This window comes from Gottschalkia purinilytica, from assembly GCF_001190785.1.
GTDB classification, from domain to species: Bacteria; Bacillota; Clostridia; order Tissierellales; family Gottschalkiaceae; genus Gottschalkia_A; species Gottschalkia_A purinilytica.
The window spans coordinates 115,343-165,601 of the sequence record NZ_LGSS01000006.1 but is presented as its reverse complement, the minus strand read 5'-3'; the positions used below and the strand labels follow the sequence as shown (position 1 = coordinate 165,601).

The 50,259-nt window shown below is 27.9% G+C and carries 52 protein-coding genes and 1 pseudogene (1 of these 53 running past the window's edge); 8 read left to right on the top strand and 45 right to left on the bottom strand.

The genetic code is table 11. The features are described from left to right. Positions 1-103: 103 nt before the first annotated feature. The 19 genes from CLPU_RS08355 to ytaF form a co-directional block, all read right to left on the bottom strand. Complete coding sequence (locus CLPU_RS08355; protein ID WP_050355206.1) at positions 104-394, bottom strand: hypothetical protein; 291 nt, start codon at positions 392-394, stop codon at positions 104-106. Between the two features lie 272 nt (positions 395-666). Then, a complete protein-coding gene (locus tag CLPU_RS08350; protein ID WP_050355205.1) occupies positions 667-1,713 on the bottom strand; it encodes a serine hydrolase domain-containing protein in 1,047 nt (348 codons plus the stop codon). A gap of 479 nt (positions 1,714-2,192) precedes the next feature. Next, positions 2,193-2,678: a peroxiredoxin gene (locus CLPU_RS08345; RefSeq protein ID WP_050355204.1), complete on the bottom strand. Its 486-nt coding sequence runs from the start codon at positions 2,676-2,678 to the stop codon at positions 2,193-2,195. Positions 2,679-2,791: 113 nt separating this feature from the next. After that, entirely contained in the window at positions 2,792-4,150 is a 1,359-nt protein-coding gene (locus CLPU_RS08340) for an MATE family efflux transporter (RefSeq protein ID WP_050355203.1), read from the bottom strand. Positions 4,151-4,295: 145 nt separating this feature from the next. After that, positions 4,296-5,300, bottom strand: coding sequence for an ATP-binding cassette domain-containing protein (locus tag CLPU_RS08335; RefSeq protein WP_050355202.1), 1,005 nt, complete (start codon positions 5,298-5,300; stop codon positions 4,296-4,298). Between the two features lie 24 nt (positions 5,301-5,324). Continuing rightward, positions 5,325-6,008: a GTP-binding protein gene (locus CLPU_RS08330; RefSeq protein WP_050355201.1), complete on the bottom strand. Its 684-nt coding sequence runs from the start codon at positions 6,006-6,008 to the stop codon at positions 5,325-5,327. Between the two features lie 122 nt (positions 6,009-6,130). Then, complete coding sequence (locus CLPU_RS08325) at positions 6,131-7,258, bottom strand: ABC transporter substrate-binding protein (RefSeq protein WP_050355200.1); 1,128 nt, start codon at positions 7,256-7,258, stop codon at positions 6,131-6,133. 65 nt (positions 7,259-7,323) lie between these two features. After that, positions 7,324-8,169 carry a DUF364 domain-containing protein gene (locus tag CLPU_RS08320; RefSeq protein WP_050355199.1) on the bottom strand — a complete coding sequence of 282 codons (846 nt, stop codon included), beginning with the start codon at positions 8,167-8,169 and terminating at the stop codon, positions 7,324-7,326. Positions 8,170-8,192: 23 nt separating this feature from the next. Continuing rightward, complete coding sequence (locus CLPU_RS08315; RefSeq protein WP_050355198.1) at positions 8,193-9,224, bottom strand: methyltransferase family protein; 1,032 nt, start codon at positions 9,222-9,224, stop codon at positions 8,193-8,195. A gap of 25 nt (positions 9,225-9,249) precedes the next feature. After that, positions 9,250-10,038 carry an ABC transporter ATP-binding protein gene (locus tag CLPU_RS08310; protein ID WP_050355197.1) on the bottom strand — a complete coding sequence of 263 codons (789 nt, stop codon included), beginning with the start codon at positions 10,036-10,038 and terminating at the stop codon, positions 9,250-9,252. Further along, entirely contained in the window at positions 10,035-11,084 is a 1,050-nt protein-coding gene (locus CLPU_RS08305) for a FecCD family ABC transporter permease (RefSeq protein ID WP_050355196.1), read from the bottom strand. The genes CLPU_RS08310 and CLPU_RS08305 overlap by 4 nt, the downstream gene beginning before the upstream one ends. A gap of 201 nt (positions 11,085-11,285) precedes the next feature. Then, positions 11,286-12,383 (bottom strand): ABC transporter substrate-binding protein, encoded by a 1,098-nt coding sequence (locus CLPU_RS08300; protein WP_050355195.1) that lies wholly within the window; start codon positions 12,381-12,383, stop codon positions 11,286-11,288. 54 nt (positions 12,384-12,437) lie between these two features. Further along, on the bottom strand, positions 12,438-13,154 hold the full coding sequence (locus CLPU_RS08295) for a radical SAM family protein (protein WP_050355194.1): 717 nt from the start codon (positions 13,152-13,154) through the stop codon (positions 12,438-12,440). Positions 13,155-13,221: 67 nt separating this feature from the next. Further along, positions 13,222-14,457, bottom strand: a complete 1,236-nt coding sequence (locus CLPU_RS08290; protein ID WP_050355193.1) for an ABC transporter substrate-binding protein — start codon at positions 14,455-14,457, stop codon at positions 13,222-13,224. A gap of 239 nt (positions 14,458-14,696) precedes the next feature. Further along, positions 14,697-15,068 (bottom strand): YxeA family protein, encoded by a 372-nt coding sequence (locus tag CLPU_RS08285; RefSeq protein WP_050355192.1) that lies wholly within the window; start codon positions 15,066-15,068, stop codon positions 14,697-14,699. A gap of 215 nt (positions 15,069-15,283) precedes the next feature. Further along, entirely contained in the window at positions 15,284-15,940 is a 657-nt protein-coding gene (locus CLPU_RS08280) for a Dph6-related ATP pyrophosphatase (protein WP_050355191.1), read from the bottom strand. Positions 15,941-15,963: 23 nt separating this feature from the next. Continuing rightward, positions 15,964-16,887: a manganese-dependent inorganic pyrophosphatase gene (locus CLPU_RS08275; RefSeq protein ID WP_050355190.1), complete on the bottom strand. Its 924-nt coding sequence runs from the start codon at positions 16,885-16,887 to the stop codon at positions 15,964-15,966. A gap of 287 nt (positions 16,888-17,174) precedes the next feature. Next, positions 17,175-18,509 (bottom strand): magnesium transporter, encoded by a 1,335-nt coding sequence (mgtE, locus tag CLPU_RS08270; RefSeq protein WP_050355189.1) that lies wholly within the window; start codon positions 18,507-18,509, stop codon positions 17,175-17,177. Positions 18,510-18,846: 337 nt separating this feature from the next. After that, the gene (gene ytaF / locus CLPU_RS08265) at positions 18,847-19,479 is read right to left on the bottom strand and encodes a sporulation membrane protein YtaF (RefSeq protein ID WP_050355188.1); all 633 of its coding nucleotides are present in this window, start codon (positions 19,477-19,479) and stop codon (positions 18,847-18,849) included. A 61-nt stretch (positions 19,480-19,540) separates the two neighbouring features. On the opposite strand from ytaF, the gene CLPU_RS08260 reads away from it, so the two are divergent. Both CLPU_RS08260 and CLPU_RS08255 read left to right on the top strand, forming a co-directional pair. Then, entirely contained in the window at positions 19,541-19,918 is a 378-nt protein-coding gene (locus CLPU_RS08260; RefSeq protein ID WP_321169972.1) for a multidrug resistance efflux transporter family protein, read from the top strand. 311 nt (positions 19,919-20,229) lie between these two features. After that, positions 20,230-21,486, top strand: coding sequence for a cation:proton antiporter (locus CLPU_RS08255; protein ID WP_050355186.1), 1,257 nt, complete (start codon positions 20,230-20,232; stop codon positions 21,484-21,486). A gap of 186 nt (positions 21,487-21,672) precedes the next feature. On the opposite strand, the gene CLPU_RS08250 is transcribed toward CLPU_RS08255, so the two are convergent. From CLPU_RS08250 to CLPU_RS08240, 3 genes are all read right to left on the bottom strand, one after another. Beyond that, on the bottom strand, positions 21,673-22,644 hold the full coding sequence (locus CLPU_RS08250) for a phage lytic cycle repressor MrpR family protein (protein WP_050355185.1): 972 nt from the start codon (positions 22,642-22,644) through the stop codon (positions 21,673-21,675). A gap of 517 nt (positions 22,645-23,161) precedes the next feature. Further along, positions 23,162-24,010, bottom strand: a complete 849-nt coding sequence (locus tag CLPU_RS08245) for a polysaccharide deacetylase family protein (protein WP_050355184.1) — start codon at positions 24,008-24,010, stop codon at positions 23,162-23,164. A 273-nt stretch (positions 24,011-24,283) separates the two neighbouring features. Beyond that, the gene (locus CLPU_RS08240) at positions 24,284-25,111 is read right to left on the bottom strand and encodes an Mrp/NBP35 family ATP-binding protein (RefSeq protein ID WP_050355183.1); all 828 of its coding nucleotides are present in this window, start codon (positions 25,109-25,111) and stop codon (positions 24,284-24,286) included. 277 nt (positions 25,112-25,388) lie between these two features. Here CLPU_RS08240 and CLPU_RS18245 point away from each other — a divergent pair, with 277 nt between their 5' ends. The 3 genes and pseudogenes from CLPU_RS18245 to CLPU_RS08235 all read left to right on the top strand — a co-directional run bounded on the left by CLPU_RS18245 (position 25,389) and on the right by CLPU_RS08235 (position 25,853). Further along, positions 25,389-25,541, top strand: coding sequence for an S-layer homology domain-containing protein (locus CLPU_RS18245; RefSeq protein ID WP_082154151.1), 153 nt, complete (start codon positions 25,389-25,391; stop codon positions 25,539-25,541). Between the two features lie 12 nt (positions 25,542-25,553). Continuing rightward, positions 25,554-25,631: pseudogene (locus CLPU_RS18240) on the top strand (S-layer homology domain-containing protein); the annotation flags it as partial. A 6-nt stretch (positions 25,632-25,637) separates the two neighbouring features. Beyond that, on the top strand, positions 25,638-25,853 hold the full coding sequence (locus CLPU_RS08235; protein ID WP_050355182.1) for an S-layer homology domain-containing protein: 216 nt from the start codon (positions 25,638-25,640) through the stop codon (positions 25,851-25,853). Positions 25,854-25,972: 119 nt separating this feature from the next. On the opposite strand, the gene CLPU_RS08230 is transcribed toward CLPU_RS08235, so the two are convergent. The 7 genes from CLPU_RS08230 to CLPU_RS08200 form a co-directional block, all read right to left on the bottom strand. Further along, complete coding sequence (locus CLPU_RS08230; protein WP_050355181.1) at positions 25,973-26,359, bottom strand: hypothetical protein; 387 nt, start codon at positions 26,357-26,359, stop codon at positions 25,973-25,975. 127 nt (positions 26,360-26,486) lie between these two features. Continuing rightward, the gene (locus CLPU_RS08225; protein WP_050355180.1) at positions 26,487-27,164 is read right to left on the bottom strand and encodes an ABC-2 transporter permease; all 678 of its coding nucleotides are present in this window, start codon (positions 27,162-27,164) and stop codon (positions 26,487-26,489) included. Then, on the bottom strand, positions 27,157-28,023 hold the full coding sequence (locus CLPU_RS08220) for an ABC transporter ATP-binding protein (RefSeq protein ID WP_050355179.1): 867 nt from the start codon (positions 28,021-28,023) through the stop codon (positions 27,157-27,159). Before CLPU_RS08220 ends, CLPU_RS08225 begins: the two co-directional genes overlap by 8 nt. Positions 28,024-28,025: 2 nt before the next feature. Further along, positions 28,026-28,400: a GntR family transcriptional regulator gene (locus CLPU_RS08215; RefSeq protein ID WP_050355178.1), complete on the bottom strand. Its 375-nt coding sequence runs from the start codon at positions 28,398-28,400 to the stop codon at positions 28,026-28,028. Positions 28,401-28,701: 301 nt separating this feature from the next. After that, positions 28,702-29,166 (bottom strand): aminoacyl-tRNA deacylase, encoded by a 465-nt coding sequence (locus tag CLPU_RS08210; protein WP_097677549.1) that lies wholly within the window; start codon positions 29,164-29,166, stop codon positions 28,702-28,704. A 113-nt stretch (positions 29,167-29,279) separates the two neighbouring features. Further along, complete coding sequence (locus CLPU_RS08205) at positions 29,280-30,047, bottom strand: DUF4184 family protein (RefSeq protein WP_050355177.1); 768 nt, start codon at positions 30,045-30,047, stop codon at positions 29,280-29,282. A 130-nt stretch (positions 30,048-30,177) separates the two neighbouring features. Beyond that, positions 30,178-31,281 (bottom strand): TlpA family protein disulfide reductase, encoded by a 1,104-nt coding sequence (locus CLPU_RS08200; RefSeq protein WP_050355176.1) that lies wholly within the window; start codon positions 31,279-31,281, stop codon positions 30,178-30,180. 487 nt (positions 31,282-31,768) lie between these two features. Between CLPU_RS08200 and CLPU_RS17655 the strand changes: the two genes are divergently transcribed. Then, complete coding sequence (locus CLPU_RS17655; protein WP_200898534.1) at positions 31,769-31,981, top strand: GNAT family protein; 213 nt, start codon at positions 31,769-31,771, stop codon at positions 31,979-31,981. Then, a complete protein-coding gene (locus CLPU_RS17650) occupies positions 31,982-32,320 on the top strand; it encodes a GNAT family N-acetyltransferase (protein WP_200898539.1) in 339 nt (112 codons plus the stop codon). It begins immediately after the preceding gene. Positions 32,321-32,505: 185 nt separating this feature from the next. Here CLPU_RS17650 and CLPU_RS08190 read toward each other — a convergent pair whose 3' ends face one another. The 13 genes from CLPU_RS08190 to CLPU_RS08130 all read right to left on the bottom strand — a co-directional run bounded on the left by CLPU_RS08190 (position 32,506) and on the right by CLPU_RS08130 (position 46,064). Next, positions 32,506-32,772, bottom strand: coding sequence for a TIGR04076 family protein (locus tag CLPU_RS08190; protein ID WP_050355175.1), 267 nt, complete (start codon positions 32,770-32,772; stop codon positions 32,506-32,508). Between the two features lie 290 nt (positions 32,773-33,062). Beyond that, the gene (locus CLPU_RS08185) at positions 33,063-33,848 is read right to left on the bottom strand and encodes a mechanosensitive ion channel family protein (RefSeq protein WP_050355174.1); all 786 of its coding nucleotides are present in this window, start codon (positions 33,846-33,848) and stop codon (positions 33,063-33,065) included. Between the two features lie 161 nt (positions 33,849-34,009). Next, positions 34,010-34,942, bottom strand: coding sequence for a DMT family transporter (locus CLPU_RS08180; protein WP_050355173.1), 933 nt, complete (start codon positions 34,940-34,942; stop codon positions 34,010-34,012). A gap of 322 nt (positions 34,943-35,264) precedes the next feature. Further along, the gene (locus CLPU_RS08175) at positions 35,265-37,301 is read right to left on the bottom strand and encodes a methyl-accepting chemotaxis protein (protein ID WP_050355172.1); all 2,037 of its coding nucleotides are present in this window, start codon (positions 37,299-37,301) and stop codon (positions 35,265-35,267) included. A gap of 415 nt (positions 37,302-37,716) precedes the next feature. Further along, positions 37,717-38,328, bottom strand: coding sequence for a methyltransferase family protein (locus CLPU_RS08170; RefSeq protein WP_050355171.1), 612 nt, complete (start codon positions 38,326-38,328; stop codon positions 37,717-37,719). 254 nt (positions 38,329-38,582) lie between these two features. Continuing rightward, positions 38,583-39,461 carry a nitrogenase iron protein gene (gene nifH, locus CLPU_RS08165; protein WP_050355170.1) on the bottom strand — a complete coding sequence of 293 codons (879 nt, stop codon included), beginning with the start codon at positions 39,459-39,461 and terminating at the stop codon, positions 38,583-38,585. Positions 39,462-39,546: 85 nt separating this feature from the next. After that, the gene (locus CLPU_RS08160; RefSeq protein ID WP_235436142.1) at positions 39,547-40,875 is read right to left on the bottom strand and encodes a nitrogenase component 1; all 1,329 of its coding nucleotides are present in this window, start codon (positions 40,873-40,875) and stop codon (positions 39,547-39,549) included. After that, positions 40,862-42,331, bottom strand: coding sequence for a nitrogenase component 1 (locus CLPU_RS08155; RefSeq protein ID WP_050355168.1), 1,470 nt, complete (start codon positions 42,329-42,331; stop codon positions 40,862-40,864). The genes CLPU_RS08160 and CLPU_RS08155 overlap by 14 nt, the downstream gene beginning before the upstream one ends. Before the next feature lie 73 nt (positions 42,332-42,404). Beyond that, complete coding sequence (locus tag CLPU_RS08150) at positions 42,405-43,235, bottom strand: MetQ/NlpA family ABC transporter substrate-binding protein (protein ID WP_050355167.1); 831 nt, start codon at positions 43,233-43,235, stop codon at positions 42,405-42,407. Between the two features lie 21 nt (positions 43,236-43,256). Continuing rightward, positions 43,257-43,922 carry a methionine ABC transporter permease gene (locus CLPU_RS08145; RefSeq protein WP_050355166.1) on the bottom strand — a complete coding sequence of 222 codons (666 nt, stop codon included), beginning with the start codon at positions 43,920-43,922 and terminating at the stop codon, positions 43,257-43,259. Further along, on the bottom strand, positions 43,919-44,698 hold the full coding sequence (locus tag CLPU_RS08140; protein ID WP_050355165.1) for a methionine ABC transporter ATP-binding protein: 780 nt from the start codon (positions 44,696-44,698) through the stop codon (positions 43,919-43,921). The genes CLPU_RS08145 and CLPU_RS08140 overlap by 4 nt, the downstream gene beginning before the upstream one ends. Positions 44,699-44,815: 117 nt before the next feature. Continuing rightward, entirely contained in the window at positions 44,816-45,148 is a 333-nt protein-coding gene (locus tag CLPU_RS08135; RefSeq protein WP_050355164.1) for a NifB/NifX family molybdenum-iron cluster-binding protein, read from the bottom strand. Positions 45,149-45,170: 22 nt separating this feature from the next. Continuing rightward, a complete protein-coding gene (locus tag CLPU_RS08130; RefSeq protein WP_050355163.1) occupies positions 45,171-46,064 on the bottom strand; it encodes a radical SAM protein in 894 nt (297 codons plus the stop codon). A 783-nt stretch (positions 46,065-46,847) separates the two neighbouring features. Between CLPU_RS08130 and CLPU_RS08125 the strand changes: the two genes are divergently transcribed. Beyond that, the gene (locus tag CLPU_RS08125) at positions 46,848-47,792 is read left to right on the top strand and encodes a GNAT family N-acetyltransferase (protein ID WP_050355162.1); all 945 of its coding nucleotides are present in this window, start codon (positions 46,848-46,850) and stop codon (positions 47,790-47,792) included. A gap of 130 nt (positions 47,793-47,922) precedes the next feature. Here the strand turns inward: CLPU_RS08125 and CLPU_RS08120 are convergent, their stop codons facing one another. From CLPU_RS08120 to CLPU_RS08110, 3 genes are all read right to left on the bottom strand, one after another. Continuing rightward, positions 47,923-48,411, bottom strand: coding sequence for a hypothetical protein (locus CLPU_RS08120; protein WP_050355161.1), 489 nt, complete (start codon positions 48,409-48,411; stop codon positions 47,923-47,925). A gap of 258 nt (positions 48,412-48,669) precedes the next feature. Then, on the bottom strand, positions 48,670-49,950 hold the full coding sequence (locus CLPU_RS08115; RefSeq protein ID WP_050355160.1) for an O-acetylhomoserine aminocarboxypropyltransferase/cysteine synthase family protein: 1,281 nt from the start codon (positions 49,948-49,950) through the stop codon (positions 48,670-48,672). 50 nt (positions 49,951-50,000) lie between these two features. Beyond that, positions 50,001-50,259, bottom strand: partial view of a nitrogenase component 1 gene (locus tag CLPU_RS08110; protein ID WP_050355159.1) — the end only. Its footprint extends 1,277 nt past the window's final position; 259 of the gene's 1,536 nt are visible here — the last part of the coding sequence; its start codon lies beyond the right edge, outside the window — the gene reads right to left on this strand; it ends in the stop codon at positions 50,001-50,003.

The window sequence follows — 50,259 nt, the reverse complement described above, 5'->3', positions numbered from 1 at the left end:
CATAGCTACAAGCTTTTTGGAACCACCTGCATAGCAGGTGGTTTTCTACATACAACAAAAGTTTTTCTAAAAACATTTTTAGAAAAACTTTATACTAATAAACTTATTTTTTGCAATTATCCTCATCTTCTATATTATCTACATACTTCTTTGCCTTTAACAAATCAAAACCTAATGTTTCCCTCACTAGTTTTATAGCCTTTACATGTTGATTTTCGCATAATAGAATTCTTACTTCATCATCTAATTCTCTAATTTCGCCTTTTTTGAGTAATAAGATTTCATTCTCTAACTGTTCGATTTTTCTTTTTAACTCTTTCTTAGAGTTAGATGTTTTTTCTAATACCAAAATAATTATTAATATTCCACTTAAAATAGTTAAAAAAATATTCAATCTCAAAACCTCCAACGATTATATATATCTTTATAATTAATAAATTAATAACTGTTATGTATTAAGCTATAGTTTATTTGTATACTTATTATAATATAAATTTCAACAGCGTGTACTAACTTATATACTAATTATCTCTGTTCAAAATCAATTAATTTTACATAATAGTCAAGAGATATTAAGCAATATAGCTAAAAATAATAATTTTTTTGTATAAAAAATAAACATAACTTAAATAAATAAGTTATGCTCATTATATGCATGTTATATAATTAATCAAAACAATTTAATAGTCTATACACAAGTTGAAATGGATTTTTAGTTGTTTGATTAATTGTACCTGTTATGAATAAATCTTTTTTAGGACAATAAAAAGCAAATGTTCCTGTTGATCCACTATGTCCTATTATTTCAGGAGCAGGAAATAGAGGTGACATTAATCTTGACATCTTGCATTGCATCATGCCAATACCGTACTTTAAGGGAAACCACTGTATCCTATTCCAAATATATAGTTCTTCTAAATATTCTTTTGGGAAAAGTTTTCCCTCAAAAAATGCCCTCAAAAAAATCATATTTTCTTGTGCGTTTGACACAATACCCCCTGATGAAAATGCTGATGCTATAAAAAGTGGCCTATGTAAAATTTGTTTTTTAAAATAGATTGGAGCAAAACTATCTTTACTATCAACATCATATAAATAAGTATCTTTCAGATTTAATGGTTCATATATAGCTTCTGAAAAAAATTCATTCAATTTCTTGCAAGTTATAATTTCAATAATTTTACCTAGTATATCGAAGTTTATATCTGAATAAAAGGCTTTTCTTTTTTCGTCGGGTTTGAATTTTGGTTTCATTTTCTTAGTCATTAATATAAGTTCATCAAAAGACAATGATTTATCTTTTAGAATTACTTCATCAAAAATACTTTTCCCATTTTCTCCTTTTTGTGTATAGTAGTCTGGTAACCCTGTTGTATGAGATAAAAGTTGTTTTATAGTAATGTTCTCAGAATAATCTATTCCTTTATATGTATGCAAACCACAAAGAAAATCTTTTGAAAAATATTTAGAAAGAGTATCTTCCAATTGTAAATGTCCAGTTGCTCTTAATTTTAGTATAGCTGCTAAAGTATATAATTTAGTTATACTTGCAATAGCATATTGGCTATTCTTATTTAAGTTACCTGCTGATTTAGACCATGAAAAAGAATTATTACTAGATTGAATGTTAGCAATTGCTCCAAATATTTTTTTATTATCAATTATTTTATCTAATGTAGTATTTAACTTTTGCTTAATACTAGATTCTTTCATCCTTCACCCCTATTTGAGAAATATAAATAAACTTTATTTTTTCTTAATAGATTATTATTTTCATCGTAATTATAGTGAAAATTAATATTTTTAATACATTATTATTTACTTTCAAAGTTTATTCTAGTTAATAATTAAAACGTAATATGTTATAACTATTTATTAACATAAAAGCATATTTTGTTTATATATAACTACTTTCTATTATATTTTGTATTATATTTTTAGATTTGATAATTTCTTCATCTCCATCAACTACTTCAAATATAATTTTTCTGTCATATTATATATGTATTGAATTATAGTTTATTTGTATACTTATTACAACATAAATACCAATAATATGTATTCACTTATATACTAATTATCTTTGTTCAAAATAAGTTAATTTTATATAATAGTTAAGTAGCATTAAGCAATATAGCTAAAATAATAAGTTTTTTATCATAATAAATAAACATAACTAAAATTATTTATGTTTATTTCATATTTTGTTTCACATATTCTAATACATCATTTGCATGCCCTGTAGCTTTAACATTTCTAAATTCTTTCACTATATTACCTTGTTTATCTATAACAAACGTAGATCTTATGGTTCCTATAACATCTTTTCCGAACATCTTTTTAGGCTTTAGTACATCATATGTTGCATGTACATCTCTAGCTTCGTCACTTACTAAGTCAAATGGAAGATTAAACTTTTCTTTAAACTTTTTGTGACTACCAATCTTATCTTTACTTATCCCTATTACTACTGTATCTAATTTTTCAAATTCTTCGTTAATATCTCTAAACTCACAAGCCTCGTTATTACACCCTGGAGTATTATTTTTAGGATAAAAATATAACACAATATTTTTCTTATCTTTAAAGTCACTTAGTGACAACTCTTCTCCATTAGTAGATATTAATTTAAAATCTGGAGCTTTTTCTCCTATTTTTACTTTATTATTTTGACTCAATCTTATCACCTCATTATTTTAATAATCATAGTGTCATTTTACCCTTTGTACTAACCTTTAAACTATTTTCTATAATGGAAAAATGAAGTCATGGAATTCCATGACTTCATCAACTAGGCTCTACTAGGTACTTTTTTAAAGCTATACTTAACTATCTCCCTACAATCTTTAAATAATACTATAGATAACACTAAGGTTATAACTTCTGCAAAAGGTAATGTAGCCCATACTCCACTTAGTCCAAGTACTCTCGGAAGTATTAACAATCCTATTATCATAAATATACATCCTCTGAATAGAGACATAGTTAATGATATTTTAGCGCGCTCTATAGATTGGAGATATGATACAATTGCTATATTAACCCCCATAATTATAAAGCTTATGAAATATATTTTTATTCCCTGTGCAGTAATCTGCTCTAATTGAGGATTGTTTTTACTAAATATTGAAGTTAAGAAATCTGGGAATAATACTCCTATAGCGTAAAACATCACTCCTAGTCCTAAAGATGTATATAGAGCAAGTCTAACTGCTTGATATACTCTCTGAGCTTTATTAGCACCGTGATTTATACTTACAATAGGTTGTATTGCCTGACCAACACCAGTAAATATAGCTGTACATACTAATGATAAGTTAGCAATAATACTATAAGCTGAAACTCCTAAGTCTCCTGATATTCCTAAAATAACGTTATTAAAAGCAAATATAACTATCCCTGCTGAAATTTCTATAATGAAACTAGAAGATCCATTTGATAGTATTCTTTTTATAATACCAAAATCCCATTTTGGCTTTACTAGCTTTATTGTATTATTTTTTCTTATAAAGTGAGTACTTAGTATAATTAGACCTACTATAGGAGCACATCCAGTAGCAACTGCTGCTCCCCACATTCCCCATTTAAATTCAAATATAAATATATAGTCCAAAATTACATTTGTAATACTACCTATAAGCATAGCCCACATTGCTAATTGTGGTGCCTTGTCATTACGTACAAATACAGTTAATGCACTGTTTAGTAAAAATGCTATACTAAATGCCATAAGAGCACCTAAATAGGATTTAGACATTTCAAGTAATTTTCCTGATGCTCCTAAGAGAACACATAATTCTTCTAAGAAAAATATTCTTATAATTGTAAATATTACTCCAATTATGAAAGCCATTATTAATGATTTAGTAAAAATATTATTTACTTGATCTTCTCTATTCTGCCCCCTACTTACTGAAAGTGCCGTAGCCCCACCTATTCCAAAAAGTAAACCAAGTCCATTAAAGACATTTATTATAGGAATAGAAATATTAAGCGCTGCTAATCCTTGACTTCCTATCCCCCTACCAATGAACATAGTATCAGCTAGGACATATAGAGCCATACCAAGCATTCCTCCTATACTCGGTATCAGATATCTTAGAAATACCTTCTTAACATCATCATTTAGTAAGTCCACTTTGTTACTCATAAGTCTTCTCTCCTTTAATGTATGATTACAGCCCTATTTTAAACCTTATAGTAACTATAATGTCAAGTCCTTTCCATATGATTTTTAAGCTCAAAGTATATTTCTAGGTATTATTTCTCTATATGTCTTATATTTATATATTATTTTAGCTTATTTTAAAGTCTATTGTGCCACCATTTCTTAAGTGATTCCTTAACTCTAACATTTTATTGTCCATTTCTTGCAGAACATCTAAATTAGACCTTTCTTCTGAGGTAACGTTTATTATTTTATTAATTCCTCCGTTTTTTATTACAATCCTCTTGTCTCCTATCAGAGCCAATATAGGATCATGAGTAGACATGAGAACTATTTTTTCCTTCTTTACTAGAAGTTCAATTGCCTTTTTTCTATCTATTCCTGCATTCTCTATTTCATCAATTAATATTATTGGAGACACACTAAGTAAGGCTGTATCTGCAATCATTAAAGATCTTGATTGTCCACCACTAAGTTGTGTTAAAGGTGTATCTTTTGAAAATTTTTCCCCAGCTAAGTTATTAGCACATAGTATAATCTCTTTCACTACATCACTTATATTATCTATCATTCTACTTTCAGCATGCATAGTTATAAATTCTTCTACAGAAAGATCCATTACAAAGTTCATATTTTGAGAAAGTTGTGCTACTAATTTATTTTCTATAGAAAAACGCTTTGTTGATTCAGGTATTTTATCATTTATAAGTATTTGTCTACCTGTAGGCGTATCCTTCTGAGCCAAACATTCTATATCTCCTAATAATCTACTTTTACCTGATCCTGTAGGACCCACTATACATGCAACCTCTCCTGTATTCAACTTTAGAGTTATATTTTCATCATTTCCTAATTTATCATGTCCACCTATTATTGTTATAGATTTGATTGTATTATCAAAAGATTTCTTTATATTGTCCATCTTCTCCATAAAATGCAAAAAGTTCTCTATCATTTGTTCTTTATTGAATCCAATATCTTCCAATATTTCATCTTCTAGACCTTCTATGAATTGTTTAAATGATAAATTAACATTAATATTGCTTATTCCCATTGATATAAAAAAATCTTCTGTATAAGGATACTCTTTAAATAAATCTTTTAGTCTATATAAAATTATATTCTTATCCATAATCTCACTTCCTTATTTTATTAGCTATAAACTCATCTTTTTTATATTTCCAGCTTGATAATCTTCACCTATTCTAGTCTCTCCTACACAATATGAACATAAGGCAGATGGCATAGAAAATCTTAATCTTTTATTTAAGAGGCTTTGTATCTCTGGAGCATTCTTTAAGCTTACACTTAAGTCATATGCACCTTGACCTGTTATACCATTTATGAACATAATAGATGCCCTAGGATTTGCTTGTTTTACCCTAAATGCAAACACTTCTCTCTCTGCTTGAGACACTATATCCCCTTTAGTTACTACTACTATATCTGCAAGCTTTAACATAGGACCTATTTTTTTAGGAGTATTTACTCCTGATAAATTATCAATTACACATATGGAAAGTACCTCTTTTATATGTGGTGAACATCTGTTACAAAGTCCTGCACTTTCGCTTATTAATATGTCAAATTTATTTTCAAGTCCCCATTTAACGCAGTCTTCTATATTACTAACAAAAAAATGATCTGGACAAAGGTTTCCTGATAATCCAACCTTGGTATCTATGCCTAATTTTTTATATGAAATGTCATCATAAGTTGATAAACTATCAAATTTTATTATTCCTATTTTGTACCCTTCATTTTTTAAAATTTCTATTGTTCTTATAATAATAGAAGTTTTACCTGATGATGGTGGGCCTGAAACTGTCACTAATTTCATCTTAAGTCCTCCTATATATAACTAATTTTCTATATAAAAAACATATGTAATATACCAACTTAAGGCATATTACATATGAAAATCAAAGTATTATTTAAATTTCTAATTAATATGATTAACTATTAGTTAGCTATTGCATTTTGAAGAATCTCATTTATCTCTTCATCTGTTAGCTTGTGATGATAAAACTTTTCATAAAATTCTTTTATATCAGATTTTATATCTCCTTTAAAATACTCTGGATATAATAAATTACCAAGCCATTTGATTCCCAAAATACGATTTGACGAAGGTGGTCTATCAAACCAGTTAAATGGAGCATCTGGTATTTCATATACTTGTTTATCCTTTACAGCCTTTATGCCCTTCCATTTATCTTCTTTCATAATCTTACCGTAGCTATTACTATCCCAATTCTTATCCTTACATACAATTATTTTATCTGGATTCCAGTTCAAAACTTGTTCTATAGATACTTCTGTTCTACCATATCCACTTTTCATTTGAACATCAGCTACATTTATTGCTCCTACTAAATCTAAAGCTTGAGTATGACTAGAGCCAGATGGATCAGTTTCAAGTCCTTCTTGTCCTTGAGCATAATATACTCTAACTTTCTTATCTTCTGGTATTTTACTAGCTATTTCTTTAGCTTCTTCTAATGTATTTTTACAGTAATCTGCTAATTCTTTTGCCTTCTTTTCTTCTCCCATTACCTTACCTAAAAACTCATAGCTTTTATCTAAGTTTTCAATATTACCATCTACTAATACAATTGGTATTCCTATTTGTTTTTCTCTTTCTTCAACAGTTGAAATTGCACCTTCATCTATATTACCCATAGACACTATAACATCAGGTTTTGCCTTTAATATTTCTTCTATGTTTCCTGTATTGTTTTTTCCAAACCATCCACCTAGTAACGGCAGCTTATGATATTCTTCAACTGTATACTTTTTCTCTAATTCAGTTAACTCATAGTTTAGTCCAGCAACTTTGCTTGGATTAATAGTATAAACTGCTATAGACCCAACTGGATCTGTAGAATATACCTTTTTTACATCCTTTGAAATAGTCACTTTTCTTCCAGCCATATCTGTTATAGTACGTGTTTTGCTTTCTTCTGTCTGTTTTGTTTGATCCTTTGTTGTAGTTTCTGTCTTTTTATCACATCCAACTATTATGGTCATAACTAGTATTACTGCTAAAACAAGAGATAAAGCTTTTTTAACTGAAAGTCTCTTAAACATTTAAATCCTCCTTAGAATAACTCTTTTATTTTTTATTTAATCTAAATAATATCTTGCACTTTAACTTATCCTTTATAGTTACTATTATTTTTAATTATCATTTTTTCAGCATATTTGCCAAAAAAATGATATCCTGAACCTCCTTCTGATATAACATCTAGTAATTCATCAACCTTTGTAACTATAACTCCTCCTATATGCGTAACCCCCATTTTATAAAATGCTTCTGGTAACATACTTACCGTAGGACCAACTACAATAACTTTAGCACTTGGCTTTACTAAGTCTAAAAGTCCTTCTAAAGTATCATTTATTAATGTAGTACCTGTTATAATAACAAAATCAGCGGTTGGAATTACTTCACTAGCTCTATCTGGAGGAACATAGAATTCTAGTTCACGTGGTTTTAATGTAGAAGGATCTAATTCTAATATAGAAAATTTTCTATTGTTTTTAATTAGCATTTTAATATAAGGTAGTAATGCACCTACAACTACAGTATGTGATCCTTCTACAATCTCAACCTCATTTATTGGGTCTTTATCGATTTCAATAGAATATAATCCCTCATGCTTTCCCATATCCCAACATGTTAACGATAAAGCATTCATAACAGCAATCCCTAAAGTTTTTTTCAGTGGATTTTTAGAAAACATATTTTCTAAAAAGTAAGTCACTTTTTTTCCTGCCATCTTACCTGAGTTTGGCATAGCCTTTGCTGAACTTGGACAACATACAGCCTCAGGAATTGCTTTTATTGGAGTGTAACTTATACCACCTTTTCCATTACTCAATTTTACACCGCTAAAAAACAAACCTAAAACAACTCTTTCTACAGTTAAATTCTCTATATCTTTACCTAAGCTTTTATATAAATTATCAATAGTTTTCATTAAAATTTTATTTTTCATTTTTTCACCTATTTATTGTCATTTTATTCTTTAATCTTTATTGCCATATGTAACTTTGAAATTCCATTGTAACTAGGAATGTCTAAAGTCTTTATCAATTCAAATCCGTAGTCTTCCAGAAGTTTAGCAAATTTCTCAGAATGACATAGTGGATGACCGCCACTAAATAAAGATTTATCTAACTCTTTAAGACCATTACTACTTCCACAACCTGGCCCACAAAACCAATGGTTAAATACAGCTAGTCCACCTTCTTTAAGTAATTTATTTATGTTATCAAAAATATCTCCAAGTTTTTTTCTATGTTTATATAAAGAATGAGATACCAAAACAATATCATTGTTTGCATCTATTTCATTAGATGTAGCATCATTTTGTAAAATCTTTAGTTTATTTGCTAAGTTATATTTTGCTATATACTTTTCAGTAACTTTTATATCGTGAGAATTGCTAAGTATTGTTCCAGTCAAATTAGAATTTAATTGAGATAAAGCTATTGAATATAGCCCATATTCATCTCCCATATCTAATATTTTTTTAGACTTAGAAAAACCATTCCAACTAGTAACATGGCCTACTATATTTTGAAGTTCTCCCCTTAAAGAACGTTCTTGTAATCCTTTTATTAAAGATAACTCTAAATTATCATCACTCGTTGAATCATTTTCTTCTTTCGCTATTATATTGTCTTTAAGATTATTCCATTTTGACGAACTACCAGTATTCCTTTTAATCCAGTTTCCTTGATAGTATTTACTTTTACTTACTAAAAACTTATTAGTAACTTCTGTATTAGTATATTTATCTGAGTTCAATTGTAAAAATCCTAAACTCAATAATGTACTTAAAAAGCTTCTTGAAAACATTCCATTTATTTTTATTCCCTCTATAATTTCTTCTCTAGTACTTTCTCCATTCTCATAAATCCAATCAAATAAACCAACTTCCAATGCTGCTATAAGAACTTGATGAGCCTTAAAGCTCTCAGTAAGATTATTTATAATTTCAATTTTTTCTGGAATAACAATATCAACTAGATTAGATTCTCTATTCACCTTATATCTCCCTTATATAAATAATTTAGTCTTTTATAATAGGAACACAGACCTTTAATTCTTCCTTATTTGTTTCATCTGCTACAGTAGCAAGTTTTAAATCAATATTATATATGTTGCTTAAAAGTTCTGCTGTAATCACTTCTTTAGGATCTCCTACTTCAAACTTACTTTCCCTTCCTATAACCAGCACTTTAGTTGAAGCTATAAAAGCATGATCTGGAAAGTGTGAAGTCATAATAACACTTATATCTCTTTTAGATAATTTTCTTATATGATTCAATACTCTAATTTGATTGCCAAAATCTAAATTAGATGTAGGCTCATCCATTATTAAAATTTTAGGCTCCTGAGCCAATGCTCTAGCTATAAGAACAAGTTGTCTTTCTCCACCACTTATTTCTGTATATATACTATCTTTTAAATATGATATATTTAATGTTTCTATAGCCTCTTCAGCAATTTTAAAGTCTTTCTCAGAAGGAGATGAAAAAGCATCTAAATGAGCTGTTCTTCCCATCACTACTACATCTATTACTCTATATGGAAATGGTGGGACATGTGCTTGTGGAACATATCCAATACTTTTAGCAAAGTTTTTTCTTGACCACTTGGAGACGTCTTGTCCATCTAAAGTTATTTTTCCATTTTGAGGTTTCAAAAATCCTAAAATAGTTTTAAAAAGAGTAGTCTTACCAACCCCATTAGGTCCTAGTATGCAAACTATATCACCTGTATCAACTTCAAATGATATGTCTTTTAAAATAGATTTATTATCGTATCCACAATCTACATTTCTAACTTCTAATCTCATGACCATCCCTTCCTTGCATTTAAAAGTAAGTATATGAAAAATGGGGCTCCAATAATCGATGTAAGTATTCCCAAAGGTATTTCTATAGATGCGACACCCCTTGCAATATTATCTACCATAAGTAAATATGTACTTCCTATTAACATGGAAGTTGGTAATAGATACCTATAATCTGGACCTACTATCATTCTAGAAAAATGTGGAACTACCAATCCTACCCAGCCTATCATTCCGCATACTGATACTGCTGATGCAGTCATTAGAGTAGAGCATATTATAACAATTATTCTTAATTTTTTAGTATCAATTCCCAATGCTCTAGCCTCTTCATCACCAAAAGACAATACATTTAGTTTCCACCTTACAAAAAACAATGGGACTATTCCTACTACAAATGGGATTAAAAGAACGAGTATGTCTCTTCTACTTACTGAAGAGAGACTTCCCATGAGCCAAAATGTTATGGCTGGAAGCTTATCATATGGATCTGCTACATATTTTGTTAAAGATATGAAAGATTGAAATAGGGTTCCTACAAGCATACCTGCTAATATTAAAATAAATATTGCATTACTGTTTTTTCCTACCTTTACACTTATAATATAAGTTAATAGTACAGCTAAAAGACCAAATAAAAATGCTGATATTTGTATTCCTATAACACTAAAAGACATAAGTATCCCAAAAGCAGCTCCAAATCCAGCACCTGCTGAAGCTCCTAATATATCAGGAGATACCATAGGATTTTTAAACATCCCTTGATAAGATGCTCCAGAAGCGGACAATGCTGCACCAATAATCATAGCTGCAATAATTCTAGGTATTCTTACCTGAAATATTATAGTGTCTACTACTTCTGGATAAGAAGCTTGTTTTTGGGTTATTTTAGATATTAAAATTTCAATAAATTCTTTAAAAGATATTGAGTATCTCCCTATAGAAAGTGATATTGCAAAAGCAATAATAGGTATAATTAAAAGAATTATTATCTTACTATATCTTTTTATAAAAGTTTTCTTAGGCTTATATAAAGCAACCTTTTCCATACTTTCACCTTTCCATTAAATAAATTTATATACTTATATTTAACATATCTATTTATATATCTAACAGATAATGTTTATATTCTTTGAACTTCTAATTTTTTTGATCTATCATATTTGTGATTTATATAAGTGGGAATATTGTATATGTCAGCTATTAAGATAAAATATCATATTTAAACTTTAGATTGTTATTTCTCATATCTAATTTAGGCTATCTCCTAAAATTTCTTCACATTCTTTATCCGTAATTTTATAATCAAAGAATCTTTGAGAAAAATTCTTTAATTCTTCTTTTAAATCAATATCTTTGAACTCTTCAGGATAGAAAAGTTTTGTGGCCCATAATACAGTTAGTGGTTGTTCTATAGTTCTATTTGCCCAAACATGTGCTACTGTAGGAGTTATATAAACTCTTTTATTAGCTACAGCTTTTATATCTTTAAATTTTTCATCCTTATATACAGTATCTAAGTCATTTTTATTTGCAACTATTAATACTTCTGGATTCCACTTTAATAATTGTTCCATAGAAAAATCTAAGCTTTCCATTTGTCTTCCATCATTAGTTACACTTATTCCACCAGCAGCACTTATCCACCATTCAGCTATTAGATGAGGTTGTGATAGCTTTTCTATATTTGAGTACAAAGCTCTTACTTTTTTATCTTCTCCTATTTTAGATGTTCTATCGTTTACCTTTTTTAATACATCATCAAAGTAGGCTATATACTCTTCTGCTTTAGATTGCTTATCAAATATCTCTCCTAAAAGCGTAACTGCTCTTTTTACGTCATCTGGCTCTGTCCAAGATAAATATACTACATTAATACCTACTTTTTCTATTTGTTCTGCAGTTTGCTTGTCCATAGTAAGCGCTAAATCTGGTTTAGCTTTGATTAATTCTTCTATATTGACTCCTCTATTACCATCTTGAAGAACTGGTTTATCAGCCATAGTCGGAGCAATTATAGTTTGATATTTCCATTTTGGTGAGCTTGTAAAGTTTTGAGGAAGAGCATTAATAATTTTGTCTCCCTCTCCTATTGCAAAAACAAGCCCATTAATAACAGGTACTGAACCTATAGTTGCTATTTTCTCAACTTGTTTAGGTATTTCTACCTTTCTACCATCCATATCAGTTACTACTTTTTTAGATAATTTCTCTTCTTTACTTACTTCTGAACTAATGTTTTTATTATTATCTTCTTTCTTGTTTGACGAACACCCTACGAACGAAAATAAAGAACTAATAACTAATAATAAACACAATACTTTATAACTCATTTTATTTTTGAACATTTTCCCCGTCTTCCTCCTTAGAATCAATATTTAAAATAATAATTAGATTTTCATCTAGTTAAGTATTAATCTACGATCCATATCTTTTATGTAATTTTCTAGTATTGAGATTCTATTTATAATATATAGATCATCAGAAACTTGTATAGTTTCACCATCTAGTTTATTTTTTGCAGGTCGTCTTGATACCATACAACCTAATACCTGATTTCCTCCTCCTGCTAAATGCCATAGTGGTATATCATCTAAACTATCTCCTGGCTTTGCCTTTTTAAATAGATCTTCATTAAAAATTTCTAATGAGCTGGTTATGCTTTTTACATCTAGATCTCTAAATATTTTTACGGTCTCCTCTGAAAAAGATGGCCCCAAGTTTATTTCAATATCTATATCAGAAACTTTACGTATTGACTCTATCATGCTTATAATTTCTTTATCATACCCTTCTATATTTGTTCCTCCACTTAAATGAATATGTTTTATACCTAATTTTTCTATTTCTTTGACACAAAGACTAAGTTTGTCTATTTGAAATGATTCTGTAGTAAAATATGTACAATATGTACATTTAGGAACAACTTTGCATGGGATAACTCCAGATATACCAGAAGATAACCAAAGATCTTTACCAATTTTCTCATCCCTAAGTCTAGATGAAGATTCAAATAATTTTAAAGCATTCTTTTGCTCTTTAGATTCTTGAAGTATTTGCAGTGCTATCTCTGGAGTAATATCACTTTCTAATGCTGTTTTCAGTAGTTTATCAAACAATATTATCACCTTCAGTCTTCTATGCATATCTAAATAATCATTTAATTCATATAAAAGTTATAAGAGTCTAAACTATTCTTTTATCTTCCGAACTATTCTTTTTTTGCCATTCTATTTCAAATTCTTTTCTTATATAGTCCCCTAGCTCAATCACATCTTTTGACTTGATATAGTTCCATCCTATCCATTTCAATTTTCCGTCTTTAGGAATGTTGGTGTTCTTTATATCTGGATTAAGAGCTATACCATGAGATTTAGCACATACTTGTCCAAAATCTTTTGTAATAAAATCTATTAGATATTTCATTTCTTCCATCTTACTTTCTTTTACAAGCATACAAAATGGATATAATATAGCTCCATCTTCTGGCCACAATATAGATAATCCTTCTCTTATACAAGTTTTTGCAAAGAATAAAGGCAATATATATATAGCTCCTGCTTCTTTACTATTTGTTCCTGCTACTTTAGCCATCTTGGCACCGTGATATGCGCCTTTTACATTATGAGCAAATTTAGCAATAGATTCTACTCCATGTTCTTTATATAAATATATAGGTGTTACTGTGGAAATTCCTTCAGGCATGCCAAATGTAATTATTTTATCCTTATAGATAGGATTTAAAAGATCAGACCATGTTTTAGGCTTTGGTAAATCCCCCAAATTTTTTTCATCGATTAACATTACATCTAAAAATGAAGCGTACATTGTATAATCATTATCTAAGCAACCTGCTTCTAAGAATCTATCATCCAAGTTGTCAGTAAATACTGACTTAAAATATCCTTTCTTAACAAACTTATCTATGAAGTTTTTCCTATGAAAGTCATCAAATCCTTTTGTAAGTATAATATCTGGTAATTCATCAATATTCTCTAGGCTACAAATGTCTTCATATTCATACTTATCTCCACAACCTGATGGAATATAACAATTTAATGTTATACCTGTTTTCTCTTTATAATCCTTTATAGCTTCACCAAGCATATCCTTAAAAAGTATTCTCAGTGGGCATGGAATTTTTCCTAAAAGGTTTAAAGTAGAATTTTCATCATGAAATTTATCAACTAAATCTTCATCTAATCCTTTAGTGAAAACCTTTTCTCTTAAGGCATTAATAAAAATATCTACATTAATTCCTCTAACCTTTAATATGCTCTGAATCATCGTATCATTACCTGCTAATTCTAAAAGTTCTTCCCTTGAAGCTACATTAAATCCATTAGCAACAAATACATCAAATGTTTGTGGATAATTCTTTAAAATTTCTTCTATTGTCATTACAGGATTAATTTTTTCCATATACCTTCCCCCATTAATATTAATAATTCGTTATACCAGTTAAAGTATAACGTAAGTTTCTTTTAATATCAATAATTTTCACAACAAATATTATCAATTTTCTTAGTTTTACTATTATTTTCTTAAAGTTAGTATCTAAATATAAAAAAAGACAAATATAGTTATATAACTATATTTGTCTTTTTTTATATATTAATGATAATTATAACTTACATTAATATCCAGTATATCATTTAATGCTACTTAACATTAAATTTCTCTTTTACTTTTTTAGGTAAATCTTCTTCCTTAATCTTTTTATAAGATGTTACACCTTCTATATCTGATAAATACAGAAGTAAGTAGCTATTTTGTTTAAGTTGTTCTCCAACTTTGAACGATATTTTTTTCTCTACACCATTTTTATCATAAGCAACTAAAGTATATCCTACACTAATTGATGTTTTATCTTCTTTAACTTTATCTTCTATTAAAGTACCTTCTTCCGTAATTTTTACATAATATTTATCATTAGCTATTTTATTTATAAGTTGTTTAAAAGAATTGCTACATCCTGCTAATAAAGATATACACATGAATAAAGCGCTAATAGTTAAAATATACTTTTTCATTTTATCCCCTTCCATACCGTATATATAACTTTATTATATTAGCCTTTATCATTTTTTCTAATTTATTAATCTTACAAAGAAACTTATAAACTTATAATTCTGTAATTATAAGCTTACGTTTCTGTAATAGAAAGTTTTTATAGAAGGATAAAATAAAATATAGTTTTAGGCAATGTAATATTGCATTGCCTAAAACTATATTACGAAAATCTAATCTATTTTAAAGCTACATCTAAAAAACAATACTTGTCCACTTCTATTTTTTCTTTAAAGTCCAATTCAACCTTGTGATCAAAAATAGGTCCATCTATAACTACTGTATGAAATTCTCCACCTTCTCCTGATGGATCTATATTCTTTTCCTTAAGCTCCTTTATTAAATCATGGTCAATAATTCTTCCTAAATATTCTTTTCCCATTATTTCACTTTTAACAGCAACTATCACAGACTCAAATCCCAAGTCTACAAACTCTTTCACTAAGCTTTCTCTTTGTTCCTTCCATAATGGTAAATATGGTTTTACATTAGCTTTTTTACATACAGCTTCAACCCAATCTCTATGAGATTGAAGGTCTATATCTCCAAAAACTCCTGCTTGAATACCATCTATACTTATCTCTTTTAAAAAGTCTAGAAATATACCCTCGTATTTACCCCAGTCTGCTGTTCTAATTTCAAAAGGTATTCCTAAAGACTTAGACTGTGCTTCTATTATACTTCTATCTAAGCCATGTGATCTTGAACGTTCTCCATCACCTCTAAACACAGTAAAAAGCAGTTTAGGTATCCCACCATCTTTAATAGCTCTATATAGTGATAAACAAGAATCTTTTCCTCCACTCCAAGAACAAAAGAAATTTATATTTTCCATTATAAAGTACTCCTTTTTTTGCTCTATTTACAAAGATTTATAGCATCTGTAATATTAGGTACTATTTGTTTCTTTCTTGATACTAGTCCTTCAACAAATACTCCTTGTTCTGCTTGCACATTAAATGCTGAGCTTATAATCTTAGGATTATCACATTCAAATAATATATATGAACCCTCTTTTAATATATCAGTAATTGCTAATAAAGTAATATAATATCCATTATCCTTACTAGATTTCTTCATAAAGTCTATAAACTCTTGTTTACGTTCAAATACTTTTTCAATATCTAAAGTAAATACTTGTCCTATTCCTATTCTATCATCATTTAATTTAAATTCTTTAAAGTCTCTATAGAATATTTCCTCTATGGTGTATCCTTCTAAAGAAGTTCCTGACTTAAATACATTCATAGCATATTCTTCTAAATCTAATTTTAAAATTTTATTCAATTCTTCTACTGCATTTCTATCTATATCTGTAGTTGTTGGTGATCTAAATAATAATGTATCAGATATTATTCCTGATATTAAAAGTCCAGCTATATTGTAAGGAATTTCTATGCCATTTTCTTTAAACATAGTGAATACAACTGTGCAACTACTCCCTACAGTCATATTTCTGAAGTTTATAGGTACTGAAGTTGTAATATCTCCTATTTTGTGATGATCTATTATTTCTAGAAGCTCAGCTTCTTCTAATCCTTCTGCACTTTGACCATATTCATTGTGGTCAACAAGCATTACTTTTTTTCCACTCACATTTTTTATTATCTGTGGTTTTTCAACCTTAAAGTAATCTAATATATATTGAGTTTCTTTACTAGGTTCTCCTAACGCAGCAGGTTCTGTATCAAAACCTAATTGATTTTTTAAGTATGAAAATGATATAGCTGCTGTAATAGAATCCGTATCAGGATTTTTATGTCCAAAGACTAATATTGACATTCATTATCGCTCCTTTTTTCAATATATTTTTATACAATAATTTATTAATAAAATTTATATCTGTTTTAAAATTCTTCATAAGTTCAACACTATATTATATCATTTATCTAGGTAAAATATAAGAAGGTTTATAGATTGTATCTCTTCTATTAATCTAATTATATTTAAGTAATTTTACAAAAACTAAAATAATACAAATATAAACTGACGTAGTTATTACCTTTTAAGTAAATACAATTTATATTTGTACTATTTAATAATTTATAACCAACAGATATTAAAATAAACTATATATTTAATATCCATGATGCTACAGAAAAGTATAATATTAATGCAGATGCATCAACAATTGTAGTTATAAGTGGACTTGCCATAATAGCAGGATCTACTTTTATTTTTTTAGCTAGTATAGGTAAAATACCTCCTACTAACTTTGCAAGTATTACTGTGAATAATAAAGTTATAGATACTGTAAGGGAAACATTAAAAGCTATACCTTCCAAGTAATAAATTCTTAAAAAATTAACTATTGAAAGAACTGAACCAGCTAAAATACTTACAGATAATTCCTTTCTTATAACTTTGAAAATATCATTTAATTTTACTTCTCCTAATGCTAAACTTCTTATTATAAGTGTAGATGATTGAGAACCTGCATTTCCACCTGTATCCATTAGCATAGGAATAAATGAAGTAAGTATTACTACAGATTGTAATACATCCTCAAATCTTCTTATTATATTTCCTGTGAAAGTCGCAGATACCATTAGTACAAGTAACCATACTATTCTATGCTTAGCAAGTTTAAATGGACTTGTTTTTAAATATTCTTCTTCTGACGGTTCCATACCAGCCATCTTGTGAAAGTCCTCTGTGTTTTCTTGTTCTATAATGTCAACTATATCATCTATAGTAATAATTCCAACTAATCTTTTTTCTTTATCAACTACTGGCATTGTTAAAAAATCATATTTTTTAAATGTATCTGCTGCAGTTTCTTGATCGTCTAAAGTATTTATATGTATAAGATTAGTATGCATAACATCTTTTACAAGCTCATCTTCATCACTAAGTATAAGCTTTCTTATAGATATAACGCCTTCAAGTTTTCTATGTCCATCTATTACATAACATGTATCTATTGTTTCTTTATCTACACCTGTTTTTCTTACATGTTCTAGTGCTTCTTTTATTGTCATTTCTTTCTTTAAGTCCACAAACTCTATAGTCATAATACTTCCAGCCGAATTTTCTGGATATTTTAAGATCTGATTAATAAAATTACGTTTATCTTTATCAGTGTTTTTTAACACTTTCTTTACTACACTAGCTGGTAATTCTTCAATAAAATCTATTGTATCATCTAGAAAAAGTTCATTAACTATATTTGATATTTCTTTATCCGTAATAGATTCTATAATATATGCCTGTTGCTCTCTAGAAATATAGGAGAATACATCTGCACTTATATCTTTAGGTAATATTCTAAAAACAATTAGAACCTTATCTCTTTCAAGCTCTTCTAATATTTGTGCAATATCAACTACGTTCATTTCAGTTAATTTATCTCTTACTTGTGAAAACTTATTTTCATTGATGAGATCTAGTATTTCTTGCATCATATCACCTTCCTATCAAGATCCATAACTTCTAATGATAGTTATGACCAAATATTTAGTTTTTATTTCAGAAAAACATCGCCTATGCAAATCATCGCTCTCCATAACTATCACTCCCTTCTTAAGTCTCTTGATATAAAGATACCCTTTTAACTCAAAAAAACTAGTGCTCAAATATATAAGCACTAATTATATTAACACACAAAATGAATATATTATAAGTTTAAGATATCAACTTTATTATCACATATATTCTGACTTAAAGCAAATCTTTTAACATAATTTTCACATTATAATCATAATATAAATAACTTAAGTGCTATACTCTATAGTTGTATCATTAAATAAACATCTCATATATACCTAGGAATATAATTATAATCCCGGATACCAAAGTTGCATATTCTCCAAGTATATGAGCCAAATATCTTTTTCCTAATTTTACCCCCATACTTAATAAAGCTATACTTAGAATGAAAGTAAGTATAGGCGTTATATATATACTAAGTCCTGCTGCACTTGCACCAATTCCAAGTCCAAAATTATTAAGAGATAATGCTAATCCAAGAGTTATAGATTCTTTTATGTCTATGCATCCTGAATTATCTTTATCTGCACATCCTGGTTCTCTTAATATTCCTATATAAGTTACATTAGTTTTCTCTTCTTTTTCATTATTATGATTACGTTTCCTGTTTTTTATTTTCCTATTTTTCATAAAGTCTTTTATAAACCATGATCCTATAATTATGAGTATAGTACATCCTATCAGATTTATTATATCTTCATGAATAAAGCTTCTTGCAAAGTTTCCTATAAGCATAGATACAAACGTACCTATACTTGTTAAAATAGCAATTATAATATTAATTTTAAATCTCAGCTCTATATTCTTTATGCCATATGCTATTCCTATGACTAAGTTATCAAGGTTTGCAGATACTGCAAATAGAATCGCAGATAACAAATGCATATATATTCCTCCTAATGTATCCGTTACCTGCATTATATTCAGTTCTTGAGTATATAGTTACATATATATTCATTGTTATATCTCAGTATATACTAATTTAATAACTAAAAATCATATTACTTATTTTCATTGGTTTCATCTCATAGATAACTTTTTTATTAATAATTTTAATTATTCAATTTTATTAGCTCTATTTTCTGGTGTTTCTGCTACAGTTCTATATTATCAAGCAACTGATATGGTAAAAAATCAATCTTCAGTATTAGCGGCCGTTGAATCTACCCAATCTTGTACAATGGTATTTACTGTACTTGGTGATATACTTTTACTAAATGAATCCATATCAAAAGGCTTATCATTAGTTGGAATAATACTAATTATTTTTGGTATGATTATGAATAGCTTAATTATAGGTAGAAATCATCACAGTATTTTATAGTATTAAAATAGGTTATTGTGATTTTATTAAAGATATTTATGATTACTATAAGATATATGTATTTCAATTATACATTCAAATCCACTATAATTTATTTTTGTAATGAAAGTTAAGTTTTAAATAAGCAATTTTGAATTTTTTTACTTTAACGTTAGAGAAAAAGATAAAATGCATTACAATTTTACTAATTCAAATAATCTCCACTTTTTCAATCAATTTTGTGTGAATTACACTAATTGACATTATATTTTAAAAGTAGTATTGTAATAGATACGATTTAAAATAGGATAATAAATAAAGGAGGTATAACTATGGAGAATTCAGTTATGCTGTTGACTAAACAGATATTAACTTCTACAGTTGTGATTCTATTCGTAGGCATGATTTTTGGAAAGTTAAGTCGACTAATTAAGCTTCCAGATGTAGTGTTATTTTTACTTGCTGGCATAATAATAGGTCCTGCCGTACTTAACTTGATAAGTATAGATGAAGCTTCTATTGCTAATCAATTAATATTAGTTTATGGTTCTGCTTTTATTCTTTATGAAGGTGGTAGAGAAATAAAGTTACAAGTTCTAAATCAAGTAAAAGTATCTGTCGGACTATTATCTACTTTAGGTGTAGTAGTATCTTCCGCAGTCGTTGGATATGCAGCTAGTTATATTTTCAATATAGAACTTATATATGGATTACTAATAGGTGCTATTGTAGCTTCAACAGATCCAGCTAGTTTAATCCCAGTATTTCAACAAGTAAAAATAGTTGACAAAATAAAGCAAACAGTAATAAGTGAGTCTGCATTTAATGATGCTATGGGAACTATAGCTGTATTTTCAGTATTAACTGTAATAAGATTAGGAAAGTTCAACTTTTCTCAAAATATAAAAGAACTGATTATAATGATATTTGGTGGTATTTTAGTTGGTGCAATAGTAGGTTTATTAATTTCTTTATCTATATCAAATAAAAAATTCGGAATATTCTATGAATATGCACCAATAATGTCTATGATAGTTGTTGCCATATCTTATGTTTCAGCAGAACTTATAGGTGGGTCCGGATATATGGCATCTTTCGTTGCAGGTCTAGTTTGCGGAAATAAATCAACTTTTGGACTTCGTATACCTGATACAGCTTACTATGTTCAGGTTCATTTTAGAGAAACTTTAGCTACTATATTTAGAATGTCTATATTTATATTATTAGGTACTCATGTAAACTTTGAATCACTATCTAAATATTGGGGATATTCAGTATTAATAGTTCTTATATTGATGTTTGTTGCAAGACCCTTGTCAGTTTGGATTTCAACAATATTTGATAAAAAATCAGAATGGACTTTCAAAGAAAAGTTATTCATTATGTGGGTTAGAGAAACAGGTGTAATACCGGCAGCTATGAGTGGTATTGTAGTATCTTTAAAGCTCCCTGGATATCAGATAGTATCTTCTGTAGTATTTATGGCAATAATTATAACATTAGCATTTCAAGCGACAACTACAAAGTGGGTAGCTCAAAAGTTAGGAGTACTACAAGAATCCAATAATTCTAGTAATAGATCTGCTTAGTTATTCATTGTAATAAGTTAATTTAATAATATATACTTTTATTAAAATATCTATCTTTAGACTACTAACAAAACTATTCAGCTAAGTTTCAAAGCTAACATTTTGTTAATAGTCTAAGACACAATTCATGATATTCATTTTCATATCAGTAAAATTTTAATTATATATAAAGAATTATGTAATTCTTTATATATAATTTTTTATTTTCATTTTTGTTACACTCCAATAACTTTCGTTATATCCATACTCTTTATTAATAAATTGATAGTGGTTAGTTTGCAATTTTTCTACTCCTAACTTTGCTTTTAGTTTCTTAGCAAAATCTATAATACCACTTATCCAAAGATTAGTAGGATTAAGAAAAGGATTTCCATAGGTACTTGCTATTTTCTTTAATCTATTATTAAGTGTTGAAGCTTGTATTTTATCAGCTTTAGTCTTTCCACTAGCTCTAAATACATATTCTGTTTTTATTAGTATAAATGAAGGTGTTCTAAGTCCTTCGTTTAATCCATTATTTTTCTCATATCTTTCCTGTTTTATAGCATCTTTTAATATATTCATTATAAAATGATCATTTATTGTTCTTGTCCTTGTTATTCCATTATCTTTAGTAAAAGTAATCTTACTGTTTTCAAAATCACAATCTTTTATTAGTAAATTTCTAGCTTCTTCTAAAGTTGCCCCTTCGAATAGTACTCCAAATAATGCTCCATCTTGAGGATTTACGCAAAAGTTAATTATGTTATATAGCTCTTGTCTAGTGATATATTTCCCTAATTCTATATCACCTTCACTATCCACTAAATTTTCAGCAACATTATTTATATACTGTTCTAAAGTTTGTGTCCCTTTAAAGCAATTTAAGCAGTTAGTTCTAGAGCAAAGTTTCTGTTTTTCTATTGCGAAGTCCACATAACTTCTTAAAAAAGATATTGTAGTATATAAAGAATGTATGCTTTTTTTATTTAAGCTTAGTAAAAAATCTCTAACTTCTGAAAATTCAAAGCTTGAAAAATCTTTATTTAGTTTTGACTCCATATCATAGCATTTACTTAAGAGCCTTGTAACTTGTTTTTGAGTTGTTTTACCGTACTTTTGTATAAATTCACTTTTTAAATCCTCATTATACAGTTTATAAACTTTGTTAGATTTCATAAGACCTCCCCTTTACGAAGTCCCCCTGATTTACGAAATTATATTACTTAATCTAAACTTAGAATTAATATATATATTTATTGATAGTTAATTTTCTATATTATACAATTTTTATTTTGGACACTATTACTTTCAAAGGAACTTCTTTCCCAGCATTTATAATTTTGGACGCTATTTTTTACTTCTTCAGTCTATTTCTTAAAAAGATTTTCTTGTTTATTCTGGTATATGTCTTTCCAGGCATTCCTCCGTGACTAATAACTATGAAAACATACTTATCTAATTTTAAAAGTAAACAAAAACTTATCCCTTTAGCTATATTATACAAACAATTATATTTTTTTCCAAGAAATAAAAAAAGAGTTCATATATTCTTATCATTTTACTATATATAATTATAATATTCTATAATCGACAATGAAGTATATTTTTTATCTTAATTAATTCATTTTAAGTTATTATTTGGAAGTATTCCAATGTTATATATTGAAAGAGGACTAAATTTAATCAGTCCTCTTTAATACCTTATTTTCCTTAAAAGATCTTTAAGTTCAATATGTGATGGTACATTTATTCTTTTAAGCCCATATAGATTATCTGTTATATCTGAGTATCTACTTCTAGTAGTGAGAGTTGATTTAAAATTTAAATCTTTAAGAACTTTCTCATTTGTAGCTGTATAGTCTCCATAAGGATAAGCGAAAACATAAGATTCACATCCTATATTATCCTTTATGAGCTTTTTGATTTTTTTAGTATCCTTTAAGAATCTATCATAATGATTTTTCTCACTTTCACCAGTCATTGGTAAAGCTCCATGTCCATGTGTAGAACTTTCCTTAAAAAAATGTAAATTATAAGTATGAGGTTGTATTTCTATAAGCCCACTATCGTACATTTCTTTTGCCTCATTCCAATTAAAATGAGGAACTATAGGTCTTCCACTTAACGTATCTTTTCCTACTCTAGAACCTATTATAAATATAGTAGCTTTCATATTATTTTCTCTTAATATTGGATAAGCATATTTATAATTGCTGTATAATCCATCATCAAACGTTATAACTACAGGTTTTTTAGGAAGTGTCCCCTTTCCACTTTTATAATCTATTAACTCTCTAAAAGATATTGTAGTATAACCATTATTTTTTAAGTATTCCATATCTCTTTTAAATCTTTTATCAGTTATTGTTATTAAAGGTGGCTTAGTTTCGTTAGGATCTGTTACTATATTATGATACATTAAAATTGGTATATGATTTTCGTTTTTTCTAGCTTCTACTCTTATTCTCCTTGTAAGTAAAAACATTAGTATTAAAATAGAAAAAGTTAGTCCATATATTATTTTCTTTTTAATTTTAACCACTCCCCTCTTAAGACATAATGCATTTATTAGTCGAAAGTTTATTTTTTTTGTATTTTTATGATATATATTGCATTATTCATTCTAACTCACTTTTGACTCAAAATAAATAACATTAAGGAGTTTGTAAGAAAACTTTAATTAAGAAGAAATGTATTTGTAATTAATTTTTAATATTTCATAGTATAATTACATCAGAAATCAAAATTCTCAGGACTTGAAAGAAAAAGAACTTAGGAAATTTATATTTAAAATCCCTAAGTTCTTTTTTTATAATTAAAGTGAAGATATAATATTATTTGTCATGTTTTCTAATATATCTTTTATTTCCTTATTAGTTATTTTCTTCATTCCATTCTTAGAAATATCGGTTATTTCCTTACACATTGGAATTTCACCCAATAATTTTAAATCCATATCATTTAAAAATTGTTCTGTATTTTCTCCTTCATATAGCCTTATTTTACTATCACAATCAGGACATAATATATAGCTCATATTTTCTACAACGCCTATCACTGGTATATCAAGCTTTCTAGCCATATTTACACCTTTTGATACAATCATTGATACTAAATCTTGAGGTATAGAAACCATGACTATTCCATTTATAGGCACTGACTGCATAACAGTTAATGCAACATCACCTGTTCCTGGTGGCATATCAATTATTAGATAATCAAGATCTTCCCATAATGTATCTGTCCAAAACTTTTTAGCTGTACTTCCTACTATAGGTCCTCTCCAGATGACTGGTTGATTTTCATCTTCTAACAGAAAATTTAATGACATAACCTTTATACCATTTTCAGTTATAATAGGAATTATCATCTCTTCTGTAGACATCATCGCCTTTTTATTTTGTGTATTAGTAAGTCTAGGTATACTAGGTCCAGTAATATCTGCATCTAATATTCCTACCTTATATCCCTTTTGTCTAAGTTCATTTGCCAGTATAGTAGATACAGTGGATTTTCCAACTCCACCCTTTCCACTCATAACACCGATTACATTTTTTATATTGTTTCTTGGATTATTTTCTACTCCACAAGTATCTTGTTTCCCACATCTATTTTGTGAAGGACATCCATTACAATTAGCCATTTCATCACCTCTAATACTTATTTACTACAATCATATATATTATATCTTAGATGCTATTCTTAAAATAGGTTATTCTATTATTACCTGAAAAATTTAGAGTTAAACTTTTGTTTTAGAAATTTTTTTATATAGAATTTAGCTGCCATTGATATATATAATCCACTAAAAGTTATCTATTTATGCAGTTCCCGTTTCCTATAGTCTATTTCGAAATATTCATTTAAGATATATTCTTAAAAGATATTGCAGTACATTGGGCGGAAGGATCTATTAAGAAATTAGTTGTAGGAAAATTATATGTGGATATAAAGATGGAAGCTTTAAACCAAATAATAAAATTACTAGAGCTGAATTTACGACTCTTGTAGTAAATACTTTTAATCTAGAGTCTAGTACAAATAAAGTGTTTTCTGATACTGAAAACCATTAGGCAAAACAATATATATCAACTGCTGCCTCCCATGGTATTGTAAGTGGATATAATGAAAATCAATTTGGACCGGATGACTTTATCTCTAGAGAACAAATGGCAGTTATGATTGTAAATGTAGCTAAGCTTACTCCTAGTAATTCTAATAAAAACTTTGTTGATAAAAAAGATATTTCAGATTGGGTACAAAATTCAGTAAATACAGCAGAAGCTCATGGAATCATAAGTGGCTACCCAGACAATACTTTCAAGCCAAAAATTAATGCTACTAGAGCAGAAGCAGTGACAATTCTTATTAAAGTCTTGAAATAATAGGCACTTAGTTTATAAATTTTAAAGGATTTTTAAATTCAGATGGAGTTTTTCTCCATCTGAATTTTATAAAGAAAAATTCTTGTTCTAATAATCCCTTAATTTTATCCTAATTATAGCTATTTCCAACTCACTTTATAACTTCCTCTATGTTTTCTTCCATCTATTTTTATAATATAATTACTACCTTTTTCTACTTTAATAGTCTTTATTTCAGTTTTAGATGGATTTTTAGTTTCAAATATTTTATTTTCATTGCTGTCTAATAAAGATATTGTTATATCTCCTTTTTTAGTCTCTGCATCTATGTTAAATGTAATCTCTTTATCTTCTGAAAATTTGATATTCTTACTACGAGAACCTAGAAAGTACATATGCTTACCTTTCAAGCAATTAAATACATTACTTTTTATAGAAAGTAATGTTATTTCATTTCCAATAACTAATGGTCCTAGTGCTATAAAAAACAATAAAGCTATTAATGCTATAACTCCGATTTTCCTCATAAAGTCCCCCTGAATTTTATTCACTATTTAAAACTTTTAATCACATTCTTATTTTTATGTTATAAGCATAGTAATAGTGATAATTTTGCGATGTTTAATACTAGATTCTAAATCTGTTTTAATATAATTAGAATTCTCTATTTTTATAGAATTTTATTGATACAAAATAAGATAGTGTCAATATCAGTATTGAAATTAGTGCAATTGAAGTTCCTATTATCATATCATTTTTTGTAAAAGGTTTTATTGCTTCATATATGTTTTGAAAAAAACTAAGTTGTTTTATACTATTAAGACTTTGAACAACAAGTGCAAATCCAAAGAACACTACTAAATATAGTACTATAGATATAGTTCTTGACTTTGTATCTCCGAATTTAAAAAATATTGGAAGATATATACCTGCAAATAAGCTTAGTGCAAAAAAAGTTCCTAATAATCCCTCTATGTTAATAGAACTTAGATTTAGATTTAAACTCATTGGTAAACTTATCAGTTTAACAAGATGATATATTGATAGATACATTAAAATAGATAAGAAGAAAAATAATAGCATAGAAACATATTTAGACAAAACTATTTTGCTCCTCTTAACTGGTAAGCTATTCAACATAAAATGTGCCTTATTCTTATCATCATAAGTACATGAATTAGCTAAAAAAACATAACTTAACATCATAACAGCCGCTGTAAACCCACCAAGTCCTATTCCTTTAAATGCCATACCTGCTATAATTATATATATGAAATAAAATAACAAACTTTTTTTCTGAACTAATATATCTTTAAATACCAAATTAAGCATTTTTATTCCTCCTTGCATAATAAACCATTATATCCTCTAAATTAGGCTTATCTATAATAATGCTGTCTCCAAATATATCTCTAGCCCATTTCTTGTCTTTTACTAATGCTTCAAATCCATAATTATTTTCTTTTAATCCAATAAATTTATTAGTTATTTCTTCATTTAATAGTTCTTTATCACCTTTTATAATTCTATGGCTATCTAAAATATCATCTTTCTGCATACAAAATATTGTTTCTCCTTTATATATCATAGTAACAAAATCTGCTATCTTATCTAAATCTGAAGTTATATGTGTTGAAAAGAACACACTTTTGTTCTCGTCTTGTATTATGTTATATAATATATCTAAAAGTTCACTTCTAACTATAGGATCTAATCCTGCCGTAGGCTCATCCATTATCAATAGTTCAGCATCATGTGATAGTGCTATCGCAAGTGAAAATTTCATTTTCATACCTTTAGATAAATCTTTTATTTTTCTTTTTAACGGTAATTCAAATTCTTTAACATATTTATTAAAAATATCTTCACTCCATTTTTTATAAAAAGGTGCTACAATTTTTTTCATTTCAATTACAGTTAGTTCTTCATAAAAATAGTTTTCATCATATACAAATCCGATTCTACTTTTTATTTCTTGCTCATGTTTTATATTGTCTTTTCCAAATACTTTTATCTCTCCACTATCTTTTTTAAGTAAATTCATAATAAGCTTTATAGTAGTGCTTTTTCCTGATCCATTAGGTCCTATAAAACCCATAATATATCCTCTTTCAAGGGTTAAATTTATATTTTTTAAACTAAAGTCTTTAAAATCTTTTTTCAAATTTTTAATTTCAAGAATGGGTTCCATAATTATGCCTCCTCATAAAAAAATTTAAGCATTTCTTTTAGCTCTTCAAAAGTAATATTAATTGTTTTAGCAGCTGAAACAGCTTCTGCTAATTTTTCTTCCACTATTCTGACTCTACTTTCTCTTAAGAGTTCTTTATTTTGCGCAGAAACATACGATCCTTTTCCTGGTACTGTAGATATATATCCTTCTCTTTCTAGTTCTTCATAAGCCCTTTTGGTTGTAATGACACTTATTTTAAGCTCCTTTGCCAAATTTCTAATAGAAGGCAAAATCTGGGCTTCCTTTAACTCTCCATTAATTATTAGATCTTTTATTTGATGTGTTATCTGCTCATAAATAGGTCTATCTGAAGTATTCGATATAATAATCTTCAATCCACATCATCCTTCCAACATTATATACTGTATATATAGTATATATACAGTATATAAATCATATTCATATTTGTCAATAACTTTAAAGTAATTTAAACTCACATAACTTCAAAAAATTCTTTTTAAAAATATTTATGGCATAGAATCTTTAAATAAAAATTCATAAAAAAACACTATCAAATTTATTTAAATTGAATAAATCTAATAGTGTTTTTTCATATTTAGACTAACTAAAATTTTGATTTACAAGCTATTTATATATCTAGAATTTTAGTTCAATTTATACACATATCCTAATATCTTATTTTCTAATTCTAGTAACTTGTCCATTATTTATTTCCTTTAATATATCAGTTGATATTTTGATAAGAGAGCTTTCAGATCCTCCACCTGTATATACTATTTCTCTTTCCATTACTTTTGAATCTATAAGATATATCGCCTTATATCCAAAAGACGGTACACCGCCACATACATATCCTGTCTTCTCTCTTACTTCTTCTTCAGTAGCAATTCTAGGTCTTGTAATTCCTAATGCTTTTCCAACTCTGGTAGTACTTGCTCTATCTTCTCCCTTTACTATAGCAACTATAAGTTCTCCATCTTCATTAATCATACATATATTTTTAACAATATCATCTATTGAAATATTTGCTGAAATAGCAGCTTCTTCTACCGAGTGACAACTACTTTCAAATACCATATGTTCCCCTTTAATTTCATTATTCCTCATATATGATTTAATCTTTTCCTCGTAAATATCCATATTTAAGCCCCCTTGAATTAACCATAATTATTGATTATAGATTTTATATAGTAAGATAATAGAAATATAAACTTATAAGTTTCAAAACTATAATATTAAAACATATAGTAGTATTAATTTCTTTTAATATTATTAGTTATGATACTAGATATCAATGAAGATATAATAATTCCTATAAATAATCCATTTATAAGAATTACTATATACATACCTATATATTTGAATTTAATTCCATATGATATATATAATATACTATACAACAAAAAAGCCATTCCGACTAATATAACTCCTGAAAAATATACTATTTTTTTAATAGGTGAGATATGATGTATCTTCATAATAGTTGTATTTCTTTTCATAAATATAAAAACTAATATTATTATAAATCCTGCCATAGTGCTTCCATGTTGTAATATTTTATAAATAGGTATTTTATATTTAAATATACCAATTTTATTTAATAGAAAAGGTAGCATTTTTACCAATTCCCCATTTACATGAGTAAATCCATCCCATAGCACATGAGTAAACATTCCTATTATACTTGAATAACAAAAAATAAATAACTCTTTGAAAGATGCTATATTCCATTTGTCTAACGCAATATGATAATACCATTTGTCTATAGGACTTGGCATATTAAAGATAAGGGGTTTCTTTACAACATAATGAAATAAATATGCTATCAAAATACACATAAATAAGTTTAATGAAAAAAATCCTATTAACATATGCCCTATTTTCCCTACTGGTTTAAATCTAATAAAATATTCAAAGTCAGGTGCCATACTTCCAAGTACTAATCCAGTTAAACTAAAATATCTACTCCACTTACTTTTTATTGGGATAACTATTGCTGGATGAGAAAATGTAAAAGGCATATTTTCACTCCTTTATATAATAAAAATAATAAAATCAATTTATAGTATTTGCCAATACATTAGTCTTAATATATTGTCAAATAAGAAAGAAGCTATACTATAGCTTCTTTCTTGTTCATACGCAACACATTTATTTTATATCTTTAAGTACATCCATAATTATCTTTTTATATTCATCTTTACTACGTGCTCCTACTATAGGTTCTCCAACTATATTACCTTCTTTATCTATAAATATAGAAGTAGGGAATCCTGGAACTGACTTTAAAATATTATCTTTTAAAGTCTTATCTGGTATAATATTTGTAAATTCAACACCTTTGTTCTTAATTATATCTTGTGCTAATTTTTTTGTTTCATCATTTTCTATGTCTCCAATTAATCCTACAATATTTACTCCTTCTTTTTTTAAGTCTTTATAAAGTGCTTGTAGATCTTTCATTTCACTGATACAAGGCCCACAGAATGTTGCCCATACGTTTATCATTGTCAACTTATTATTTTGAAATATTTTTTCTGTTACTTCTTTTCCTTTTAAATCCTTAGCTTTGAATTCCGGTACTTTTTTTATATCAGATAATTTTTCTTCTGACTTTACTGGTTTAAATACTTTTATACTATTTTTCAAATTATCTATGTCTTTTGAAAGTTCATCATATATTTTTCTAGATTCATCAGATAAACTCTCAGTATTTGAATCTCCATAACATATATAATATGCTAAATTATCCTTCTCTTTTACTAATTCATTTTTAACACACTTAGTAAAATCCTCTATTTTCTTTCCACTATCTAATGATTTTTTCAATTTGTCTTTATCAAATGCAATTATATTTAAAAGTCTTAGCTGACTATTATGTATTTGTTCTAATATCTTTTCAGATTCTTCGTTTATATCTTCTAATTTTTTCTCATTCTCTTTTATAAGCTTTAATGTTTCAACAGGAACGAAGTCATGTATAATTGCACCATATATAGGATCATTCTTATCTTCTTTATTTTCTTCTAAAACAAATGCACTTATGTTTTCAGATTTAGACCACTTATCTGGTACTTTATATTCAACACCTAATTCATCTAATTTATAGTATCCTTCTTTATCTTTATTATCGGCTGTTTCTGTATTTACAGACTGTGTTGTACTTTTTTCTTTTGGTTTATTTTCTTTTTTACATCCTATAAAAAAAATAGATAAACTTAATACTAAAGCTATTAAAATAATCCCTTTTCTCATTTTTATCCCCCTTATATATTTATATCTTTTAATACTATTTTTGTACTCACTATATTCATTCTAATCTATAAACCTTAAAAACAGATTACTTTTTTCTTACTATTTGGTAATATTTGCATTACATTACATATAGAAAATCTTATAGATTAATCTAAATTAGTTATAGTAATTATGTTTTATGTATTCTTCAATAACAAATATAGCATATTTCCTAAATTTTAACTATCGATTTGTCTTTCAATAATATTACTTTTTTGTAAGTTTTATATTTTCAATGATATATTGTTTATTTAAGATTTATCAGACAAACAGTCTACTAAATGTTTTAGTTAATATAAATAGTTTAATCATTGCAGTTATATAGTTTGTATTATAAAATAGCTTTACAAATATTTTGAGCCTATTATATTTTCATCATAATAATATAAAGATACATTAGATATCGTATTTTCTTTACTGTTTATAAATTATTAGAAAGGTAGATATTATGAAATTATTTTACGAAACAAAAAACTTAATATTAAAAGTTTTGGATTCTTCTTATGCAAATATAGTTTTAAACTATCATATAAAGAATAAATTCTTTCTAGAAGAATGGGAACCATTAAGAGATGAATCTTTCTACACTTTAAGATTTCAAGAAAAATTACTTGAGAAAGATATGGATAGTCTTAAATCTGGAACTGCTCTTAGACTATAGATTTTTAAAAAAGATAATGAAACTAATCCTATAGGGTGTATAGCTTTTAGTAATATCGTAAGAGGTGCTTTTTTATCTTGTCACCTTGGATATAAATTAGATATGGATGAAGTTAATAAGGGATATATTACAGAAGCAATAAAAAAAGGAATAGATATAATGTTTAATAATTATGGTCTTCATAGAATTGAAGCTAATATAATGCCTAAAAATAAGCCATCATTAAGAGTTGTAGGAAAATTAGGCTTTTATAACGAAGGATTAGCTCGTAAATATTTGAAAATAAATGGAGTATGGGAAGATCATATACATATGGTTCTTTTAAATGATAACTTATAGTATAGTGCTATTTTTCTATCCCTAATTTAAATATTCTTTGAAGTATATCTTTACTCATAAAAAAGCTCCTTCTGACTTTATTGTTTTTAATTACTGACAGAAAGGAGCTTTGTTTGTTTAAATACAATCTTTTTCACATTTTTTTATATTTCCATAAGCATTAAAAGTTTAATCTTATAAATATGTTATTCTTCTATTTTCTCTAATTTAAAAATATTGATTACTGCTGCATCTGGACAACATATTTTTATTTCTCCATCACTATCTTTAGGTATATCTCCACCATATCTTAATATATCAACGTATGGAAAAGCTACGTGCATAGCCATTGGACATAGCTTTCCTCTTTCTGTGTCAAAATCAAAAGTATCTCCTATTTTATGTCCACGATGACATCCCATTTTTCCTATTTTATCTACTAAAGTAATCTTAATTTTAGGTCTTTTAGACATAATTTCCCTCACCTTATTTAATATATTTTAATTTAAATGAGTAATCTTTAATTATATCATATCAGCTGTTTATATTAATAATTAATTTATTTTTCTCTATCCCTATGATTCTTTAATTATATGAAGTTTATTTATAATCTTTTTTATCTTCTTTTTGCTGCCATAAGACCAATTGTGAAGTTTGTTTACGGCAAACTATTTTCATAAACATAATCAATTAATTTCTCCATAATCATTTTGAATATTATTATAAAATTTCTATAAGCTTTGCTTTTTTAGAATAATATCTACTATGAAGATACAACATTAATCTTTTCCTTGTCAAACTCAATCTTTACAATCTCATTTATGTCATAATAAACATCCCAATAGTTATCATTATTACACCAGATTTTAATATCAAAGTTTACAGAATCTTTGACTAACTCACCTACTCTAATTATTGGTTTAGGTTCTTTCAATATTAGCTCATGACTTTCAACTATTTTTCTAAAAATTTCTTTTGCCTTTTCAATATTTTCATTACGATCAATACTAAAGACTAAATCTACTCTTCTAGTTTTTTCTACTGAAAAGTTAGTAAGTTTACTATTCGCTAAGCTTGCATTTGGTATAGTAACTTTTTTGTTATCTGTTGTATTTAAGGATGTATATAATAAATTTATATCTTTTACAGTTCCAGAAAATCCTTCTACTTCTATAAAATCTCCTATACTAAATGTTCTAGAAGTAAGTATTATTACTCCTCCTGCAAAGTTAGATAGACTATCTTTTAACGCTAACCCAATTGCTAGTCCTGATGTACCTAATATAGTAATAAATGGACTCATTGGTAATCCTAAAGCTATAGCAGAAGTTACTATAACTAAAACTTTTAGTGTAAAATTCATAAATGATTTAAGAAATGAAAACAGTGAATCATCCATTTTTCTTTTTTTAAAACTATTTTCCGCCACTTTTATAATCCACTTAGTTATCCAAAGTCCTACTATAAGAACTAATATAGCCCATAGTAGATTTGGACCTTTATCTACAATTAGTTCAAACCCTTTATCTTTAAAGTTACCTAAATTCATACTTTTCCTCCTAACAATAATTATATTAAGTGGTTAATATTACTTTTTTGTATTTTACTATCTTAAGATTTAGTCTCTATAAAGTGTACTCTTGTTTATTATATATTTATAAAAAACAAAAAACTATAGTTGAAACACTATAGTTTTTTATACCACTAAATTCATTTTTTAACATATTCAAAATTTCTTTTTAAGTTTAAAAGAATGATTCCTAGAACTACCATGCTAAGTCCTATTAATAATTTTATTGTAAACACTTCACCTTTAATAAATATTACCGAAAGAATAGATCCTGATATAGGTATAAATAATCTATATATGCTTATTTCTCCAGCTTTATTATACTTTAAGAGCACATTCCATAAAAGAAATGCAGTAGCTGAAAGAAATGCGCCATATATTAATAATGAAAAGCTTATACTTTCAAAAACAAGAGTTTTCCCTTGCATTCCAACTTTTCCGACTACTAATAATACAATTGAGCCTAGTAACATTTGCCATCCTGTAAGAAGAACTGGATTTATTTTTTTTGAAACAGACTTTACATATATAGTAGAAAAACTACTCATTAATGCTGACGCTATTAAAAATCCTTCTCCCATGAGTTTAAATGTAGGATCAAATCCTTTTCCAATGTTAACTATAAATATTCCACCAAATCCTAATAATAGACTTATTACTTTTCTTGTATCTATTTTATCATCGTTATATATAAGATGAGCAAAGATTACTACTAAAAAAGTTCCACTCGATTGAAGTATGGCACTTTTTATACCTGAAGTATTTGCAACTCCTATATAGAAAAAGAAATATTGTAGTGTAGTCTGTAAGATTCCAATAAAAAGAACATCTTTGAAATGTTCTGCTTTTATCCCTAATTTTAGCTTAAGTACAACTTTAGCAACTATAAAAACTAGAATTGAAGCCATAAAAAATCTTATCCCTGCAAGATATATCTTAGAAAATATATCTGAAGCTTCTATTCCCATTTTTTCATAACTAACTTTAAGAACAGGAAAAGCACTACCCCAAAGAGTTGCACATATAATAGATATAATTATTACATTAATTTTTTTTGTAAAAATTCTTTTCACTTATATCTCCCTTCTTCTTTAGATATTTATATATCTTTATCTAAGATTACTTTAATTTATCTTTATTGCTTTTATAAATGAAAATTAATATCATTTTCCTATCCAATTCTATATTAAATCCGACAAATAGTAAAGTTCATAAAGTATATCTAATATTTACTTTATTTAAAATATATAATAATTTAAATAACAAATTAAAGATCATGAAAAAATATAATCTTAATCCTCTCATGATCTTAATTTATTTATATAATAACTATTTCTATATAAATATAGTATCTTAATATAATATCTCTAATATGTCTTCAGATTATTTTAAATATTACTCTATTTTAAATTGGTCTATGATATCTTGTAATATCTTAGCCTCTTTTGCATTTTCATCGGCCATTTTATTTACTGTTATTGTATTTTCAACAATATCTGATGTATTCTCTGAAATATCTTGAATACCTGTTGCACCTTCATTTACTGTTATTGCCGTTTCATTTATAGCAGTAGCTATACTTGATATGGACGTACTTAATTGTGTTGCTGCTTCATCAAAGTCTACTATTATTTGATTTACTGTAGTAGCATCTTTACTATACTGTTCGCTAACGTCAATCAGTTTTTCATAGTCTTGTAATACTTTCTCATCTATGAAAGATAGTATTGATTCAGAATTTTCTTTCATATAGCTAACAGAGTAATATACTTTATTTACTACGTCTTGAATATTTTCTGCTGTTTTAGATGACTCTTCTGCTAGTTTTCTAATCTCATCTGCTACTACTGCAAATCCTCTTCCAGATTCTCCAGCTCTAGCAGCTTCTATAGCAGCATTAAGAGCTAGTAAATTTGTTTGACTAGTTATATCCAATATACTCTCTGCCAACAAGTTTATCTGAGTGATTGTATCTGATTCTTTTATTGCCTTCTCCATATTTGATTTTACATTATTGTATATTGTTTTAGTATTTTCTGTTGAATCTAAAGCTTCTTTTTTCAATTCATCTGCTCGTTGAGTTATTTGTTCCACAATTTCTGATCCTTCTCTAGATTTATTTGCTATCATTTCCACATTAGAATCCACTTCCTGAATAGTTGCTGATATCTCCTCTGCCGAAGCAGCCGTTTCTTCCATTCCAGCAGATAATTCTTCTGTAGTAGCAAAATTATTATGAGCACTTTCCTCAACTCTTGATGTTAGATTCTGAAGTTTATCTGAATTATTAAATACATTATTTGATACTTCTATAAGTTTCGATGCTGTTTCTCTTAATACATTTCTAGTTTCAAATGTTGATTCAGCCATTATTCCTATTTCATCTTTATTATCTAATAAATATTCATAGTCTTTATCACTTTTAAGGTCAAGTTCAGAAGTTTTTTCTATAAGTTTAGATATCTCTACAATTGGATTTGAAATTCCTGATGCTATAAAAATACCTACACATAAAGCTATTACTGCTCCTATTATCTCTGCAATTATAGTAAATAATCCCATTTGATGAACTGGACTCATTATATCATCAACATCTCCTACTAATACTAAAGTCCAATTAGTTTCAGGAATAATGCTATATGAAGCCTTTTTGTCTTTTCCTTTATATTTATATTCAATAAATTTAGTTTCAACTTTTTCTTCATTTTTCACTCTAGTTACAACTTCTTTTATATTATCATTTTCAACTGGCTTTCCTATTTTTTCTTTTGTAGGATGATAAATCATAGTTCCTTTCTCATCAACTAAATATGTATAACTAGACTTCATTCCTAATATTCTAGAATTTTTTATATATTTTATTAAATCATTTGCATAAACTGCAGACCCAACAAAACCTATTGTATCGTTATTATTTTTTATTGGATATGTAAATACTAAAATAAAATTTCCAGTAAATTTAGACTTTAGTGTTTCACTAATAAATGGTTTCCCTGTAGAAAGAACTTTTTTAGTATGTTCTCTATCACTTATATCTTGATTAATAAACTTGGCATCGCTACCTGAAACAATAACTCCATCTTTATCTACAACAAATATGTGTTCTAGATTTTTAGCTTCCTTTACTACTTCTTCTAGCCTTTTATTAACAGATAATTTAAGTTCATCTCTGTGTACAATTTCCCCACTATTTTCTTTGTTTAACATGTCTATGATATCTCTTTGTTTAGCTATTAAAGATAGATTTCCAATTTCTTTGTCAATCATTAAACGTATTATATTTATATCCTCTTCACATCCTTCTTTGATAGCCTTTTCAGTAATTGATACGATAGTAGATGATGATTTAAAATAATTAAAAGTTCCCATTGCAGTAATTGATAATACCATCATCGTTACCATAATAATTGACAGTTTCTTTTTTATCGACATTCCCTTTCCCCCTTATGTTCTTTTAATGTTTTCATATTTTTATATGTCATTCATACCCTCTTTTTTAAAAAACAATTTATATTTTTTAATTAAAACTAGTTTTGGGTATAAAAAATGTCCCCAAGATTTGGGGACCAATTTATAAAACTATGATTAAAATGTAATTTTGTAATATATTATATATTATAGCATATTTTTGTATAAATTCATCTCTTTTTGTCAAATTTTTATAACTTTTTTTTAAATAACATCGTTAAACCCATTTTATTATTCATAATGTAATAAATAATCTACATTACTAAATATTAAATTCAATCAATTTATAATTAAAATTTCTATTCTTCATATTTTTATTATGATTTTAGAATACTTCTACTATTTATCATAATTACATTATATATCTAAATCTTACCTTTTATTTTTTCATTCCAATATATCTTGGAGTTCTCTTTTTATAATCTAAGTATTCTTTATGAAACATTTTTTCAAGATGTTTTTCTTCTTGTAATATCAATTTGTGAATTGATATTATATTTAAAATTAATACAATTAAAGTTAAATAATCTTGATATATAAAAAATAAACCTAAAAACATTAAATAAAATCCAACAAATGCAGGATTTCTACTATACTTATATATTCCATTTGTTATAAGCTCTGACTTATTTATTTTATCTATTCCTACTCTCCAAGAACTTTTCATATTTATCATAGCAATAATAAATATGAGTACTCCTATCGTTATAGTCAAAAGCCCAATATAACTTAATACTTTATTCTTAAATAAAAAAGATAACTTTTGACTTATTATATTATTGAAAAATATTTCAGCTATCCAAGTTAATCCCCAAATAAAAGTTGTAGTTTTTACAGTTATTTCTGTAAGTTTTATATTTCTGTCTTTTACCCCTTTTCCCAATGTGTTGGCTCTTAAATTGTTCCTCTTATAAAGAATAATTAGTTTCAATGAATATGATATTATAAATATTAAAAATAAAATTAATGATAGTAAATTTAATATCTTCATATGGTAACCCCCTTAATGTGTACTGATAAAAAATAGTATATATATTTTATTCTATGTTGAATATTATAAATACTATTTAATCTCTTACTTTCTGTTATTTTTTATTTTATTCAAATATGAATATATGTTCATATGTTTGTTAATAGTTTATTATTTTATATAAACTATGTCAATATATTTTATACTCAAAATAATAAAATAAAGAGTATCGATAAGTTCGATACTCTAAATAGTTTCAATTAATTAATTATTTTTTATATATTCCCTACAGCATTTAATCCTACTTCTCCTGTTTCAAAAGCTAGTAAATGATCTGCCCACTTTGATGCCCATTCTCTAAGCTCTTCTACTTCTAGTGGAGATGGTACTCTAGACTCTGTATGATTAATTATTTTTTCTGCTAAAGAAGTATATATCTTAGCCTGTTCTGAATCAGGTGCAGCTTCTATAGTAGTTTTTCCTTGTAGTTCACTTTGAGTTACCGTAACAGATCTAGGTATATATTCTACTACTTTTGTATTAGTTTTTTCTACAAAGTCATCTATAATTTCTTTAGCATACGGAGCATTTATAGAATTTGCTATAACGCCTCCTAGTAATGCTCCACCTGCATTTGAATATTTTTTTATACCTTTAAAAAGATTATTAGCAGCATAAACTGCCATAAAGTCAGCAGAAGAAACTGTAAAAACATGCTCTGCTATTCCTTCCCTTATAGGTACTGCAAATCCTCCACATACAACGTCACCTAAAACATCGTATATTACATAATCAAGATCAAGTTCTTCAAAAACTCTTTGCTGTTTAAAAAGCTGTACTGCTGTTATAATTCCCCTACCTGCACATCCTACTCCTGGAGCAGGTCCACCAGCCTCTACACAATATATACCATTAAATCCTTGATGTATAACTTCATGTGCTTTTACTGCATTTTTTTCTCTTAAAGTATCTAAAACAGTGGGAATATATTTACCTCCTCTTAGAGTATCTGTAGAATCACTTTTAGGATCACATCCAAACTGCATTACTTTATATCCAGCATTTGATAAGGCTGCACTTATATTTGAAGTAGTTGTAGACTTTCCTATTCCACCTTTACCATAGATTGCTATTTGCTTGATTTTTTTAGCCATTTATGTCACTCCTATCAAAACATTAATTTATCATTTAATAACTTTTATCTAATGTCTAACAGTTCTATCTAAACAATTTTTTACTTTATTGATAACTTTGTAAAATACTACTATATATATCTTCTGTAAGCCTTAGTCCACCGTCATACCCAACATAATGTCTATTTAAAATTAATCTATCTGTAATTGGAAGACTTATACTTAAATGATATCCATCTAATTCTTTAGCTAAGTCACTATCCCAAGTCCCTCCAATTATTAAAGGTGAGTATCTATTTCCATATTGTCTTAGCTTTTCATGTATTTTTCCTCCATCAGCTATAAAAGAAACTTCTGTAGATACGCCAGGGGCTAATTTTAAAAGCTGCTCTTCAATTAAACTTCTATATTCATTAGGTGCTTCATCAGTAATAAATTGATGTCCTGGAAGTAAACTTAGATCATTTGCGAGAAACTTACTTATACCAATTGTGTAAAATGAATCTGCAATATTAAAAAATCTTCCTGGCAATCCATATCTAAATTCTAAAAGAAAGTCTGCTGCTTTTTCTAAATAGTAGTAATATGAACTTTCTTGTTCTTTAATATATTCATCTACTATTTTTTCATCTATATTAGCAAACCTTCCAACTGCTTTTAAAAACTTACTAGTTTCAACTGCTCCTATTGGAATACTTGGGTATTGTAGCCATGGAGTCCCAAATTTTGATTCTAAGAGTTCTGCTATTTTAACTCCTACCCAAGGAGAAATAACTAAGTTAAACTGTGCTGAAGGAATCTGTTTCCAAGATTTAAAGCCACCTGACTTTTCCCCAAATAAAATATTCGCCTTAAGTCCTATTCCTTCTAAGAGTCTTTTTATTGCCTGTAAATTACCATCCCAAAATGGATCTTGGTATGGAACCACTGACCATATATTTACAAGTCCTTCTATTCTTTCACCAGCATCTTCAATTGTCTGATTTATAATAGATTCAAGTACAAGTTCATGTCCATTATATGAATTTCCTTTAAATCCTCCTGTTTCTGCATATGCTATAGGCACATCTCTATTAGTAAACTCACTAACTACTTGGGCTACATCATCACCAACTATATCTGATGTACAGCCTGTAAGGACTACGAAAAAATCCCCGTCCATAACTTTTAATGCTCCATCAATTACTTCTCTTAATCTTTCCTCTCCTCCAAAAACAACATCTCTTTCCGTAGTATTAGTACATGGAATAGCACTACCTCCTACATATCCAGATCCTTGATATCCACTACTAAAACTTGCTCCTCCAAATATCTTTGAGCTACATCCAGGCCCAGCATGCAGTATTGGTATAGCTCTATCTATTGCAACTATAGTCTGCTGTGCCGCAAGTGTACAGAATTGTCTTGGATATTCTATTATTTCACTCACCTGCATTCCCCCCTAAAAAGTAAAATGGATCTTGCTCTAACCACCATTTTGTATATGGTAACTTAGTGTATTTAGACAAGTTCTTTACATATGATGAGTTTGTTATCATATCATATATTTTTTGACCATAGTTTATTATTCCTTGATATCCAAGTCCAAACTGTTCATCACCAATTAACATTGTAGGAATCCCTAATTTAGCACCCCATATCGACATACCACTATGTCTAACTATAAATATGTCAGGCTCTACTCTATTTAATAGATTAACCATTTCAAAGCTTTGTTTATTACATACAGTTAATTGAATATCTCCATAAGTATCTACAACATGTTTCAAACTATCTGAAGTCTCATCTCTATTATCAAGTATTGGATCATGATGCCATGTACATGCTCCTGCGACTTGAATTCCTAGTTCTTTTAATACTGAAATAATACTATGCCCATGTACAGCTCCTGCTGCTACAAAAGCTTTTTTACCTTTAAGTTTATTTCTTAAGTCCTGAAGTTCTTCTTCAATCCTTTGTTTCTCTGATATAATAAGTTCCTCCACTTCTTTTTCTTTTCCTACTATATTGCCAAGTTCCCTTAGCCATATATCTGTTCCCAATATTCCATAAGGTGGAGGGGATTTTACTTCTGGGACTCCAAACTCCTGTTCAAGTGCAGTGGAAAAGTATGTTCCTAGTGTTGAACACACTTGTATTGTTGCAGCTGCTTCAGATAGTTTTTCTAACTGAGTTATAGTAGTAAAAGGAACTATATAATTTGGAATAAGTCCTAATTTTTCAAATAGATTGCTAAAATAGTCGTCTCCCCAAAAATTAATTATATTTATAATATTATTACTTTTATTTTTAGGAGGCTTAACTATTTTTTTTAAAATCCCATGATATGCAGCATCAAATCCAGTTGCCCATATTTTAGATCTAAATCCTTCACAGAATATAGGTACGATAGGTATTCCTAATTCACTTTCAGCTTTTTCTACAGCTCCATTCACATCATCTCCTATTATCCCTGATCCACATGATGTAGTAACAAATATTGCTTTTGGATTGTATCTCTCATATGCTTCTTTTATAGTTTTTTCAAGCTTTTCATTTCCTCCATAAATCATATCTTTTTCTCTAAGATTTGTACTTATAAGTCGTACATTCTTAAGTTTCATTTTTCTTTTTATTTGACCTGTTCTATTGATGAAATTGAATTCTGGGAAATCACCTGAACACCCTAATGGCGCATGATTTATAACTACAGCATCTTGTATCATAGCAAGTTGACATATAGCTGTACCTGAACTACAAGAAGAACATTGAGTAAATGATCTTTCCCTATCATTTAGTACACTTTTCCTTGAACAATTTGAAAGATCTTTAGCACTTCCATGATAGCCTGTAATGGAACCTAGCCTATTCTCTCTTATTTGTAAATCTTCATTTAATAAATTTATAGTCATATACACTCACCCCTAGTGATTTTCAATTTTTAATTATTGTATATGTCCTTATATAAGCATCTGCTTTTATAAATTAAAATGCAGGTATAACAGCAGAGCCATATTTTTCTTTTATGAAGTCTTTAATATCATCTGAAGTCAAAGATTCTACTAGTTTTTTTATTTCTTCTTTATTCTCATCTTCTTTTCTTACTACAACCACATTACTATATGGAGATGTAGCATCTTCTCTAAATATAGCTGTTTCTGGATCTATATTTGCTTCTAAAACTCTATTAGTATTTATTACAGCTCCCTCTACATCTTGTAAAACTCTTGTTAATTGACCTGAGTCTACTTCAACAAACTCCAAGTTTTTAGGATTTTCTACAATATCTTTTGGAGTAGCACTATAATCCTCTATTCCTGGTCTTAATTTTATTAATCCATTAGATTCTAGTAAAACTAATGCTCTATATTCATTTGATGGATTATCTGGAATAGCTATTTTAGACCCTTTTTTTATCTCTTCTATAGTTTTTATACTTTTAGAATAAAATCCTATAGGCTCAATATGTATATTTCCTACAACTGAAAAGTCATATCCTCTTTCTTTTGATATAGATTCAAGATATGGAACGTGTTGAAAAAAATTTGCGTCTATCTGTTTTTCTTCAAGTGCTTGATTTAACTGACCATCATCATCAATAGTTACAATCTCAATATTTATGCCTTTCTTCTTTAACTTTGGTTTCACAAACTCTAATATTTCTGAATGAGGAACTAATGAAGCCCCTATTTTAATAGTAGATTCTTTACTTTCTTTTATATTTTTAGATTTAGTTACTGTATCTTTACTACATCCAGTTAAAATTCCTACTATTAAAATAATCGTTGTAAAAATAGAAAACAGTCTCTTCTTCATTTTATTTCCCCCTATTCTTATTTATTTTTTATATCTCTTATTATCTATTCTTCTAGATAATAGATCTCCTGAAAACTGAACTAATTGAACCATTACTACAAGAATTATTACAGTAAGTATGAGTATATCTGTTCTAAATCTCATATATCCAAATCTTATAGCAAGGCTTCCTAGACCTCCTGCCCCTATACTTCCTGCTATAGCTGTAAATCCAATAATACCTATTATCCCTATCGTTATCCCTCTAAATAAAGATGGTAATGCTTCTGGTATCAAAACCTTTACTATTATTTGAATAGGACTTGCTCCCATAGCTAATGCTGCCTCTATTTTTCCGTGTTCAACTTCTTTTAAATTACTCTCTATTATTCTTGCTATAAATGGTGCTGAACCTATAGATAAAGATACTATTGCAGCATTTGTCCCGATACTTGTTCCTACTATTAATCTTGCAATTGGTAGCAAAATAATTATAAGTATTATTTCTGGAAGAGATCTTATAAAGTTGATTATTCCTCCTAGTATTTTATTTAAAGTAGATAAAGGATATATGCCATCTTTTTCAGTAATTACAAGAGCTGTTCCTAGTGGAAGTCCTATGAGAATTGCTATAATAGTAGTTAATGTAACCATGTAAATAGTTTCTTGAAATCCTTTTAATAAAATTTCATATACATCACTATTCATATCCCACCACCCTCTGCATATAGAATTTTTCCTTGAAAGCTATTTGTAATATTTATAAACTTTTTAGCTGTATCACTTTTAGGATTGAGAAATAAAGATTCTGTAGTCCCTTTTTCAACTATTGTTCCGTGTTCTAATACAGCCATATTGTTTGAACTATATCTTAAAACATCGAGTTCATGTGTAATTAGCACAATAGTAAGTTTTAACTTTTTATTGATATTTTTTAAAAGTTCTAATATTGAATAAGTAGTCTGTGGATCAAGTGCTGAAGTTGCTTCATCACTTAATAGTACGTCTGGTTCATTGGCAAGGGCTCTTGCTATTCCGACTCTTTGCTTTTGTCCTCCACTTAATTGCATTGGATAGGCGTCTTTTTTATCTCCTAGTTCAACAAGATCTAGTATTTCATCTACTTTATCTTTTATAAGACTTTTCTTCATACCTGAAATTTCTAATGGAAAGGATATATTTTCAAAAACTGTTCTTGAATCAAACAAGTTAAAATGTTGAAATATCATTCCTATCTTTTTTCTTGCTTCTTTAAGTTGCTCTTTATTCATTAAAGTGATATCTTTACCTCTAATCGTGATAGTTCCACTATCTGGTTCCTCCAGTCTATTTATACATCGTATTAAAGTCGATTTTCCAGCTCCACTAAAGCCAATTATTCCAAATATGTCCCCTTCATTTATAGTAAGATTGATGTCTTTCAAAACTTCAATTTTTTCATAAGGAGTTATAAAAGTTTTATTTAAGCCTTTTATTTCAATCATTTTTCTCCTCCAATATTTTTCTTCATCTATCACTTATACAGATAGTCATATGACTATCTGTAATAAGGATAGTGGGTAAAAATATTTAAATTGGGTTATAAGGTATATAGTAAGAATTCAGAGATTCATACTAGCTAAGTTTTTAAGGGAATTATCTATATAGTCAAACATTTCATATGTTTGGATTCCCTTAATTTTAAGTGCATGTTCAGCACCTGGTCCTATTCTGCTGACAAATACAATATTACAATCTTCTAACAATTCTATAGTTTTTTGTAGTGCATCATCATCATGTACTCCTAAACTACATACAGGTGTCGTTTCCCTTATTTCTAAAAATTTGTAAGTTGTATCTCCATCTATATCAAAAATAAAGAATTTATTTGTTCTACCAAAATGTTGGTTCACTATTCTTCCGTCGTTACTAGCTACAGCTACTCTTAATCCCATAAAGCCACCTCCTTAATTTATCTTATCCATGAGAAAAAGTCTGTAAGGGCTGTTCATAAAGCAATTCTGATAAGTCAATGTTTGCTCCAGGTATTCCACATGCATCTGCTCTACACTGTTTGCAGTGTCTAAATGCAGGTAAAAACTTTTCCACTCCTAATCGAGCATCATTTAATTCATCACATGAAGGTACACGATAATTTATCATCTCATTTTGTGGTATAAGGGGTATTACATTTATCATAGATGCCCCCATATCAGCAGTAGTTTTTGCAATCTCTTCTATGTGACTATCGTTGACTCCAGGTATTAGAACTGTATTTATCTTTACAACAGCACCTAGCTTGGTAACTTCTTTTATTCCTTCCATTTGTGATAATATTAGTTGTAAAGCAGCTTCCTTTCCTTTTAGACTTTGACCATCATATATAATATGAGAACAAATATTTTTCAATATATCTGTTCTAACTGCATTCACAGTAACAGTCACTGTTTTTACTCCTACATTAACTATTTCTTTTGCCTTTTCTTTTAGCTTAAGCCCATTGGTACTCAAACAATTAATTAAATGTGGGTATTTTTCATGTACCAATTCAAATGTTTGCAATGCATGATCTGTTGCTAGACTATCTCCAGGTCCTGCAACTCCTACTACAGTTATATCTTTACAAAGTTCTAGCGCCTTATCTACTATACTTAAAGCTTTTTTAGGTGATAGAATAGATCTACTTACACCAGGTCTATCTTCACACTTATTAAAGCTACGTTTACAAAATCTGCACTGTATATTACATTTAGGACTTACAGGCAAATGTATTCTTCCGTATTTAAAATGTGCCTCTCCATTAAAACAAGGGTGTTTTTTCAATAAGTGACTAAATCTATTATTAGATTTTAAGTAATTAGAATTTGTCATGAACTTCCCCCTTTCAAAAAGAAAAAGCTAAGCAGCTAATCCTTAATTTTACAACTTAAAAATCAAGTTAGTAAATTAAGTGATTAATTGCTTAGCCTCTAGTTTTCTAGTCAACTAAACTTTTAATTCATAGTATTCTTATCTGTATTTATGTATATTCTTTATACACATTCTATATCCTTTACTATTATTTGTCAATACTTATTTAACTATTTTAATATTTATATCTAAAATAGTTTTAACAATATATGAATTAATACTACTTAATTAGTCCTTTTATTTTAAAAGTTTTTGCTACTTTCTCAGTATTTCTATTTTCAACGTCTACTCAGCTATTTAGTCTAATTATAATCTCATAATTTAGCTCTTTAGATGGTATCGTTATGAAATATAGATTTACGATGTTAAGTAATCTTATATGAATAGATTATATAATCTACCTTGCATTATCCAAGCTTTTAAATTATACTATTGTATAACAATTCTTGTATTTTAAAAATTAGAAGTAGCTAAAGGAGAGTATTCAAATGAAAAAAAGATCATTGAAGTCTTTATCTAAAGGTATAGGGTACTCTACTGCTGTTTTTTTTGATCATACTAATCATGGGAGAAGTGTGTCCAAAATTGGATGATAGCGACTTTTATCCTTTGGTTTAGGATGATCTTACTAGGATATAGTGGAAAAAAACACCACAGGTCGCTTTCCTGTGGTTATATATTTTATTATGCGCACCGCAGGATTTCCTGTGGTGTTTTTTAATATAAAAAAAGGAGAAGGATAATATGAAATTAAGTGGAGAGAACATTTATGTACAACTAGCTAAGGAATCTGATACTGATTCTCTTTTAGAACTTGAAGTGAAGAATAAAGACTTTTTTCAGCTATTTACTGACTTGAGAAAAGAATCATTTTATACGTATCAAGGGCAGTTAGAAAGAATTAGAAATGAAATTGAATCAAGTAAAGCAGACAGAAGTTATTTATTTTTAATTTATTTAAAAAATTCAGAGCAAGTAATTGGTGAAGTAACTCTTTCAGAAGTGGTACGAGGCAATCTACAAAGCTGTTGGATAGGTTATTTTCTAGATAAAGACCACAATGGAAAAGGATACATGACTGAAGCTGTAAAACTCGTTGTAGAATATGCTTTTAGAGAATTAGATCTTCACCGTATCGAAGCTGGTGTAATGCCACATAACATTGGCTCAACAAAAGTACTATTAAAAGCTGGTTTTCACAAAGAAGGTATTGCAAAGAAAAATGTGAAAATTAATGGTCATTGGGAGGATCATCAGACATTAGCTATTATAAAAGACGAATCAGTCGATAGGGAGCATAAGAAAGTCCAGCGTAAGAATCCGAAGACTGTTGCTTCTCCAATGGGATCTTACACTCATCTTACAACTGTCCCAAAAGGAGCAGATTTGTTAGTTCTTTCTGGCCAAGTTGGAACAGACATACATGGAAATTTGCCATCAGATATGAACGAACAAATAAATAATACACTTCAAAACATATTACGTATTCTTAATAGTGAGTCTGTATCTGTAGATAACATCATTAAAACTAACATTTGGGCTACAGAAGAAATTGACTGGGATTACTTTAATAAAGTATGGGAGGAGTTTCATGGTAGTACACCACCTGCAATGACAATGTCATATGTACCTTCATTAGCAGTTCCTTCTCTTAAAGTAGAAATAGAAGTATGGGCAGCTAAGTGGTAATTTCTTATGTAAATATGCACTACTTTAAAAATTTATAAGATTAGTTCTATATAGAAAATTGCCTACTTTCTAAGTAAAGATAGGCAATTTCTATTATTAGTTAGCCTTTAAATAATATATGGACTTGTTATTAATACTTTGCATCTGAAAATATTTCTTTTAAAATTTTTGTATTACTTTCACCTAAGATATAAATCAGTTCTGATCCCATAAAGTTTATATATGATTTTCCTTCTGAGTCACCTATACAAATAAAAAGGAGAAATGTACCATCCTCATATACTTCTTCTTTTTCGTCTATGTAGCTAAAGTTAGGCTTTATGTGAGCATAGTATTCAAAAGATTCTATATTAATATCTTCAGGGTATTCTATTTTTTTAATACCATCAGATGTATCTAATGAATTCATGATCATCTTGAATTTTAATAGTTTTTGTTCATCATCAATCTCATCTATCTTATCATTGCTAAATTTAGTATAACTATTAAACTTATAAATTTCTATATTTGATAATGATTTAATTTCTATTCTCTCCTCGTTTCTATTTAAATAGTTGTACGCTAAACCTATAAAAATAAGTATAACAATAGGTATAATAAAAACAATAATTTTTTTCATATAATAATCTCCTTAATATAACTCTTTTATAATTACATAATATCTTATAAAACCAAATCTATCAAATAATACTAAGCCTGTAAATTAGAACTAAATATGTCAATTATTTATCTGCAAATAAGTTATAAATAAAAAAGATGGCTACCAAACTTAAAGCTAGATAGCCATCCTAAAATGTTAAGAGGTTTAGACCTTAGTCTTTATCTTTATTAGTTAACTAAATTAATTGTTTAACACTAATTTTTCTTTACTTATAACTTATATATTTTGTAATCCTTTCTCTAAGTCTTCAATTAAATCCTCTACATTTTCTATACCAATAGAGACTCTTATAAGTTCTGGATTTACTCCAGCTAATACTTGTTCCTCTTCATTAAGTTGCTGATGAGTAGTTGATGCTGGATGTATAATTAATGATTTCGCATCTCCTACATTTGCTAAATGTGAAAATATTTCTACTGATTCTATGAGCTTCTTGCCAGCTTCATATCCATCTTTTAATCCAAATGTAAATATTGACCCTGCTCCCTTAGGAAGATACTTATTAGCTAGCTCATGATATTTATTAGACTTAAGTCCAGGATACCTCACCCATTCGATCTTAGGATGATTCTCTAAGTATTCCGCAACTTTTTTAGCATTTTCTACATGTCTTTCTATTCTAAGAGACAAAGTTTCAAGACCTAATAATATTAGAAATGAATTGAAAGGTGATATACTAGCTCCTATATCCCTTAAAAGAGTAGTTCTTAATTTTGATATATATGCAGCTTCTTCAAATGCTTCTAAAAATGACAATCCATGATAACTTGGATCTGGCTCTACTATTCCAGGAAATTTTCCGTTGTTCCAATTAAATTTACCACTATCTACTACTACACCACCTATAGAAGTTCCATGACCTCCTATAAACTTAGTAGTAGAATGCACTACTATATCAGCTCCATATTCTATTGGTTTTAATAAATAAGGTGTTGCAAAAGTATTGTCTACTATTAAAGGAATATTATTTCTATGAGCTATATCTGCTACTTTTTCAATATCTATGACATTTATATCTGGATTACCTATAGATTCTACAAATACAGCTTTTGTCTTTTCATTTATAACTTTTGCCAATTCTTCAAGGTCTTCTGGATTTATAAGATTCACCTTTATACCTAAATTTTTAAGTGTATGATTAAATAGTGTATATGTTCCTCCATAGAGTGTAGATATTGCTACTATTTCATCTCCTGATTTTGCTATATTTAAAATCGAATAAGTTATAGCTGCCATTCCTGATGATGTTGCTACTGCTCCTACTCCACCTTCTAATTCAGCAATTCTTTTTTCAAGTATATCGGTAGTTGGGTTCGTTACTCTAGTATAAATATTTCCTACTTTACTAAGTGAAAATAACTCTGCTGCATCTTGAGTATCATTAAACACATACGAAGTAGTTTGATATATAGGAACTGCTCTTGACTTTGTATCAGTATCTACTAACTGTCCTCCATGAACCTGCACTGTTTCAAATTTATAGCTTTTTTCTCCCATATCATTTTCCCCCTTTTTTTATTTCTTACAATTTAACTTATTTTTAGTAATTACGTTGCTAGTTCTTTTTCTAAAGCTTCAGATTCTGAATTATCAATATATAAAAATGGATCTTGCTTATACCATTCTTCAAAGTAAGGTAACTTAAGATTCTTAGCTATATTTTTATTAAATATAGTGTTCTTTAGTAATCTATTTAGTCTTCTTGCTATCTCAAAAGACCCTGAATATCCCATATAGTTATATGATGGACCAAATATCGGTAGTACAGGAACACCATGTTTTGCAGCCCATACATTCCCACCTGTA

Bases quoted from the DNA above. Each gene is read 5' to 3' on its own strand.
- CLPU_RS08255 (WP_050355186.1), top strand. From the start codon at position 20,230: ATGGAGAATTCAGTTATGCTGTTGACTAAACAGATATTAACTTCTACA.
- CLPU_RS08150 (WP_050355167.1), bottom strand. From the start codon at position 43,235: ATGAAGAAGAGACTGTTTTCTATTTTTACAACGATTATTTTAATAGTA.
- CLPU_RS08335 (WP_050355202.1), bottom strand. From the start codon at position 5,300: ATGGATAAGAATATAATTTTATATAGACTAAAAGATTTATTTAAAGAG.
- CLPU_RS08350 (WP_050355205.1), bottom strand. From the start codon at position 1,713: ATGAAAGAATCTAGTATTAAGCAAAAGTTAAATACTACATTAGATAAA.
- CLPU_RS08230 (WP_050355181.1), bottom strand. From the start codon at position 26,359: ATGAGGAAAATCGGAGTTATAGCATTAATAGCTTTATTGTTTTTTATA.
- CLPU_RS08330 (WP_050355201.1), bottom strand. From the start codon at position 6,008: ATGAAATTAGTGACAGTTTCAGGCCCACCATCATCAGGTAAAACTTCT.
- nifH (WP_050355170.1), bottom strand. From the start codon at position 39,461: ATGGCTAAAAAAATCAAGCAAATAGCAATCTATGGTAAAGGTGGAATA.
- CLPU_RS08310 (WP_050355197.1), bottom strand. From the start codon at position 10,038: ATGAGATTAGAAGTTAGAAATGTAGATTGTGGATACGATAATAAATCT.
- CLPU_RS08235 (WP_050355182.1), top strand. From the start codon at position 25,638: ATGGCAGTTATGATTGTAAATGTAGCTAAGCTTACTCCTAGTAATTCT.
- CLPU_RS17655 (WP_200898534.1), top strand. From the start codon at position 31,769: ATGAAATTATTTTACGAAACAAAAAACTTAATATTAAAAGTTTTGGAT.
- CLPU_RS08125 (WP_050355162.1), top strand. From the start codon at position 46,848: ATGAAATTAAGTGGAGAGAACATTTATGTACAACTAGCTAAGGAATCT.
- CLPU_RS08320 (WP_050355199.1), bottom strand. From the start codon at position 8,169: ATGAAAAATAAAATTTTAATGAAAACTATTGATAATTTATATAAAAGC.
- CLPU_RS08190 (WP_050355175.1), bottom strand. From the start codon at position 32,772: ATGTCTAAAAGACCTAAAATTAAGATTACTTTAGTAGATAAAATAGGA.
- CLPU_RS08340 (WP_050355203.1), bottom strand. From the start codon at position 4,150: ATGAGTAACAAAGTGGACTTACTAAATGATGATGTTAAGAAGGTATTT.
- CLPU_RS08205 (WP_050355177.1), bottom strand. From the start codon at position 30,047: ATGCCTTTTACATTTTCTCATCCAGCAATAGTTATCCCAATAAAAAGT.
- CLPU_RS08210 (WP_097677549.1), bottom strand. From the start codon at position 29,166: ATGGATATTTACGAGGAAAAGATTAAATCATATATGAGGAATAATGAA.
- CLPU_RS08200 (WP_050355176.1), bottom strand. From the start codon at position 31,281: ATGAGAAAAGGGATTATTTTAATAGCTTTAGTATTAAGTTTATCTATT.
- CLPU_RS08240 (WP_050355183.1), bottom strand. From the start codon at position 25,111: ATGGCTAATTGTAATGGATGTCCTTCACAAAATAGATGTGGGAAACAA.
- CLPU_RS08275 (WP_050355190.1), bottom strand. From the start codon at position 16,887: ATGTCAATATTAGTCTTTGGACATAAAAATCCTGATACGGATTCTATT.
- CLPU_RS08285 (WP_050355192.1), bottom strand. From the start codon at position 15,068: ATGAAAAAGTATATTTTAACTATTAGCGCTTTATTCATGTGTATATCT.
- CLPU_RS08185 (WP_050355174.1), bottom strand. From the start codon at position 33,848: ATGAATTTAGGTAACTTTAAAGATAAAGGGTTTGAACTAATTGTAGAT.
- CLPU_RS08220 (WP_050355179.1), bottom strand. From the start codon at position 28,023: ATGGAACCCATTCTTGAAATTAAAAATTTGAAAAAAGATTTTAAAGAC.
- CLPU_RS08130 (WP_050355163.1), bottom strand. From the start codon at position 46,064: ATGACAAATTCTAATTACTTAAAATCTAATAATAGATTTAGTCACTTA.
- CLPU_RS08175 (WP_050355172.1), bottom strand. From the start codon at position 37,301: ATGTCGATAAAAAAGAAACTGTCAATTATTATGGTAACGATGATGGTA.
- CLPU_RS08250 (WP_050355185.1), bottom strand. From the start codon at position 22,644: ATGAAATCTAACAAAGTTTATAAACTGTATAATGAGGATTTAAAAAGT.
- CLPU_RS08300 (WP_050355195.1), bottom strand. From the start codon at position 12,383: ATGTTCAAAAATAAAATGAGTTATAAAGTATTGTGTTTATTATTAGTT.
- CLPU_RS08140 (WP_050355165.1), bottom strand. From the start codon at position 44,698: ATGATTGAAATAAAAGGCTTAAATAAAACTTTTATAACTCCTTATGAA.
- CLPU_RS08290 (WP_050355193.1), bottom strand. From the start codon at position 14,457: ATGGAAAAAATTAATCCTGTAATGACAATAGAAGAAATTTTAAAGAAT.
- CLPU_RS08145 (WP_050355166.1), bottom strand. From the start codon at position 43,922: ATGAATAGTGATGTATATGAAATTTTATTAAAAGGATTTCAAGAAACT.
- CLPU_RS08120 (WP_050355161.1), bottom strand. From the start codon at position 48,411: ATGAAAAAAATTATTGTTTTTATTATACCTATTGTTATACTTATTTTT.
- ytaF (WP_050355188.1), bottom strand. From the start codon at position 19,479: ATGCATTTGTTATCTGCGATTCTATTTGCAGTATCTGCAAACCTTGAT.
- CLPU_RS08155 (WP_050355168.1), bottom strand. From the start codon at position 42,331: ATGACTATAAATTTATTAAATGAAGATTTACAAATAAGAGAGAATAGG.
- mgtE (WP_050355189.1), bottom strand. From the start codon at position 18,509: ATGATGCAAGAAATACTAGATCTCATCAATGAAAATAAGTTTTCACAA.
- CLPU_RS08305 (WP_050355196.1), bottom strand. From the start codon at position 11,084: ATGGAAAAGGTTGCTTTATATAAGCCTAAGAAAACTTTTATAAAAAGA.
- CLPU_RS08225 (WP_050355180.1), bottom strand. From the start codon at position 27,164: ATGCTTAATTTGGTATTTAAAGATATATTAGTTCAGAAAAAAAGTTTG.
- CLPU_RS08325 (WP_050355200.1), bottom strand. From the start codon at position 7,258: ATGTTTAAGAGACTTTCAGTTAAAAAAGCTTTATCTCTTGTTTTAGCA.
- CLPU_RS08115 (WP_050355160.1), bottom strand. From the start codon at position 49,950: ATGGGAGAAAAAAGCTATAAATTTGAAACAGTGCAGGTTCATGGAGGA.
- CLPU_RS08160 (WP_235436142.1), bottom strand. From the start codon at position 40,875: ATGCAGGTGAGTGAAATAATAGAATATCCAAGACAATTCTGTACACTT.
- CLPU_RS08280 (WP_050355191.1), bottom strand. From the start codon at position 15,940: ATGGAAAATATAAATTTCTTTTGTTCTTGGAGTGGAGGAAAAGATTCT.
- CLPU_RS08170 (WP_050355171.1), bottom strand. From the start codon at position 38,328: ATGAAGATATTAAATTTACTATCATTAATTTTATTTTTAATATTTATA.
- CLPU_RS08135 (WP_050355164.1), bottom strand. From the start codon at position 45,148: ATGGGATTAAGAGTAGCTGTAGCTAGTAACGACGGAAGAATAGTGAAC.